The following is a 57,342-nucleotide window of genomic DNA, read 5'->3' as shown; positions in this document are numbered from 1 at the left end:
GACGAGAGTCCCACCGAGACGGGCGGGGTGGAAAATGAGTGGTATCGCTGCAGCATCCGCACCCGGGCGCTCTGTCTGCTCGAACCCTATCTGGATGAGGTGGGGGGCCAGCAGATCCTGATGACCTCGGTCACCTATCCCTTGCAGGAAGAGGGGACCTTGCTCGGTATGGTGGGAGTCGATGTCCCACTGACCAGTTTGCAACAGCTGGTGAACAGCATGGATCAGCAACTCTACAGCGGAAAAGGCAAGATCCTGCTGGTCAGCCACGAGGGGCGGGTCGCCGGGGCCAACGAGTTTGACGTGTCCATGGGGCAGACGCTGGGTCAGCAATATTCCGAGCTGGCTGCCGATTTGAAAGGGTGGCTCGATCAGGGGCAAGTGCTGAGCCGCTGGAGTGATGACGGTGCCTTGTTGCAGACCTTCGTGCCTGTCACCATGCGCGGTACCCCGCAACAGTGGGGTATCTATATCGAACTCCCCAGGGACGTGGTGCTGGCGTCGGCCAAGCGGCTGCATGGCAACCTGGCCGAGGAGGGCAGACGCAGTGTAGCCACCCAGGTGGTGATTGGCGTGCTCATCTCCCTCATCGCCCTGTGCGGTATCTGGCTGATGGCGCGCCAGATAGTGGCTCCCATCCGTGCCGTGGTGGCTCGCCTCAAGGACATTGCCAGCGGTGAGGGGGATCTGACCCAGCGCATCGAGATCCAGCGCGAGGATGAGATCGGCGAGCTGGCCAAGTGGTTCAACAGCTTCCTCAACAAATTGCAATCCACCATCAGCCAGGTCATCGCCACCGTGGAGGGGACCCGAACCAGCGCGGAGCGGGCCGCCCAGGTGGCCGAGCGTACCAGCAACGGCATGCAGGCCCAGTATCAGGAAATTGATCTGGTGGCTACGGCATTCGAAGAGCTCAGTGCAACGGCGCTGCAGGTATCCGGCAATGCCAGTGCTGCGGTGACGGCGGCCAACGAGACAGACACGGCGGCCCAGGAGGGCAAATATGTGGTGGCCGACACCCAGACCGCCATGGGGCGGTTGATGACGACCATCAATGAGGCCCAGCCGGTGGTGGAGCGGCTCTCGGCCAACAGCGAGAACATCAATGACATCCTCATCGTCATCCAGGGGATCGCGGAGCAGACCAATCTGCTGGCCCTGAACGCCGCCATCGAGGCGGCCAGGGCAGGTGAGCAGGGGCGGGGTTTTGCCGTGGTGGCCGATGAGGTCCGCAATCTGGCGGGCCGCACCCAGAACGCCATCGTCGAGATCCAGACCTTGATCAGCGAGCTGCAATCGGGCACGGGTGCCGTGGTCAATGCGATCCGCGAGGGCCATGGTCAGGCGGATCAGACGCTCGCCAAGGTCGACCTGTCGGTACGGGTGCTGGAGCAGATCATCCAGTCCGTTTCCACCATCCATCAGATGAATGAACAGATCGCCAGGGCTGCCCAGGAGCAGACCCGGGTTGCGGAGGAGATCAATCGCAATGTCAGCAATATTCGCGATGTGAGCCACACCATTCGGGGTGAGGCGGCCACTTCCGCCGAAAACGGTCGCAAGCTGTCAGCATTGGCGGACAAGCAGCAGCAACTGGTGGGGCAGTTCAAGGTATAGAAAAAAGGCGCCATCCAATAAGAGGCGCCAAACACATTCAGATGACAGACTGGGTTAAATCGCGTCGATTTAGCCCCTCTTCCCGCAGAGGAAGAAACACAACACCACAATCACAGTCGGAAGGCTCACGGAAAACACATTAAACCAATATGTCGCAGAAAATGTGAGCCATATGACAACTGATTGCAGGGCGAATTATGTTTATTCACTGGTCGACCCGCAACCGACAAATTATAATGCGCCCCATTAGAAAAACTCATCGTCGGCTGGTGTCATGTCTCGTCGTTTACCCCCGCTCAATGCCCTCAAGGCGTTTGAAGCAGCGGCCCGTCACTTAAGCTTTACCCGCGCAGCAGAAGAGTTGTTTGTGACTCAGGCTGCCATCAGTCACCAGATCAAGGCGCTGGAGGAGTATCTTGGCATCAAGCTGTTCCGTCGCAAGAATCGCTCCTTGTTGCTGACCGAGGAGGGGCAGGGCTATTTCCTCGATATCAAGGATATCTTTGCCTCCATTTCGGAAGCGACCGACAAGCTGCTGGCGCGCAGTGCCAAAGGGGCGCTCACCGTCAGCCTGCAGCCGAGCTTTGCCATCCAGTGGCTGGTGCCCAGGCTGGTCAAATTCAGCGAGCGTCATCCCGATATCGACGTGCGGATCAAGGCCGTCGACATGGACGAGGGATCGCTCACCGATGACGTGGACGTGGCCATCTACTATGGCCGTGGCAACTGGCCCGGATTGCGCTGTGACAAGCTGCACACCGAGTATCTGATCCCGGTCTGTTCACCGCTGCTGCTGACCGGTCCCAAGCCGCTGCGCACCCCGGACGATCTGACCCGCCATACCCTGCTGCACGACACCTCGCGTCGCGACTGGAAGGCCTGGTTTCGCCAGCTCGACATCGATGCCCCCAACGTAAACCAGGGGCCCATCTTCAGCCACTCTACCATGGTGATCCAGGCCGCCATTCACGGCCAGGGGGTGGCCCTTGGCCACAGTGTGCTGGCCCAGCCAGAGATAGAGGCGGGTCGCCTCATCTGCCCGTTCGAGCAGGTGCTGGTGAGCAAGAACGCCTTCTATCTGGTGTGCCAGGAGCAGCAGTCCGATCAGGGCAAGATAGTCGCCTTCCGCGACTGGATGCTGGAACTGGTGGAGCAGGAGGAGGCCCGTCGCCGGGCCCGACTAGCCGATGCATGAGGTGATCCGGGAGGGGGCTGTTGATGCCCCCGTTCGCATTCTGTTGGCCCACGGTGCCGGGGCCGGTATGGAGCACGCCTTTCTGGCCGAGCTGTCGCGGCTGCTGGCCGGGCCCGATATCGAGGTGGTGCGCTTCAACTTCCCCTACATGATCAAACGGGCCCAGGATGGCAAGCGTCGTCCGCCCGATCGCCAGCCAGCGCTGCTCGAGCACTGGCGCCAGATGGTGCGGGAGTTTGCCCATCCCGGACTGTTTCTGGCAGGCAAGTCCATGGGCGGGCGGATGGCGGCCGAGATTGCGGGCGAGATGAATGCTGCAGGATTGCTCATTCTCGGGTATCCTTTCCACCCCCCGGCCAAGCCCGAGTGCTGGCGGGGCGAGGTGCTCAAGCAGATCACCACGCCAACCCTGCTGCTGCAGGGGGAGCGTGACACTTTTGGCAGCCGTGCCGAACTGGTCGATTTCCCCTTCTCCTCCGCCGTATCGGTCCATTGGCTGACCGATGGTGATCATGGCTTCAAGCCGCGCAAGGCGAGTGGCGTGAGTGAACAGGAAAATCTGCAGCAGGCAGCGAACGAGATAAGGCGCTTTGTCACCAACCCCCCGGTACAGGGTTGAGGACGGCGAGCGGGAACACAAGGAGAGTTGGGATGCAGATCCATCGACACTGGCTGGTGCTGGCCGGCTGCTTTGGCCTGACGGCCACCATGCTGGGCGCCTATGGTGCCCACGGCCTGACGGCGACCGGCATTACGCCCGAGCGCCTGGCGGCCTTCAATACCGCCGTGCAATATCAGTTTTTTCATGCATTGGCCCTGCTGGTGCTGGGTTGGTGCGGTGTGCGCAGCAAGGTGATCACCTTTGCTGGCACCGCGTTTGTGCTGGGGATCCTGGGATTCTCCGGCAGTATTTATGCCATGGTGCTGCTTGGCAGCAAGGGGTTGGGGCTCATTACCCCGGCCGGTGGCCTCTGTTTTATGTTGGGATGGGCGGCCCTGATCTGGGTTGGCTGTCGTCTTGGAGGAAAAAATGAATAATCTGCTGCTGTATTGCCGCCCCGGTTTTGAGAAAGAGGCGGCGGCAGAGATCACCGAACGAGCCACTAACATGCAGTGTTATGGCTTTGCCCGGGTCAAGGACGACAGTGGCTACATCATCTTCGAATGCTATGGCGAGGACGAAGCGGATCTGCTGGCGCGCAAGCTGCCATTTCGCGAGCTCATCTTTATCCGCCAGATGCTAGTGGTGACCTGCGAGCTCAAAGATCTGGATCTGTCCGATCGCATCACACCCATCCTGGAGGCGACTAGCGACTACGCTATCTGCGGCGATCTGCGGGTGGAAACCGCCGATACCAACGAGGCGAAAGAGCTGTCGGCCTTCTGCCGCAAATTCACCGTGCCGCTGCGCCAGGCGTTGCGCAGCAACGAGATCCTGACCAAGAAGGAGACCCCGAACCGCCCCGTGTTCCACGCCTTCTTCCTGGCCAACGACCATGTGTTGCTGGGTTACTCCTACTCCTTCAACAACTCCGCCTTCCACATGGGGATCCCGCGCCTGCGCTTCCCGGCCGATGCGCCGAGCCGCTCCAGCCTCAAGCTGGAAGAGGCCTTCTACGTGTTCGTACCGCGGGAAGAGTGGGACGTGCGGCTGCGCTCCGGCATGAAGGCGGTGGATCTCGGTGCCTGCCCGGGCGGCTGGACCTATCAGCTGGTGCGTCGCGACATGATGGTGACCGCGGTGGACAACGGCATGATGGCGCAATCCCTGATGGATACCGGCCAGGTCAAGCACATCCGCGATGATGGCTTTGTCTGGCGTCCCAGCAAGAAGAACATCTACTGGCTGGTGTGTGACATGGTCGACAAGCCGGCACGGGTGACCCACATGATCGCCGACTGGTTCCGCGAGGGCGATTGCCAGGAAGCTATGTTCAACCTCAAGCTGCCGATGAAGAAGCGCTACGCCGAGGCGGTGCACAACATCCAGGTGTTGCGTGAACTGCTGGCGGAGATCGACGGCGGCTTCATCATTCAGGCCAAGCAGCTCTACCACGATCGCGAAGAGATCACGGTGCACGTCTACAACAAGTACTGGGTCTCCAAGCTCGAACCCAAGGCGTGATAGAGACGGAATATCAGCCGTAACATACGGAAATTATGCCAGGACCGACGGGGTTGCCCGTCGGCTTTTTTTTATCTGCAAAAATGCGACAGGTTCAGAAGCGGTAGTCGACGCGCAGGGAGGATTCGTCGTCGGTCACTTTCAGCTCGATCTGCAGCGGAATGGTCTTGTCGACCGGATTGAACTGCATCTTGACGCCATCCCCTCTTAGCTTGATGGCGGTGTGCATGCCACCGGCCTGGAATTTGACCCTGGGTTTGTAGCGCTCGAACGACAGGCTGACACTCTTTTCCGGTGTCAGGTTGAGCTGCGGGTAGGAGGTGACTCTCTGGTTGCCATAGTTGTCAGTGGCGACATCGATCCCGAATGAGAGCGGCTTGGGAGCCTTGAGCAGGTCATTGGTATCCAGGCTGGAGCGCCACACCTCGGTGGCGGCCCGCTTTTCCTGCTGCGGCAATCTGGCGGTCTGGGTCGGCAACGTCTGCTCGAAGGCAGAGACAGAGCCCCATAACAGCAGGTAACCCGGAACTAGAAAGCGCCAATACCCGTACATGAAAAACTCTCCCTGTTCTTCTTCTCTATTGAACATAGTTGCTCTCAAGAAGAGGGGAAAGTTGTCTGGAGCATAAAAAAGGGAGCCGAGGCTCCCTTTTAAAATCAATGAATTAGCTTACAGGCGATCGATAATGGCCTGGGTGAATTCACTGGTGGAGGCGCTGCCCCCAAGATCCCGGGTAACCCTGTCGCCGGATTCGATGGTGGCGCGAACCGCCTCGCGAATGCGCTCGGCTTTATCTTGCATGCCGAGGTATTCCAGCATCTGGATGGAGGCGAGGATCACCGAGGTGGGGTTGGCGATATTCTTGCCTGCGATATCCGGGGCCGAACCGTGCACCGCTTCGAAGATAGCGGCGCCATCACCGATGTTGGCACCAGGTGCCATGCCTAGGCCCCCGACCAGACCAGCGCACAGATCCGACAGGATGTCGCCGAACAGGTTGGTGGTGACCATTACATCGAAACGCTCCGGGTACATCACCAGATTCATGCAGGCGGCATCGACGATCATCTCCTCGCTCTGGATGTCCGGATAACGTGCCGCAACCTCGCGAGCCACTTCCAGGAACAACCCTGAGGTGGATTTGAGGATATTGGCCTTGTGGATGATGGTGACCTTCTTGCGCCCTTCCTGGCGGGCCAGTTCGAAGGCGAACTTGACGATGCGCTCGGCTCCGTCACGGGTCACTATGCTCATTGCCTCGGCGCTCTGGTTGTCGTCGCTGCGCTTCTGACCTGCGCCCGAGTACATCCCCTCGGTATTTTCACGGACCGTGATGATATCGATGTTGTCGTAACGGCTCTTGGTGCCCTTGAAGGAGATGACGGGGCGGACGTTGGCGTAGAGGTTGAACTTCTTGCGCAGGGAGACGTTGATGGAGGTAAAACCGCCGCCGACCGGGGTGGTGAGCGGTCCTTTCAGACTGACCTTGTTCTTCTCGATGAGATCCAGGGTTGCCTGGGGCAGCAGTTCGCCATGTTTTTCGAGGGCGGTCAGGCCCGCATCGGCGTAGTCGTATTCGAAGTCACAGCCGGCGTGGTTCAGGATCTGGATAGCCGATTCGATGATGCTGGGGCCAATGCCGTCGCCGGGGATCACGGTAATTTTTGTTTTGGACATGAGAGGGTTCCACTTCCAGGGAGTAGGGGAGGATGGGGCTGTTTTATATCATTTACTCAGCAAACCAACCAGATTCCTTTACATTTTACTCAATTTCCTCAACGAGGTGGGTGAGTCGTGTCATGGTTCGCGCCCTCGACCGGCAATTTGTGTGCACCAGTCACTCGGGTTGTGGCGGATAGCGGATATCCCGCAGGTTGAATCCCAGTGGAATATCCTGTTGCAGTCGGACCAGCCGCTGGGCCAGCAGGGCCTCCTCCTGATGCTGCTGCAGCTTGCGCAGGGCCTTGGGGGCATCTTCCTGTTGGCAAGCCGTCAGCAGGGTAGCCAGATCGCCATATTGTTGCAGCAGCTGGGTCGCTGTCTTGGGGCCTATGCCGGGGACTCCCTTGATGTTGGAGCCGCTCACCCCGGTCAGCGCCCAGAAATCCACCAGTTGGGCCGGCGCCACCCCGTAGTGCTGCTGGACGAAGGCGGCATCGAGCCAGCGCTTGTTGAAGTAGTCGCGGATCCGGATCTGCGGGCAGATGAGCTGGCAAAACCCCTTGTCGGTGGAGATGATGGTGGCCTGATGGTCGCGCCTGGCAATGCCGCAAGCCAGGGTTGCGACGAGATCGTCCGCCTCGTCGGTCTCGGACAGCAGGGCGTCCACGCCACACTCCCAGAATGCATCCTGCAGCTCTCCCAGCCCTTCACGCAGTTCGGCCGGCATGGGCGTGCGCCCCTCCTTGTAGGCCGGGTAGACCTCTTTGCGCCAGCTGTGAACCTCGCCATCGAACACGGCGATGACATGGGTGGGTTCGCTGGCGGCCAGCAGCTTGCGGCAAGTATTGACGAGGTTGGCGCGAGTGGCGACGAGGGCCTGGGCGGGAGTCAGGGCCTGCTGGGCTTGCACCGCATGCAGACGGCGGATGAGATTGAGGGCGTCGATGATGAGCAGGTGTGGCCTGAGATTTGACATGGGGCACTCTTGGCAGTCGGGGCGCCACATTGTAACAACTGACGGAAGTCATGGCAGCCCTTCCATAGTCCGCACAGCAAGCAGAGGATAAAAACGGGGGCCGATGCGCCCCCGTTTGTCATCTTGAGCTGCCTATGAGCAGGCTTGATTGGCCGTCAGCGCACTATCTCGTAACAGGGCACATACTGGCTGCCAGGCAGCTTCATCCGCTGCTGTTTGACGAAGCTCTCCAGCAGCCTGTCCATCAGGTGCATCAGCTCCTTGTCGCCATGGATCTTGAAGGGGCCCTTCTTCTCGATGGCGCGAATACCCCCTTCCTTGACGTTGCCTGCGACGATACCAGAGAAGGCGCGCCTCAGATTGGCTGCCAGCAGCTGGGGGGGCTGGTTGCGATGCAGATCCAGGCCCCCCATGCTGGCGTGATCCGGCTCGAACGGCAGCTGGAACTCGGGCTCAATCCGCAAGGACCAGTTGAAGGAGTAGGCATCCCCGACCGATTTGCGGTATTCGCGAATTTTCGGCATTGCTTCTTTCATCACTCGTGCCACCTCGGGCGCATCGCCGACGATGATCCGGTAGAGCTTGGTGGCCGGTTCTCCCAAGGTGGCCTTGATGAAGTCGTCGATGGCGCGGAAGTAGTCGGCACTCTCCTTCGGCCCGGTCAGCACGATAGGCATGGGCTGGCGCTCGTTGGCCGGGTGCATCATGATGCCGAGCAGGTAGAGCAGTTCCTCTGCGGTGCCGACGCCGCCCGGGAAGATGATGATGCCGTGACCGAGGCGCACGAAGGCCTCCAGGCGCTTCTCGATGTCCGGCAGGATCACCAGCTCGTTGACGATGGGGTTGGGCGGCTCGGCGGCGATGATAGAGGGTTCAGTCAGGCCGATATAGCGGCCGCTGCGCACCCGCTGCTTGGCGTGGCCGACGGCGGCGCCCTTCATCGGACCCTCCATGGCACCCGGGCCACAACCGGTGCAGATATTGAGTTCACGCAACCCCAGCTCGTTGCCCACGGCCCGGGTGTACTGGTACTCGATCTCGTTGATGGAGTGACCGCCCCAGCAGACGATCAGGTTGGGATCGGCGCCGGGCTGGATCACCTTGGCGTTGCGCAGGATGGCAAACACCACGTTGGAGATATGGGTGGAGTTGGTCAGGTTGACCTGGCGGTTGGACTCCAGCTGGTTGGAGACATAGAGGATGTCGCGCAGCACGGAGAAGAGGTGTTCCTGAATGCCGCGGATGATCTCGCCATCGACGAAGGCGTGCTCGGGGGCGTTGAACAGCTCCAGCTTGACCCCGCGCTCGCGCCGGATCACATGAATATCGAAGGATTTGAAACGCTCCAGTATCTCCTTGGAGCTGTCGGTATGGCTGCCCGAGTTGAGTACCGCCAGTGAGCAGTTGCGAAACAGCTGATAAATATCGCTGGAGGCGGTCTGTTTGAGGCGATCCACCTCGAGCTGTGACAGCAGGTCCATGCTGCCAACGGGATTGATGTGCGTAATCATAAATTCCCCTTTCACTCGCTTGTTATCGTTGTGTTTTCCCTGGGGAGAAAAGGGGGATGCTTGTGCATCCCCTGAGTTCGATAGTAGTGGCAAGGCAGGGGGAAGGGGAATAGGGATGAGTTGCGTTTGCCGTTTTTTTAGCCGCCTCAGGCAAGTGTCACTTGATCCCGGCCATTGTTCTTGGAGTGATAGAGCGCCTTGTCTGCCCGCTCGAACACGTCCGAGGGGTTGTCACCATCCTGGAACAGGGTGGCACCGATGGAGATGGTGATCTCCACCTTGGCATCACGAAACCGGAACGGGATGCTCTTGATGGTCTGGCGCAGGGCCTCCAGCGGCTTCTGGAACTTGTCCGGATTGATGTTGGGCAGCAGCACCACGAACTCCTCACCGCCAAAACGGGCGATGAAATCGGTATCGCGCAGGGTGCTCTGCAGGGCCTTGGCGACCACCTTCAACGCCTTGTCGCCGGCCATGTGGCCGTAGTTGTCATTGATGTGCTTGAAGTGGTCTATATCGATGATCGCCATGCATAGCGGGGTGCGGTAGCGCAGCCAGCGTTTGTACTCCTGCTCCAGCCGCTCGTCGAGGGCCGCCCGGTTGTGCACTTGGGTCAGGCTGTCGAGGAACAGCTTGTGCTTCTGGATGGTGAGCCGCTTCTTGTACTCGGCAGTCTCCTCCTTCATCAGCCGCAGCTTGGACTCCATGGTGGAGAGGCGGGTGAGCAGGTGACGCTCACGGGCAGCGGTGTTTTCCCGCTCCTGCAGCAGTAGATTGATGGCCCCCATGTGGCCGGAGATGGTCTCTTTGAGTGCCTCCAGAGTCTGGTGGCTGGCCAGGGAGTGATCGATGGCCTGCAGTTCGCTGACCAGCGCTTCCCGGGTTTCTTTGGTCTCGTTTTGCAGGGCGCGCCCTTCATCCAGCGATTCGGTAAAGCCGACATGTACCGCAGACAGGCTCTCGTTGAGGGTGCTCAAAAATGCCCGGGAGGCTTTGCGCTCCTCACGGGTGCCCTCGATGATAAGCTCGATCACCTGCATGCAGGTCTCGGCCAGCAGGTGAGGGGCTATGCCAAGCAGCAGTTGGCGGCGGATATCCCCCAGGCTTTCGCCGATGGCACCGGCAAAATCGAGTTCCGTGATGAGGCGCTGCAGCTCGTCGGCGATACGGGCATGATCCTTGAAATCGAAAGAGTCATGTGGTGCCTGATGATGCTTTTCGCTCTCTGACGCCTGGGGAGCTGGTTTGACTAGCAGTGGCTGGCTTGGCAGCAACTGGATTTTGATCGCCTGCTGATAGAATTCGAGCAGCTTGATCACCTTCTTCTGGTGGTCGGCGATGCCGTAACCGGCGGGGCTTGCCAGAAACTCCTTGAGGGATTTACGGGTCTCTTCCGGGAAGCCCTTGATGGTTTTGAGCTGCTTGGAGCCGAGTTCGATGGCCGCCTGGGTCAGGTTCATCGACTCTTCCAGGGCATTGCTGTGCTGTTGCAGCAGTTTTTCGATGGCGAGCAGGTCGGCATCCAGCGAGGTGTAGGATGGATTGCCGTCGAGTTTTTGCTTCAGGCGGGCAAACCGGTTGTCGAGTTCCCGATCGAAACCACGGCAGGAGAGCATCAGTTTGTTGATGAACTGGATGCTGCGGATGCGTTCCGCATCGGAGAAAGAGAGAAGACCGTCAAGCTCCAGCTGTTTCTGCTGGAGGGACTCCCTGAGTCTGGCCAATTGTCCTGTTACGGCAGCGATGTCGTTCATTATCAGGTCGCCCTGTTGTCATTCTTGTTTTTTATGTTGGATAGCAACCGTGGTCGAACCTCGCTTCGAGCCTCGTCTGTTATCTATGTTTTTATTGGTCAACTGGTGCTTGCGTCCTTGCAAGTCGGGGCCAATTAACCCATTGCTTTTCATGAGAAGAATTGACTTTTACCAATCCCTTGTCAATCGCCATCAAGCCGCATTGCCACACATCCCCATTAAAAAATGCCGCCTGCTGGCAATCGATGGCAGCCAGCTCCAGCCAGGCACTTTCCTGGCATTTTTCACTGAGCTGAATGGCTCCCGACAGGGCGAGATAGCAGAGATCGAACAGCCCGTTGTGATCCAGCGCGGTGGCCGCCTTTGGCAGGAAGGGGTGACTCACTATCCCGAGGCTTATCTGGCGATCCAGCGGATATTCGCAGGGGAAAGCGGCGATGGACGCCAGCAGGTCGCCAGCCAGCTGATGCAGATTGGCGACGTGACGCTGGGGCACCACATAGAGGATATGGCCCTCCCGCAGATCATAGATGCGGCCATCCTGGGGGGTCAGGGTGTCGACATAGGTGCCAAAGGCCTGCTCTATTTCGCGACTGGCCTGATAGCCGTGATGCTCCAGGGCGTTGACCAGGAAAGGGACCCGGAACAGCAGGTAGTGCAGCTTGTCGTCAAATTCGCTGGTGGGCTCTTCACTCAGGAACCAGCGTTCCGATTTCAACTGGCGTTTGGCCATCTCCCGCGGCCAGCGATTCATCAGGCGTTGCCAGTTGGCGAGGCCGGAGCGTGGCTCGATCTGCAGGGCCTCACCGGTACGCTTGACCTGCAGGCGGGCGGTACGCAGCTTGAGCCAGAGCGTGAAGAAGAGGTAGATGAAGAGCGCCAGCAGCAGACTGGTGGTGATGCTCGACCAGAGGTAACGCTCCTGCTGGTGCTGACTGTTGCTCAGGCGCTGCTCCAGCTCCTTGATTTGCTGAGCCCGTTCAACCTGAACATAGTTGTCACGAATGGCCGCTTGCTCCAGGGCCAGCTCCTGCTGGCGCACCTCTTCACCCAGGCGATGGAACTGTTTGTAGCTGTCGAGGGCCTGGCGCAGATAACCCTTTTGTTCATATGCGAGGGAGAGCAGGCGGAACACCTCGTACTGGCGGCGAGTGTCACCAATCTGGCTGGAGAGGGTTCTGGCATTTTCCAGCTGCAAGATGGCGATGGCGGCTTCCTGCTTCTTCAGATAGAGCTCCCCCAGCAACAGCAGGGTGTCGATCAGCGGCTCCTTGGCATCGTTCAGCTCATGGGACTGACGTGCCGCGTTGAGGTAGTTGCCGGCCAGCGAAAGATTGCCGCTGTACAGGTAGGTCTTGCCGATCTCGTACTTCAGCAGGGAGGCCTGTGCCCGGTTGGTGCCTTCATCCAGCAGATCTAGCGCGTTGAAGAAGTAGACCAGCGCCATGTTGAGATCATTTTGATCGCGGTTGAGACGGGCCAGCACGATGAGGGAGTCACACAGCAGCGAACGGTTGCCGATGGAGTGAAAATAGTTGGCCGCCTCATTGGCATATTGCAGCGCCTTCTGGGGCTCCTGCTCCTCCTGATAGAGCTTGACGATCTGGTTCGACAAGAGACCGAGGAAGAGGGGGGCGTTGAGGTTCTTGGCGCGCTGCTGGGCATCGATATATTCACCGAGCGCCAGCTGGGGTTGTTGCAGGGCGCGATAGAGATCACCACTGATGGCGCTGACCCAGGCGCTGGCGAGCGGATTGGTGGACTTGGCCGCCCAGGTCCTGGCCTCGGCCAGATGGGCCTTGGCCCCTTCAAATTGCCGCTGCTCGATATCGTAACTGGTGCGCAGCAGACGGCTGTATACCTGCAACTGGCTCTGTCTGAGAGGCGGGGCTGCCAACTGGTCATCCAACTGCTCCAGCAGCGTCTGCCGGTTGCTCTGCTGCTCCGGCATGCGCTCCAGGCTGCGCAGTTTGAGATAGAGCGCATGGGCTTTGAGTTCGGGTTGCTGCTCTTTTTCCGCCAGCGCGATGGCCGTGTCGAGCGCCTGCTGGGTGGCCTGATATTGACCGAGCTGCAGCAGGCACTTCCCCTTGAGCAGATTGGCGCTGATATTCTGTGTCATATTGCTGTAGCTCAGGAGCGGTTCGCGATAACCGAACTCCTGGCGATTGCTGATGATCTGCTGGGGATTGTTGGCTGCACGCGTCAGGAAGGCGGAGGTGATCTGGACGCATCTGGCCGGATCGGTCAACACCAGGGACTGAGCCTGTTGCAGGTCGACGGAGAGCTGCTCCCTGTCCAGATCCAGATTCGGAGCGGACACGGAGGTCATCATCATGGCCAGAAAAAACAGTTGATTCATTGGATTAAGGGCGGCGCAGAGGTGAGGGCATGTTATCCAAGGCCCCCCCTCTGAGTCCAGTGTTTACTGGCGGCAGTGATGCGGATCCGGGGGCCGGAGAGGGGATTTATCCTCGCCTCTACTGTCTGGAGGCGGGCAAGGGGAGGGCGGGTTACCCTCTCTCCTTGCCTCTTTGAGCCGGGGTTACTGACGGATCAGGCGCAGGTTGGCGGGGACGGCCTCGAAATCGGAGCGGAACGGATTGATATCCAGCCCGCCGCGGCGAGTATAGCGGGCATAGACGGTCAGCTGCTGCGGTTGGCAGTAGTGCTGCAGGTCGATGAAGATCCGCTCGATGCACTGCTCGTGGAACTCGTTGTGCTGGCGAAACGAGATGAGGTAGCGCAGCAGCTTCTCCCGATCGACCCTGGGCCCCTTGTAGCGGATCACCACCGAGCCCCAGTCCGGCTGGCTGGTCACCAGGCAGTTGGATTTGAGCAGGTGGCTGTGCAGCGTCTCTTCCACCACCTCTGAGCCTGCGGCCCCCTGCAGCAGGGTCGCGTCAAACTCGTAACCATCGATCTCGATATCCTGATCGTCGATGCACTCCCCGGGCAGGGTGGCAATCTGGTGCGGCGCCCGGTCGAGGGGGAACAGGGTGACCTGGACGGCTTCTCCCGCACAGGCGCTGAGATCCTTGATCAGCATGGCCTGCACCGCCTCTATGGAGTCGCAGCGGGTCTGGTTGAAGGAGTTCAGATAGAGTTTGAAAGACTTGGATTCAATCAGGTTAGCGCTGGTGGCCGGTATGGTCACCTCGCCCACCGCGACCATAGGCTTGCCCTTGGCATTGAGCCAAGAGAGCTCGTAAAGGGTCCAGACATCGCAACCGGCAAACGGCAGTTCGGCACCCAGTTGCAGGTCGTCCCGGTTCAGGCTGCGCGGAACCGGCTGCAACAGGAAGGGGGTGTACTGGCTGATGTAGTCGGACTGCTGGCCCAGGGTGAGGCCCTTGAGGGCGCTGGCCCCCGCGTATCTCTCTTGTTTGCTCACGTGTTTGCTCATGAAGTGTGGTGCTCCCAGGGAAAGGCGTGCAGACGGCCCAGCACGGGCCCGGTTCAGGCGGCCTTGTCTGTCGCCATGTTTGATGGTGCAATAGCGGACTTTGCCAGCAATTGTGGGGATTTTCGATGTCGGATCAAGTTTTGTCTGCCCTGGCGCATTTTTTGGCCCGCTGGCAACGGGATGGCGAGGCTCGTCGAGGTCTGCCCTTGTGCGACTGGGAAGCGGACTGGCGCTCCCCCTGCCAGTTGCAGGAACCGGTCGATGGTCGCATTCCCTGGCGACCTTATCAGCGCACCGAACCTGCCGATTTCAGCGCCCTCGCCGAGGCGCTGGAACTGACATTGCACCCTGATGCGCTGGCGCTGTTTGGTCACTGGTTCAGTCGCCCCATCCCCTGCCTTTTCAAGGGGCTGCGTCTTGAGCTGATCCTGCCCTGGAACGAAGCGGATCTCGATTTGCTGAAAGAGAACTTCATCGGCCATCTGCTGATGCTACGCAAGCTCAAGCGTACCCCTTCCATCTTCATCGCGACTACCCGCAACGAGATGACCCTGATTTCGCTCGATAACGAGAACGGTCAGGTGTGGCTGGAGTGGCTCGATTCCGGTCGCCGACTGGTGCTGGCGCCTTCCCTGGCCGAGTTTCTCGCGCGGCTGGAGACCCTGCCGCAATAAAGTTGTCGAAGAGTTGTGAATATAAGAGAAGGGCCTTGCCACGGAGCAAGGCCCTTCTTTTTATCTATCCTTGGCCGGTCTATCTGAGCCCGACTCTTAATCCTTGAAATCCCAGGAGAGGTTGGAGACCAGTCGGCAGTGGTCACATTTGAAGTCAAAGATCTCGTGCAGCGGCTCGGCCAGCGCCCAGTCTCCGCCACAGCCGGGGCAGGGGCGGGCTTTTTCCTCGGCGGCGTTCAGGCCGCCAACCCGGTAGAGGTAGTAGTAGGTGGGTATGCCGGTCAGGACCTCCAGCCGCTTGCCGAGATCGCTGCCCCGGCGATGGAGGCGACTGCCGACTTCGCCAATCTCGTGCAGCGCCGCATGTTCGGCGATGGAGCCGTTCATCTGCAGCTGATCGCACGCCTCCCAGTCCTCCTGCCACTTGATGATCTGCTTGTGATCCCCGTTGGCGATGGCGGGCAGGCGGTAGAGCGGGATGGGGGCAAAGTGATCACCGCAGCGCAGTGGCGAGCAGGTGTGCAAAAAGCTGGTGTAGAGCAGCATCCAGCTGGGGCGAGGGCAGGGATCCGTGCTGTCGGAGAGCAGGTCGGCCCCCTGCAGATGGAGCTTGGGCGCGAGCAGCCCCGCCTGGTGCAGCCCCTGTTCCGCCAGCTTGACCTGTTCGCTCTGGTTGTCCGGGTGCAGGCTGTCCTGCTCGGGACAGACGACCCGGCTGACGAAATAGCCCTCGTGCATGCTGGTGGGGAACTCGCGCCCGAGGATCTGGCCCTGATAGCGCAGCATGTCGAGATAGTTGACGATGGCACGCTCGGCTTCGCCCAGCGAAGTGTCGCGGTAGCATTCAAAACAAAGTTCGACGATATACATGACTCAGTTCTGCCCCTGGCGGATCAGCAATTCGGTCAGTCGATCCAGTTTTTGTTCGAGTCGGTTCAGCTGTTCGCCCAGCTGTTGCAGCGTCGGCTCGCCCACAGGTTGCGGCGTTTCTTCTGGCTGACTGGTGGCCAGTTGTGGCTCGGCAGGCTGTTGTTTCCACTGGCTCAACACTTTGAGCAACTCGGCCATGGGGACGGGCTGGCTCAGGCGAGCCTTGATCATGGCGGTGGTGGGGGTCAGGCCCCGGGCGGCCAGTTCATTGGCGATACGGATGATCTCGTGGGCGGACATTAGCGTGCTCTGGAGGGATGGGAGATTGATGGGGGATCTTAACCAAACCCCAATGGTGAGGAAAGAGGTTGCCTAGCGTGGCTGGCGCAGCATCACATCCAGCTGATCGATCGCCTCGCACCAGTCCGAGTCGTGCCACAGGGCATCACGTAGAAAGCTGGCCTGGGAGCGGTTCCAGAAACTGGCTTCCGGCAGCAGGGTTTCATTGTCGAGGTGATGCTCATGCACGAAGCGGTGCAGGCTCAGCTCGTCGTTGGCCATGCCCAACTGGGCAAACAGGGCCGGCAGGTCGTGGACAAGGGGTTCCATCTCGTCTCTCCCGTTGCTTGACCCTGAGATTATAGCCAGCCAGTTCCCCCTGTTGCAGCCATGCCCCGGTTCAAAGTGAGGGCATGCGGTGTGGCGGCAGTTCGACGCCGACCACGTGCAATCCCTGCATCTTGAGAGTGCCCTGATAATGGCTTTCGCCGTCGCTGGAGAACTCGAACTGGTAGTGGGTCAGCAGACGCAGTGGTTGGCGGGCCAGCTCGCGCTTGCCACGGGCCAATGACAGGAGCTGCAAGTCGTGGTGCTGACAGTAGCGACGCATATATTGCCAGGCCAGCTCGGCCTGTCGCCGCTGCTGCCAGAAGAGTCCGCCGATGGCCATCAGCAGCAGGATTCCGAGCATCTCTCCCATGGAGGGGCTTCCTTGTTGTCCGTGTGATGACGGGAATCCCCATGCCGGGCTTCCCGTCTCCTTTTCGTTGTCCGTGCGCGAACGCGGGGTTAGGCCGAGGCGAACAGACGGCCGATGGCCTTGCCCAGTGCCTCGCTGCGCTCTGGGTCGCGCAGCCTGGCCAGCATATCATTGCGCAGGGCCGGCAAGGTGACCAGTTCGGCAAAAACCTGATTGAAGAACTGGGTCGGTTGCAGGGCCAGCTGCTCCAGATAGTGGCTGAGCAGATCGGCATTTTTCAGATCGGGCCAGAGCCGGCCGGCGATGGCAAGCAGCAGTGCCGGACTGGGTTGGGTTTGCAGCAGGGTCAGCAGCTTGTTAGTGCGCAGAGTATTACCGTTGCAGGAGGCCAGCGCCCGGCACAGATAGGCGAGGGTCTCGGGATTGGGGGCTGCGCACTCCTGCTCCCGGCCGATGCGCTCCAGCAGGGCACCTTGCACTGCCGGTGGCAGGGGGGCGCTCTCCAGACTCTGGCAGAGGGCATAGAGGGGCTCCAGCGGCAGGGTCGGCAAAGCCTTGCACACCAGGGCCAGGTTGCGCTCATCGTGCAGCCGCTCCGCCAGATCGGCGAAGCCCTGTACCCCCAGGGTTTGCCAGCCATCGGCACCGGGCGCCGCCAGATAATGGCGCAGGGCCTCGTAATAGGCGGACGGTGCCTGCTCCAGCTGATAGGCCAGCTTGGCATGCAGACTGGCCATCTTGGCCTCGGCCGGACGGAAGGTATAGGGATTGTCGGCCAGCCGCTGGGCCTTCTCTTCATCCAGCTCGCCAGTCAGCTTGTAGCCCAGGGTTTCCACTACCTGATCCATGAAGTGTTTGGGGCCGCTCGAGATGAGCAGACCGCGCTCATCAAGGGCAAACTTGAGGAACCAGAGGTAGTGACGGGATTCGGCTGGCTGAAAGAAGTGGATGCCGAGCCAGGCATGCTGCTGCAGGGGCCAGGGGTAGGGCTCTTGCTGCTGTTCGATGCGAACGAAGAGATCGCTTGGCAGCGGGCGCACCTGGCGGCCCATGTCAAACAGCTGGAACTGGGTTCCTGCCTGGGTCAGAAATTCGGTCAGGGTATTGATGCTTGAAGCGGTGGCAGACATGGTGTAATCCGGCTTTGGGTGATGCGGGCCGATTATAAGGCCCTCGCCGAGGATCGCCAGTGGTTGCCACGGTTCGCCATGGCAGCCGTGCGGGGCGAGGTGTATAGTATCGCCCTTTTTTGACGGCGGCAGGCCCGTTCCGGCCGCCAGGCGATCGCGTCATGTTCGCCGCCCAAGGATCAACCCGTGGTGAAGAGGAAGAGAGCGAGATGAATCAATATTTGCTGGTAGCTGGCCTGTTGGGGGAACTCACCGCCGAGTTGCAACGCCTCGAACGCTGGCAAGCCGAACACCCTGGCGAGGAGGCGCTGGCGAGCACCCTGCCTTTTTGTGTCGATACCCTGAGCTTCGATCAGTGGCTGCAGTTCGTGCTGATCCCGCGCATGGAGCAGCTGGTGCTGCTGCAGGCCCCGTTGCCGAGCAACGTCTCCATCTATCCCATGGCCAGCGAAGTCTATAAAGAGGAGCTCGCCGAGGTGGCAGATCTGCTGCGCCTCATCGCCCGTTTCGATCTGCTGCTTTCCGGCAAAGTGGTGGAAAAATGAGCCTGACCCTGCTTTATCAGGATGACTGGCTGGTGGCGGTCAACAAGCCCTCCGGCCTGCTGGTGCACCGCAGCTGGCTGGACAAGGCCGAGACCCGCTTTGCCATGCAGATGACTCGGGATCTGATCGGGGGCCGCCATGTCTACCCGGTTCATCGCCTCGATCGTCCCACCTCCGGGGTGCTGCTGTTTGCGCTGGATCCAGCCGTGGCCCGCACCCTGACCGAGGCGTTTGCCAATCGCCAGGTGCAAAAGGAGTACCTGGCGCTGGTGCGCGGCTGGGCGCCCGAGCAGGGGGTGATCGACTATCCCCTCAAGGAGCAGCTGGACAAGATAGCTGACGCCATGAGTGACCCGGATCGTCCGGCCCAGGAGGCCGTCACCACCTTCCGGCGTCTGCACAGCGTCGAGCTGCCTTATGCCGTCTCCAAGAAACACCCGACCAGCCGTTACAGCCTGGTCAAACTGTTCCCGAAGACAGGTCGCAAACACCAGCTGCGCCGCCACCTGGATCATCTGTTCCACCCCATTGTCGGTGATACCACCCACGGTGATGGTCGCCATAACCGCTTCTTTCGCGAGCAGTATGGCTGTGAGCGCCTGCTGCTGGTGGCGCGCACTCTGAGCTTTGAGCATCCGGTGTTGAAGGTGCCGATGCGCATCCAGGCCCCCCTCGGTCAGGACGTGCTGCAGCTGTTTGCCGAACTGGGTTGGCCCGCCAGCGAGAGCGATTACTGAGCCTCATTCGGTGGCATCCCCGGTCTGCTTGCTGATAGAGTCGGTGATTATACCGACAACAAGTGCGTGCAGGAGGCAGGTAGTGGCGCAGATCGATATTGTGGTGGGAACCGTCTATGGTGCGGCCATGCTGGTGGCCGAGACGCTGGCGGACGAGCTTGAACGCAAGGGGCACCAGTGTGCCCTGCATGAAGAGGCTCGGCTGGAGGACATAGACCCCGGCCGTTTTTTGTTGCTGGTGAGTGCCACCACGGGGCAGGGGGATATTCCGCCCAATTTGCAACCTTTTGCCAGCGATCTGGCCGATCGGGCGCCCTGGCTCAAGGGGTTGCGCTATGCCCTGATCGCCATGGGTGACAGTAGCTACGAGCATTTCTGCGGGGCCGGCCGTCGTCTTGACGAGCAGCTGCAAGAGTTGGGGGCGAGCGCTGTGATCCCCCGCCTTGAACTGGATGCCACCTTTCATGATGAACCCGAACAGGTGGCACTTTCCTGGCTGAAGGAGTGGACGTTTCAGCCCTGAATTGCTTGTTAAATAGCGCCATAAAAATCCCCTGTCGGTTTGCCACAGGGGATTTTTATTTTCACTATCCGCCAACCCAATTGGTATCCATATTTCTCCCCTGTAAGGTATCTATTTCAAGATGCTAAAAAGTTATCCCGCTCATTTAGTGCCCAGAGGCCGCGACATAACGAGGAAATAAAAGTTCAATCATGAAAGCGATTTCAGTCATGTTTTTAAAAAAGGATGCGCAAATATTCACTTTTGCTTAGAAGCAAATTAATTGCTGGTACCGATTTCAAGTGCAATGTTATTTGCATTTTGTGTGTTTTGGTGGTGTTTTGTTGCTAGATTTCATCTGTTTTTACTTCTGTTTGGCGCTGTGAACGTTTGCCGAGCGATTTGTCGCCATTTTGTGAGTCTGCTCATATTTGTCGCGATATGCGCTCCCTATAATCGACCTCGGTTATCACCTGCAGGATTGCTTGGTGATATGAAGTTGAATATTCAGGATCACACTCCTCACAGCGGGAAATAAGGAATATGACAATGAAAATGAAGTGGCTCCCGATTGCAGCAGCTGTTACTGCCGCCCTGGCTTCCCAAGCCGCCTTTGCCGTAGATTTCCACGGTTATATGCGTTCCGGTGTTGGTACTTCCGATAATGGCAGCCTCCAGACTTACTCCAAACAGAAAGTCGGCCGTCTGGGTAACGAAGCCGAGACCTACGGCGAAGTACAGCTGGGTCAAGAGGCTTACAACAAGGATGGCAAGACCTTCTATGTAGACTCCATGTTTGCCATGGTCTCTGGTCAGCAAGGTCGTGACTGGGAAAGCACCAGCGGCAGCGATGCCGACTTCGCCCTGCGTCAGTTCAACGTGCAAGCCAAAGGTGTGCTGGGCTTTGCGCCGGAAGCCACCCTGTGGGCTGGTAAGCGTTACTACCAGCGTCACGATATTCATATCTCCGACTTCTACTACTGGGATGTATCCGGCGCGGGCGCCGGTGTAGAAAACATCCAGGCCGGTCCCGGCAAGCTCTCCTTCGCCTGGCTGCGCAACGACCCGTGGGATGACTACGATGAGTTCGTTGGTGGTGTCGGCGTAGACAAGCGCGTCGATACTGACGTGCTGGATGTGCGTTATGCCGGTATTCCGCTGTGGACCGACGCGTCCCTGGAGCTGGGTTATGACTTCGCTCGCGCTAACCTGACCGATGAGCAGAAAGCGGCACTGGGCAGCAAGGACTACGAGAAAAATGGCCACATGCTGACCGCCGAGCTGACTCAGTCCATGCTGGGTGGCTTCAACAAGACTGTGGTTCAGTACTTTGCTGACGGTTATGCATCCCAGGCCGTCGATTATGGTAGTGGTTCTGGCAACGGCCTGAGCCAGGCAGCCTCCAAAGGCGATGGCTGGCGTTTCATCAACTGGGGTGTGCTGCCTATCGGTGACAAAGTCGAATTCGGTCACCAGATTGTTTACGGCATGGCCAGTGACATTGATAACAACAGCGCTGACAAGGACACCTTCTCCGTCGTCGTTCGCCCGATGTACAAGTGGAACGACACCATGAAGACCATCGCCGAACTCGGTTATCACCACGATAGCTACGAGCCGAACAGTGGTACTGATTCCAGCACCATCGGCAAGAAGTACACCCTGGCACAGGCTTGGTCCGCTGGTTCCGGCTTCTGGGCCCGTCCGGAAATCCGTGTTTATGCCTCCTATCTGGATGCTGATGGACAGTTCCGTCCGGACTCCAACGGCGTGAAACAGGATGATTCCTGGAACTTCGGTGTTCAAGCTGAAGCCTGGTGGTAAGCTGTTTGATGTCATGAATGCAAGTGCCCCCGCATGACGGGGGCGCTTTTTTTACAACACTGTCCTTAGGGTTACGCAATGAGATATTCCGGGTTAGCCTTGACTGTATTTTGCTCAGTTGTCTTGGGGGGGTGTGCTTCGTTGGAAACAACCGTAGCCCCGACGCAAGAATTCAAATCCATTTTGGGAAATCGTGATACCGCGATGACCCAGCTGGCGTCGGTGAGCAGCTGCTGCCGTGATGTCTCCAGCCTGCCTTTTCAGGAGCTTCAGCCTGGGGCGACCAAGCTGATCCCGATTGACAGCAGCTCCCCGGCTTACAACTTCAACGAAGGAAAAAGCTATTTTGCCGCCTTCCGCCTGCCTGTGAACTCAGGCAATTTGCGCATTACGGTGGATGGCTTGATCGACAAGTCCCTGTTTAATCCCACCGTAATGATGCTTGACTCCAAATTCAATGTGACCCGCAAGCTTGGCAGTGACGTATTCAAGTACGAGCCCGCCCGCATGCTGGAAGGCGATCGCATGGAGGCCGTGTTTACGGTGGATCGTTCCTATGTGGGCAACCCCAATAACGAGAGCTACATGGTGATCTATACGGATTCCGCCACGCTTGACAAGACAACGACCATCCTGAGCCCGTCCAAATTAATGACCAAGTCGCTGGGGGTTGTTGATTACGGTGAGAAAGATCCCGTTATTCCCCACTCTCCCTGGGGCGTGGTCAGCGTGTCGATGGAAGATCTGAGCGGGGTAAAAACAGATAGCAACTATTACAAGCCTGTCTATCAGGACGTGATCGATGCCAATACACCTGTGGTCAACCCGGAACCCAACAAGCTGGTTGTTCCGCTGGCAACCGGAGTGGGGAGCAAACCCGTGGCTCCCATGTTGGCCGAGACCGAAGCCTTCTATCAATCCCAGATCGAGAAAGCGGTCAATGCCGGTGATATCGACAAGGCGATGCAGCTGGTCAGCGAAGCTGAGCGTGCCGGTTCCAGCAAGGCCAAGGCGGTGTTCGTCGATGCGGTGAAGCGTTCCCAAAAGTAGGGATTAACCCGACTTTTTGACTGAGCAATATATTTTTAAGGCCTCCCTTGTTGGAGGCCTTTTTAATCGGTAGACTGTAATAATAAAAAGGAGTTGGTTACATAGTGTTACATTGTGTTTCCTGTGGATATATTTGGAATTATTAAAATACAAAGCGAAACTGTAATTTATCTATTTGTGTAATAGACTTATCATGCGGTAATTTATCTTGCGAAAATAAGATTTTATTGCAGCCAAACAAGTTGTGATCTCCCCTCCAAATTCAATATTCCTCTCTCTTCGAAAGCAGCAATTTATTACCCGGTGGGTTATATTTTGATGGTCAAAATAATCAAACCCGATCCGACGATATTTGGATGAACTGCTGTTATTTCATTCAAACAACTCGTTCAGGGAAGACAATCCATTCAGGAGCGCACACAATGTTGAAAAATGCTTTCTCTAATCTGCAAAAGGTTGGTAAGGCGCTGATGCTGCCCGTATCAGTCTTGCCCGTTGCAGGTATTCTGCTGGGGGTGGGTGCTGCCCACTTCAGCTGGCTGCCGGAAATCGTCTCCCAATTGATGGAGCAGGCAGGTGGTTCCGTGTTTGGCCAGATGGCCCTGCTGTTTGCAGTCGGTGTGGCACTTGGCTTCACCAATAACGACGGCGTATCCGGCCTGTCCGCCATCGTTGGCTACGGCATCATGGTCGCCACCCTGAAAGTCATGGCGCCGGTCATGGGCGTTGAAAGCATCGATACCGGTGTGCTGGGTGGTATCCTGGCTGGTGGTATCGCCGCCTGGGCCTTCAACCGCTTCTACAAGATCCAGCTGCCCGAGTACCTGGGCTTCTTCGCCGGCAAGCGTGCCGTGCCCATCATCACCGGTTTCCTGTCTATCGGTCTGGGTGTGATCCTGTCCGTGATTTGGCCGCCTGTCGGTGGTGCCATCGGTGCCTTCTCCGACTGGGCTGCCAACCAGAACCCGGTACTGGCCTTCGGTATCTACGGCGTGGTTGAGCGCTCCCTGATCCCGTTCGGTCTGCACCACATCTGGAACGTACCGTTCTTCTACCAGGCTGGTACCTGCGTCAACGGCGCCGGTGAAACCGTACACGGCATCATGACCTGCTTCCTGACTGCTGATGATGCCTCCCGCGCTGCCGGTAATGGCTTTGGCCAGCTGGCCGGTGGCTACCTGTTCAAGATGTTCGGTCTGCCTGCTGCCGCGTTTGCCATCGCTCACGCTGCCAAACCGGAAAACCGTGCCAAGGTCGTTGGTATCATGGCCTCCGCTGCCCTGACCTCCTTCCTGACCGGTATCACCGAGCCGATCGAGTTCTCCTTCCTGTTCGTGGCACCGGTACTGTATGCCATCCACGCCGTCCTGGCTGGTCTGGCTTACGTGCTGACCAACATGCTGGGCGTGGTTCACGGTCACACCTTCTCCAACGGCTTCATCGACTTCGTCGTACAGTCCCCGCGTGCCAGCAACATGCTGCTGCTGGTGGGTCTGGGTCTGGTCTATGCCGCTATCTACTACGTAGTATTCAGCTTCGTGATCCGTGCCATGAACCTGAAAACTCCGGGTCGTGAAGACGAGACTGCCGAGGAGTCCGTGGGCCAAGGTAAAGACGAAATGTCCGCCGCTCTGGTTGCCGCCTTCGGTGGTAAAGAGAACATCGCCTCCCTGGATGCCTGCATCACCCGTCTGCGTGTCGGCGTGAAAGATGTGGCCAAGGTGGACCAGGCTGGTCTGAAGAAACTGGGCGCCGCCGGTGTGGTTGTGGCTGGTTCTGGCGTACAGGCCATCTTCGGTACCAAGTCCGACAACCTGAAAACCGACATGGATATCTGGATGAAGAGCAACTAATCCGGTTGTTTGAATCCTGGAGTTCCGAAAAGGGAGGCGCAAGCCTCCCTTTTTCTGTTTTGTAGCTTGCGGTAGAGGGTTGTCGTGCCAGATAGGCGGAAATGAGGTGATTCACCGTTCTTTCTGTTTGGAGGGCAGGAGTTTGCCTCGAGAGTGGAGACAGTGATGTGGATTCTGCGTGTAGGGTAATAAAAAGAGCGCCATCAGGGCGCTCTTTGGGGAGGAGGGGAATTACAGCTTTTCGAGGTCCCGCTCGATTTCGCTGATCTTGTTTTGCACCACTTTTTCCAGGTGGCGCAGGTCGCGCAGGATCTTCTGCTTGATATCCGGATCGGCCTGAACGTGCACGCCCTGAGTCAGGTTGTCCAGCTCGTCCACCACATACTTGAGATTGGCGTTGATCTCGGTGACATCCTTGTACTCATGGGTACCCGAGTCGACCAGCATGGTCTTGCGCTGGCGGGGGTATTTGAATTTCACGCTCTTGGCGAAGAACTCGCCTTTCTGCTTCTTGAAGTAGATCTTGAGGATGTCGTGGTTGGCCTCCTGGCGCAGGGTGTAGCTGTCGACGGAGGCGGGATCCTGGATCCCCAGGCTCTTCAGATTCTCGTACATCAGGCTTCCTTGGTTTGAAACGATCCTGTGTCATCTATCTTAACCGAGCGGGTGTGGCTTGCCTGTGACAGGGGCGCCAAAATCCAAATGGGGTTCAAAAGGCCCTTTCTGCCTTCTCCCAACATCATGCGAGATGCACCGACAGAGCATTCTTCGACGATAAAAAAAGAGCGCCATCAGGCGCTCTTTTTCAAAGGACTGCCAGTTACTCGTCGATGGAGCGCAGCAGGGCATTGATGCCCACCTTGGCGCGAGTCTTGGCATCGACTTTCTTGACGATCACCGCAGCGTACAGGCTGTACTTGCCGCACTTGGAGGGCAGGGAGCCGGAAACCACAACGGAACCGGCCGGTACGCGGCCGTAGTGAATTTCGCCGGTTTCGCGGTCATAGATGCGGGTGGACTGGCCGATGAAGACGCCCATTGAGATGACGGAGCCTTCTTCCACGATGACGCCCTCAACCACCTCGGAACGGGCGCCGATGAAGCAGTTGTCCTCGATGATGGTCGGGTTGGCCTGCAGCGGCTCCAGTACGCCGCCGATGCCGACGCCGCCGGAGAGGTGGACGTTCTTGCCGATCTGGGCACAGGAGCCGACGGTGGCCCAGGTGTCGACCATGGTACCTTCGTCAACGTAGGCACCGATGTTGACGTAGGAGGGCATCAGCACGGTATTGGGGGCGATGAAGGAGCCTTTGCGGGCGGTCGCCGGCGGCACCACGCGCACACCCGCTTCGCGGAACTGCTCTTCGGTGTAGTTGGAAAACTTGAGGGGAACCTTGTCGTAGTACTGGGCATCATCACCCTTGATGATGCCGTTGTCGTTGATGCGAAACGAGAGCAGCACTGCCTTCTTCAGCCACTGGTGAACAACCCACTCGCCGGCAATCTTCTCGGCAACGCGGGCCTTGCCGGAGTCCAGCAGGTCGATGGCTTGCAGGATGGCGGATCTGGTGGCGCTATCCACTGTGCCCGGGGTGATGGTGTCGCGGCGCTCGAAGGCCGATTCAATGATCTGTTGCAACTCGGTCATGACAGGTTTCCTTTAAAAAATTCTGTTTGTTGTATCACACTTTTCCGATCGTGTTTAAGAGGGGAAACCCGATTTCTTCAGTCTTGTGGCCATTTCTGTGTCACCCCTGGTGAGGCCTCTGGTTTCTCAGGGTAAAAACGCTCTGTAAACAGTCTCTTGCGAGGCTTTTTTGCTCACGCCACAGTCAGGATTGCTGCGGATTGAGCTGGTGCACCAGCCGTTCTTCCAGTTGCAGCTGTTGTTCCGCCGTCAGGGGATCTCCCGCCAGATTGGTGAGGCTGAAAAAGTCCTCTACCCGCTCCCCTATGGTGGTGATCTTGGCGGCGTGGAGCGACAGCCCGCACTGCTGGAACACGGCGCCGATGCGGGCCAGCAAGCCTGGTGTATCGAGCGCCGTCAGTTCCATCAGGGTGTGGCGGGTTTCTCCCTTGTGGGGCAGAAACACCACCCGGGTCGGCACGCTGAACTGGCGGTGACGTCGTGACAGCGGCTTGCTGCGCAGCACCAGCTTGCCGGGCTCCTGCAACGCTTTCTCCAGTGCCTTCTTGATGGGCGCGGTACGGTTCGGGCTGATGGGTTCGCCGCTCGGCTCCAGCACCACGAAGGTATCAAGCACGAAGTTGCTGCGCGAGTTCATGATCTGGGCGTCGTGGATGTTGAGGTTCTTCTGATCCAATGCCGAGGCTACGGTGGCAAATAGATTCGGCGTGTCGCGACAATAGATGAACACCTCGCTGCCACCCCGGGTCGGGTGCTTGCCAATGATCACCAGAGGAGCCGGGTTGTCGCCGTGTTCGATGATGTGGCGGCAGTGCCAGGCGATTTGTTCCGGGCTGTGGCGCAGGAAGTAGTCGGCCTTGAAGTCGGCCCACAAGCGGTTGACGGCTTCTTCCGTGACATCCCGCTGGGCCAGGATCTGCTTGGCCTGACGCTGGTTTTCGCGGATCCGCAGGCGCATGTCCGGCGGGTTTTCCAGCCCCTGGCGCAGCGCCTTCTGGGTAGCGAAGTAGAGCTCCCGCAGCAAAGTGCCCTTCCAGTCGTTCCACAGAGTGTCGTTGGTGGCACAGATGTCGGCCACCGTCAGGCAGTAAAGCAGGTCGAGATGCTGCTCGTCGCGCACCTTCTGGGCAAAGTCGGTGACGACCTCGGGGTCGTAGATGTCGCGGCGCTGGGCGGTCACCGACATCAGCAGGTGATGGCGCACCAGCCAGGCGACCAGCCGGCTCTCGTAGCGATCAAAACCGTGCAGCTGGCAAAACTCCAGCGCATCGACGGCGCCGAGCTCTGAGTGATCGCCACGCCGCCCCTTGGCGATGTCGTGGAACAGGGCGGCTACATAGAGCAGCTCCGGCTTGCGCAGCCGGGTAAACACCTCGTGGCAGAGCGGGTGAGTCTGGCGGCTGGCCGGATTGGGAAACTGATGGATGTTCTTGAGCAGCCGGTGGGTATGTTCGTCCACCGTGTAGGCATGGAACATGTCGAACTGCATCTGGCCAACGATGAGGTTCCACTGGGGCAGATAGGCCGCCAGGATCCCGTACTTGTGCATCAGACTGAGGGGTTGGCCGATGCCATTGGGATGACGCAACAGCGCCATAAACAGGCGGCGGCACTCGGGGATATCCTGCAGCCAGCAGTTGAGCTTGCGCCGCGCCTCGCGCAACTGGCGCAAGGTGGCCGAGTGAATGCCCGCTATCTCGGAATGCTGCGCCATCTGGTAGAAGAGGCGCAGGATGGCGGCGGGTTCGCGGGCAAACAGTTCGGCATCCACCGCATCGATGAGGCGGCCACGGAGCTGGAATTCATCGGAGAGGCGGCGCACGTCCATGGCGGTGTTGCCGAGGATCGCCTCGTCAAACAGCTGCAACAGCATTTCGTTGAGTTCGGAGACTCGCCGCACTGTCTGGTAAAAGCGCTTCATCATCTGCTCGACCGGGGTGTTGCCTTCCCCCTCGAACCCCAGCATCTGGGCCACGGTGCGCTGGCGATCGAACAGCAGGCGGTTGTCCCCCTTGTTGATGGCCATGTGCAGGGCGAAGCGTACCTTCCACAGGAAGTTCTGGCAGTCGAGTAGTTCGCGGTATTCGGCGCGATTGAGAAAACCGTGGCTGGTCATCTCGAACAGGGTGGTGGCGCCGAAGTGGCGGCGGGCCACCCAGGCCAGGGTCTGGATGTCGCGCAGGCCCCCCGGATTGCACTTGAGATCGGGTTCGAGCTTGTAGGCGGTACCGAGGAACTGCTGGTGGCGTTCGGCCTGCTCCTGGCGCTTGGCGCGAAAGAAGGCCTCGCTTGGCCAGAAGTGTTCTGGGCCGGTCGCCTCCCTGAGCTGCTGGAACCCCGCCTGGCGGCCGGTGATGTAGCGCGCCTCAATCAGGTTGGTGGCCACCGTGATGTCGGCCCGCCCCTGCTCGATGCACTCTGCCACGTTGCGTACCGCCTGGCCCACTTCCAGTTTCAGATCCCACAACAGGGTGATGAACTCACCGATGCGCAGCCCCAGCACCTCGTCCAGCTCGTCGCCGTCATAGAGGATCAGCAGGTCGATGTCGGAGTGGGGGTGCAACTCACCCCGGCCATACCCTCCCACCGCGATCAGGGTGAGATCCGTCTTGTCGAAGCCGAATTTTTGCCACAACCGGGTCAGCAGCTGATCCATGTACTCCGAGCGGGTGGCGACCAGCTCGATGATGTTGTCGCCGGCGTCGAAGCGGGCGTGCAGCCAGCCGAGGAAACGACTCAGGTACTCCTTGCAGTTGTCACGGGTGAGCTGATCGTCGGGTAACAGGTGGGGGGAAAGCAGGCTGGCGTCCATGGCATCTCACACGCAGGTGGCTGGGAAATGGCGAAAACGGGCAATAAAAACCCCGGCGCTTCTGAGCAGGGCCGGGGCTCAATGTTAACCGTGTTTGATGAAACGGTCGATGGTGTCGTCAGGACGCAGGGTCAGGATCTCGCAGCCATCTTCGGTCACCAGCAGGGTGTGTTCCCACTGGGCGGAGTCGCCGCCATCCTTGGTGGTCACGGTCCAGCCATCTTTCGGGTTGACCTTGCAATGATACTTCTTGCTGTTGACCATGGGCTCGATGGTGAAGCACATGCCGGCCTTGAGCTCCAGCTTGCCGCTGTTGCGGTAATGCAGGATCTGCGGCTCTTCGTGGAATTCGGCACCGATGCCGTGGCCGCAGTAGTCACGTACCACGGAGAAGCCGGCCTTCTCGACGATGGGCTGGATCACGGCGCCGATCTCGGTGATGCAGGCACCCGGGCGCACCGTCTTGATGGCGGCGTAGAGGCTCTCCTGGGCGACCTTGCACAGCTGGCGGCGCAGCGGCGTGGTCTCGCCCACGATGAACATGGCGGAGGTATCGCCGTGGTAGCCATCCTTGATGACGGTGATGTCCAGGTTGATGATGTCGCCGTCGCGCAGCTTCTTGTGATTCGGAATGCCGTGGCAGATCACATCATTCACCGAGGTGCAGATGGATTTGGGGAAGCCGTGGTAGTTGAGAGGGGCCGGGATGGCCTGCTGCACGTCAACGATGTAGTTGTGGCACAGGGTGTTCAGTTCGTCAGTGGTGACGCCAGCTTTGACATGGGGCGCAATCATGACCAGCACATCGGCGGCCAATCGGCCGGCAACGCGCATCTTTTCAATCTCTTCCGGTGTCTTGATTTTAATGGACATGGGATCTCTCTTGCGGCCTGCCGCAACAACCAGCAACGGCTGGTCGGGCAGGTAATGAAAAATAGATGCGTTTGCAATCAGGGCAAAATTTTATCCGCAACCCCTGCTCACTTCCAGTGTGATTGTCATCACAACGTCAAATCGACGTTCCAGCCTCTCCTGACGGGATCCAGATTTCACACCCGTTTGATGTGTCGCCGGTGGTGTCCTGAGCAAACTTATGGTATAAAGCGCGCCGGAATGGGGATCATGGGTCCCTGTTTCATCACCCTTACTTAAACAACACACACACATCGACACCTGTACCGGGGTGCCCCTTTGGGGTCGGTTACATGGGATGTGTGGAGGCCTAACCCCAATACAGAGGTATAAAATGGCTAAAGTTTCTATGCGCGACATGCTGCAAGCCGGCGTTCACTTCGGTCACCAGACTCGTTACTGGAACCCGAAAATGAAATCCTACATCTTCGGTGCCCGCAGCAAAGTTCACATCATCAACCTGGAAAAAACCGTTCCGATGTTTGACGATGCCATGAACTTCATCAGCTCCGTAGCTGCCAAGAAGGGCAAGGTACTGTTCGTAGGTACCAAGCGTGCCGCGTCTGAAGCCGTCAAAGAAGCCGCTGAGCGTTGCGACCAGTTCTACGTCAACCACCGCTGGCTGGGCGGCATGCTGACCAACTGGAAAACCGTTCGTCAGTCCATCAAGCGCCTGAAAGATCTGGAAACCCAGAGCCAGGACGGTACCTTCGACAAGCTGACCAAGAAAGAGGCGCTGATGCGTACTCGCGAAATGGAAAAGCTGGAGAAGAGCCTGGGTGGTATCAAGAACATGGGCGGCCTGCCTGACGTTCTGTTCGTTGTCGATGCCGACCACGAGCACATCGCTATCAAAGAAGCCAACAACCTGGGTATCCCGGTAGTTTCCATCGTTGATACCAACTCCAACCCGGACGGCGTTGATTACGTCATCCCGGGTAACGACGACGCTATCCGTGCCGTTCAGCTGTACCTGAATGCTGCTGCTGACACCGTACTGGAAGCTCGCGCTCAGGACATCGTTGTTCAAGCTGAACAAGATGGCTTCGTTGAAGCTGAGTAATTGATAAGGTCTGTAAAGCCCTTATTAACCAAGCTGATGTAATTGGTTAGCAGGGGCCCTTGTGGCCCCTGTTTCTTGTCAATTCAAGACCGAGGATACTGGACATGGCAAACATTACTGCCGCCCTGGTAAAAGAACTGCGCGAGCGCACCGCCGCTGGCATGATGGATTGCAAAAAAGCGCTGGAAGAAGCCAACGGTGATATCGAGCTGGCTATCGAGAACATGCGCAAATCCGGTCAGGCCAAAGCCGCCAAGAAAGCTGGCCGTATCGCCGCTGAAGGCGTGATCTTCGCCCGTACCGAAGGCAACGTTGCCGTCATGATCGAGCTGAACTGCGAAACTGACTTCGTTTCCAAGGATGCAGGCTTCCTGGCCATGGGTCAGAAGATCGTCGAGATCGCCGCTACCCAGAAGATCGCTGACGTTGACGCGTTGAAAGCCGCTGACTTTGGCAACGGTGAGTCCGTAGAGCTGACCATCACCAACCTGATCGCCAAGATCGGTGAGAACATGAACCTGCGTCGCGTGATGCTGGTTGAAGGTGACAACCTGGGTACCTACGTTCACGGTTCCCGTATCGGTGTTATCACCAAGCTGGTCGGCGGTACCGACGAGCTGGCCAAAGATCTGGCCATGCACGTAGCTGCCAACAGCCCGCAATTCGTCAAGCCGGAAGATGTATCTGCCGACGTCGTTGCCAAAGAGCGCGAAATCCAGATCGACATCGCCGTCAACTCTGGCAAGCCGAAAGAGATCGCCGAGAAGATGGTTGAAGGCCGCATGAAGAAGTTCACCGGTGAGGTTTCCCTGACTGGTCAGCCGTTCGTGAAAGATCCTTCCATGACCGTTGCCGAACTGCTGAAGAAAGAAGGTGCTGACGTTGTTTCCTTCACCCGTTTCGAAGTGGGCGAAGGCATCGAGAAGCAAGAGACCGATTTCGCTGCTGAAGTTGCAGCTCAAATCGCGGCCGCTCAAAAGGCCTAATCGAACCGGTTTTTCCGTTTCCCCAGACCGCGACTTATGTCGCGGTCTTTATATGACCAGGAATCAGTGACATGAGTACCAATCCCAAGCCTGCATACAGACGTGTTCTTCTGAAGTTGAGTGGTGAAGCCCTGCAAGGATCCGAGGGTTTTGGCATTGATCCGGCCGTGCTGGATCGGATGGCCCAAGAGATCAAAGAACTGGTTGAGCTGGGTGTTCAGGTCGGTCTGGTCATCGGTGGCGGCAACCTGTTCCGTGGCGCCGGTCTTGCCAAAGCTGGCATGAACCGTGTGGTGGGCGACCACATGGGTATGCTGGCGACCGTGATGAACGGTCTGGCCATGCGTGATGCCCTGCATCGTGCTTATGTGAATGCCCGTCTGATGTCTGCCATCTCCCTGCAAGGGATCTGTGACTCCTATGTCTGGGCAGAAGCCATCAGCCAGCTGCGCGCTGGCAAGGTGGTAATTTTCTCCGCCGGTACCGGCAACCCCTTCTTTACTACCGATTCTGCCGCCTGTCTGCGCGGGATCGAGATCGAAGCCGACGTGGTGCTGAAAGCCACCAAGGTCGATGGTGTCTTCAACGAGGATCCGGTTAAGAATCCGGATGCCGTGCTGTATCATGAACTGAGTTATGATGAAGTTCTTGAAAAAGAGCTCAAGGTGATGGATCTTGCTGCCTTTACTCTGGCCCGTGACCATGACCTGCCGATCCGCGTGTTCAACATGAACAAACCGGGTGCCCTGCGCCGGGTTATCATGGGTGAGCCGGAAGGCACTCTGATCCATCACGTCAGCAAATAAGATAGATACGAGCTGTAGACGGCTCGTTCGCCAAAAGGAAAACCACTGTGATCAACGAGATTAAAAACGACGCCAAGGACCGTATGGGCAAGAGCGTTGAGTCGCTCAAGACCCAGATGTCCAAGATCCGTACCGGTCGTGCTCATCCGAGCCTGCTCGACGGTATCCAGGTTGAGTACTACGGTGCTGCCACTCCGCTGAAACAGTTGGCCAACGTGGTGGCAGAAGATGCTCGTACCCTCTCCATCTCCATCTTCGATCGCTCCATGATCCAGGCCGTTGAAAAGGCGATCCTGACCTCCGATCTGGGCCTGAATCCGTCCAGCAACGGCCAGACTCTGCGTGTGCCGTTGCCGCCGCTGACCGAAGAGCGTCGTCGCGATCTGACCAAGGTGGTGCGTGCCGAAGCAGAAAACGCCCGTGTGGCCGTGCGTAACATCCGTCGCGATGCCAACGCCGACCTCAAGGCGCTGCTGAAAGAGAAAGAGATCTCCGAAGATGACGACCGTCGTGCCCAGGAAGAGATCCAGAAGCTGACCGACTCCTTCGTCAAGCTGGTCGATGAGGCCCTTGCCGCAAAGGAGAAGGAGCTAATGGAAATCTAAGGCTTCGAAAGGTATATTACGAGCGCCGTGTAGTGCCCCTGCACGGCGCTTTTGTCTTTGTGGGAGAAAAACATGTCGCTTTTGGCTGCGTTGGGTGATTGTGCCAACTCGTCTTTGCCACGTCACGTCGCCATCATCATGGATGGTAACGGTCGCTGGGCCCAGAACCGAGGCAAGATGCGGGTTTACGGGCACAAGGCAGGCGTCAAGTCGGTACGCGAGGCGGTCACCTTTGCGGCGCGGGCCAAGATGAAGGCATTGACTCTGTTTGCCTTCTCCAGCGAGAACTGGCGTCGTCCGGAAGGGGAGGTTAGTGCTCTTATGGAGCTGTTTGTCACCGTGCTGGGTCGCGAGGTGCAAAAACTGCACGATAACGGGATCCGGCTCAAGGTGATCGGCGATACCTCTCGTTTCAGTGAACGATTGCAGGCAAAAATCGCCAAGGCGGAAGCGCTGACCGCCAACAACAAGGGACTGACGCTGAATATTGCGGCCAACTACGGGGGCCAGTGGGATATCGCCCAGGCTGCCCGCAAGCTGGCCAGGGCCGTGGCTGTCGGTGAAATGGCGGCCGATGACATTGATGAAACCATGCTGAGCAGTGCCGTCTGCATGGCCGATCTGCCCCCCGTGGATCTGTTGATCCGGACCGGTGGTGATCATCGCATCAGCAACTTTGTGTTATGGCAGCTCGCCTATGCCGAGCTCTATTTTACCCCGGTATTGTGGCCCGATTTCAACGAAGCCGAGTTCAGCGAGGCGGTCGCCTCTTTCGTGGCGCGCGAGCGCCGCTTCGGCTGTACGGGTGAACAGATCCGGGAATTGATCGCCGAGCAGCAGACCGGCTAAACCCCGCTCCCAAGAGAGAGGTTTCTTTTGCTAAAACAACGAATTATTACTGCTTTGATGTTGATCCCCCTGGTCCTGGGGGCGCTCTTCTTTTTGCCATTGAAGTTTTTTGCCCTGTTGGCATCGCTGGTATTTTTGCTGGCCAGTCGTGAATGGAGCACCTTCGTGTCGGCCAAGCCGCTGCAGTGGTTGCCCATCGTATTCTGTCTGTTGCTTGGCGCCAGCCTGTTCTGCTTGCCAGTGGAACAACTCTGGGCCCCTGGCCTGCATCCTCTGGTGATGGGAGTGCTCTGGACCGCCGCCAGCTGGTGGTTGCTGGGGCTGATCCTGGTATTGCGCTACCCCCAAAGCGCCAGGTTGTGGCGTGAATCTGTCTGGCTCAAGTCCCTGTTTGGTCTGGTAACCCTGGTTCCCTTCTTCTGGTCCCTGGTGGCCATTCGCGGTTACAACTTCTACCACGACCCCATGATGGGGGCCTGGATATTGCTGTTCGTCATGGGACTGGTCTGGGCGGCAGATTCTGGCGCGTATTTTTTTGGCAAGGCGTTCGGCAAGCACAAGCTGGCGCCCGCCGTCAGCCCGGGTAAAACCATCGAAGGCATGTGTGGCGGCCTCTTTACCGCCAGTCTGCTGGCCATCGGTGTGACTTGGTGGATGGGCTTTGTGCCTGTCAAGATGGGCATAGTGCTGTTCTGCTCCCTCTTGGCGGTGCTGGCCTCCGTGCTGGGTGATCTGACCGAGAGCATGTTCAAGCGCGAGGCGGGCATCAAGGATTCCGGTACCCTGCTGCCCGGTCACGGCGGCGTGCTCGACCGGATCGACAGCCTGACCGCCGCCCTGCCGGTCTTCTTGCTCAGCTATCTGTTGCTCAGTCAGGAGTTCTGATGCGTAACCTGGTGATTCTGGGAGCCTCCGGCTCCATCGGTCAGAGTACCCTGAAGGTGCTGCGCCATAACCCGGGCCGTTGGCAAGTATTGGCGCTGACCGCCGCCCGCAGCGTGGATGCCATGCTGCGGGATTGTCTCGAATTTTCCCCGCGCTTTGCCGTCATGGTTGACGAGGAGGCTGCCCGCGAGCTGGCGAGTCGCCTCAAGACCCATGGCAGCCAGACCCGGGTGATGTCCGGCCCCGCGGCCCTGTGCGAGGTTGCGGCGCATCCCGATGCTCACAGCGTGATGGCGGCCATCGTCGGCGCGGCAGGACTGGCACCTACCATGGCGGCGGTGCGTGCCGGCAAGCGCATTCTGCTGGCCAACAAGGAAGCATTGGTGATGTCCGGCGCCTTCTTCATGGAGGCGGTGCGCGAACACGGCGCCGAGCTGTTGCCCATCGACAGCGAACACAACGCCATCTTCCAGTGCCTGCCGACCGCCATCCAGCGTCAGCCTGGCTTCTGTGATCTGGCTGCGGCGGGGATCAGCAAGATCCTGCTGACCGGTTCAGGTGGTCCGTTCCGCTATACCGAAGTGGCCGAGCTGGCCAAGGTGACCCCGGCCCAGGCCATTGCCCATCCCAACTGGTCGATGGGGGCCAAGATTTCGGTGGATTCCGCCACCATGATCAACAAGGGGCTGGAATATATCGAAGCGCGCTGGCTGTTCAACGCCGCCCCCGAGCAGATCCAGGTGGTCATTCATCCGCAGTCCGTCATTCACTCCATGGTGCAGTACAAGGATGGCTCCGTGCTGGCCCAGCTCGGCAATCCGGACATGTGTACTCCCATCGCTCATGCGCTGGCTTATCCCAATCGCATCCCTTCCGGCGTGGAACCTTTGGATTTTTTCAGTGTCGGAGAGTTCAGCTTCATTCGACCCGATTACGATCGCTACCCCTGTCTGGCACTGGCCATCAACGCCTGCCAGAAGGGACAAGCGGCCACCACGGCGCTCAATGCCGCCAACGAGGAGGCTGTCGCAGCCTTTCTGGCCGAGCGGATCGGTTTCATGGATATCGCCCGGATCAACGAGGCCGTGATGCTGGCGCTGGAGAACAGTGCCGTCAGTTCTCTCGATGATCTGTTTGCCCTGGATGGTGCGGCCCGTGCCCGTGCCCACCACCTGATTGAGGAGATTGGCTGATGGGCGGTGTATTGTGGAACATCGGCGCCTTTGTCGTTGCGCTGGGCCTGTTGGTTGCAGTGCATGAATTCGGCCACTTCTGGGTGGCCCGTCGCTGTGGTGTCAGGGTGGTGCGTTTCTCCATCGGTTTTGGCAAGGCGATCTGGCGCCGGATGGGTAAGGACGGTACCGAATATGTGCTGGCACTGATCCCGCTCGGGGGCTATGTCAAGATGCTGGATGGCCGGGTCGATGAACTCAAACCCGGTGAAGAACAGCAGGCGTTCAATCACAAGAGCGTCTGGGCACGGATGGCCATCGTCGCGGCCGGTCCCATGGCTAACTTCGTGTTTGCCCTGGTCGCCCTGTGGCTGATGTTCATGATCGGGGTGCCGAGTGTCAAACCCGTGATTGGCGAGGTGCGTCCCGCCTCCATCGTGGCTCAGGCCGGTATCGAGCCTGGTGTCGAGATCGTCGGGGTAGGGGATGAGCAGACCGGTGACTGGGAGAGCGTGACCTATGCCCTTATCAGCCATCTGGGTGACAAGTCGGTCACCCTGAAGGTGCAGGCGCCGCAGACCAGCTACGCCACCGAGAAGACCCTGTCGCTGGAAGGCTGGACCTTCGACCCTGACAAGGAGTCTCCCATCGGCAGCCTGGGCATAGTCCCCCTGGGGGGCAAGATGCTGCCTGTGGTGGCTTCGGTGGTGGCCAAGAGTGCCAGTGAAAAGGCAGGTCTGCAGGTTGGTGATCGCCTCAAACAGGTGGGCGATCAGGAGATAACCACCTGGCTCCAGTTTGTCGAACTGGTGCAGCAGGCACCCGGTGAGCCGCTACAGATAGTGGTGGAGCGCAACAACCAAGATCTCGGCTTGACCCTGACCCCGGATAGCAGGAAGGTACAGGGCAAGGTGGTCGGTTATGTCGGACTCGCTCCGCAACTGGTTCCATTACCGGATGAATATCGAATTCTGTTACAGTATGGGCCTTTGCAGGCGCTGTGGCAGGGTGCCGACAAGACCTGGAGCCTGATCACGCTCACTTTCGACATGATTGGCAAGCTGATCGGCGGCATAGTGTCGCTGGACAACCTGAGCGGGCCCATCTCCATTGCCAAGGGCGCGGGTAGCAGTGCCGATTACGGTTTGGTCTATTTCTTGAGTTTTCTGGCACTGATCAGTGTCAACCTGGGGATCATCAACCTGTTCCCCTTGCCGGTGCTGGATGGTGGTCATCTTGTCTACTTCCTGATCGAGGCTATTACCGGCAAGCCGGTATCGGAGAAAGTACAGGAAGTGGGTTTCAGGATCGGCGCCGCCATTCTGATGTTATTGATGGGTATTGCGCTGTTTAACGATTTCGCTCGCCTCTGAGGCCAGAGCATCAACAAGGACACATAAGAACAAAATGGCTGTTAAAAAAGCATTGGTGTTGAGTTGCCTGCTGGGTGCCAGTTTCCTGGCCCAGGCGGCCCCTGCCTCTTTTGTGGTGCAAGATATCCAGGTCGAGGGCCTGCAACGGGTGACCCTGGGTGCCGCACTGTTGAACCTGCCGATCCGGGTTGGCGACAACGTCGACTCCGTGACCCTGGCGAATGCCATCAAGAAACTCTATGCCTCCGGCAACTTCGAGGATGTGAAGGTCTACCGCGATGGCCAGGTACTGCAGGTGATGGTCAAGGAGCGTCCGACCATCTCCAGCATCGAGTTTTCCGGCAACAAGGACATCAAGGAAGAGCAGCTGACCCAGAGCCTGGAGTCCTCCGGTATCCGGGTCGGTGATCCCCTGGATCGCACCGTGCTCACCTCCCTCGAGAAGGGGCTGGAAGATTTCTATTACGGCGTGGGCAAATACTCCGCCAGGGTCAAGGCCATCGTCACCCCGCTGCCGCGCAACCGGGTCGACCTCAAGTTCACCTTCGTGGAAGGCCAGGCCGCCAAGATCCAGCAGATCAACATAGTCGGCAACAATGTCTTCCCGGAAGATAAGCTGATCGCCCAGCTCTCCCTGCGTGATGAGGTGCCCTGGTGGAACTTCACCGCGGATCAGCGCTACCAGAAGCAGAAGCTGGCCGGTGACATCGAGACCCTGCGCTCCTACTACATGGATCGCGGCTATATCCGTTTCGCCCAGGAGTCCACTCAGGTCTCCATGACTCCGGACAAGAAAGGCGTCTACGTCACCCTGAACATCAAGGAAGGGGATCAGTACAAGGTCTCCGGTATCCAGCTCAAGGGTAACCTCATCGATCGCGCCGGCGAGATGAAGGGGCTCATCCCCATTGAAGCTGGCAGCGTCTACTCGGCGAGCCAGGTGACCCACACCGAAGAGGTGCTCTCCAAGTTCCTCGGTCGTTACGGCTACGCCTATCCCAAGGTGGTCACCTTCCCGCAGGTCAATGACGAGACCAAGGAGGTGGAGCTCATCGTCAACGTCGAGCCGGGCCCCCGCGTCTATGTACGCAACATCAACTTCAACGGCAACGTGACCACCGAAGATCAGGTATTGCGCCGCGAGATGCGCCAGATGGAAGGCACCTGGCTCTCCTCCGACAATATCGAGCAGTCCAAGACCCGTCTCAACCGCCTCGGTTATTTCGAGAGTGTCGAAGTGGATACCAAGCGGGTGCCGGGCAATGACGATCTGGTCGATCTCGACTTCAAGGTCAAGGAGCAGCCGGCCGGTTCCATCAACGCGGGCGTCGGTTATGGTACCGAGTCTGGCCTCAGCCTGCAGGCGGGGATCTCCCAGGACAACTTCATGGGGACCGGCAAGCGGGTCTCCATCAACGCCAGCACCAACGACTACTCCAAGAACGTTGACCTGAGCTACAACGATCCCTACTTCACCGTGGATGGTGTCAGCCTGGGTGGCCGTGTCTACTACAACCAGTTCCGTGCCGATGATGCGGATATCGTGGATTACGAGAACGAGACCATAGGCTTCCGTCTCTCCAGCGGTTTCCCGGTCAACGAGCACAACCGTCTGGACTTCAGTACCGGTATCGAAAGCTCCAAGCTGAGCCGTCCTACCTTCAATGAGTCCAAGTTCAACGAGTGTATCGCCGACAACAAGCCGTCAGCAGACAACACCTACTGCTACGACCTGTGGAACGACAACCGTCAATCGGTACAGATGGACCAGTTCTGGGATCTCTATGCCAAGGGTGAGGACAGCGTCGACTTCGTCACCGTTGACCTGACTGCAGGCTGGACTCGTTCCACTCTCAACAAGGGGATGTTCCCGACCGCAGGTGATCGTCAGCGGGTCAACGCCAAGGTCACCATTCCTGGCATGGATCTGCAGTACTACAAACTCTCGGCCGAAGATGCCCACTACTTCCCGCTGGACGCGGATCACAGCTGGGTCATGATCGGCAAGGGCCGGGTCTCCTACGGTAACGGCTATGGTGACAGCACCATGCTGCCCTTCTTCGAAAACTACTATGCCGGTGGTTTCGATACGGTGCGCGGCTTCAAGAGCAATACCATAGGTCCCAAGGCGATCTACCGGCAGTACACGAACAACGGTACCGGTGCTCCGACGGCGACGGGTTATTACGAAGGTTCCGACACCTCGGTCGGTGGTAATGCCCTAGCGGTGGCCTCGTTCGAATTGGTCTTCCCGACTCCCTTCGTCTCCGAGACCTATCGTCCGCAGATCCGCAGCACCGTCTTCGTCGATGCGGGCTCCGTATGGAGTACCGATTTTGCCAACGGCGCCTACCCCTGTGCTCCTGGCGCAGACTGCAACTACCAGAGCCAGGACTACTCGGATCCGGCCAACATCCGGGTCTCCGCCGGTGTCTCCCTGCAGTGGCTCTCGCCCATGGGGCCGCTGGTGTTCGCTCTGGCCAAGCCAATCAAGAAATATGAAGGGGATCGTACCGAAGTCTTCTCCTTCAACATCGGTCGTACCTTCTAAACGACATCACGCCCCCACCCGCAAGGTGGGGGTATTCAATGATGGGATGCGCAGTTTGCGTGCCTCACCAGGTAACAAGACGGTAGTCATGCCGCTTGCATAATCGGGTAAATCAGGTAGCCCTCACCATGAGGGAACAAGGAGTAAGTGTGAATAAAGCGTTGAAAGTAGCTGGTTTGAGTTTTGCACTGATGGCTGCCGGCATGAGCTCAGCCTTCGCTGACACCAAGATCGCCGTGGTCGACATGGGCGAGGTGTTCCAGAAGCTGCCCCAGCGTGAAGCCGTGGCCAAGAAGCTCAAGGGCGAATTCGAGCCGCGCATGCGCGAGCTGCAGAAGCTGGAAGCCGACGGCCAGAAACTGGTCGAGAAGTTCCGCAAGGACGAGGCCTTCATGAGCGCCGAGCAGAAGAAGCAGAACCAGGAGAAGCTGGCCAAGCTGCAGATGGAGTTCAACAAGAAGCGTCAGGCATTTGAGCAGGACAACGGCCGCCGTCAGTCCGAAGAGCGCAACAAGATCCTGACCAAGGTGCAGGCTGCCATCGATTCCATCGCCAAGAGCAATGGTTACGATCTGGTGCTGGAGCGCAATGCCGCCCCCTATGCCGCCAGCAAGCTGGACATCTCTGCCCAGGTTATTTCTCAGGTAAGCAAGAGCAACTAATTGATGTCATTCACTCTCGCACAGCTGGCCCAGCAACTGGGGGCCCAGGTTCATGGCGACGGAACCCTGGAAATCCGCAAGGTAGCGACACTGGAAAAGGCCGGGGAGGGGGATATCACCTTCCTGTCCAACAAAAAGTACCGGCATTATCTGGAGCAGAGCAAGGCCACGGCCGTGCTCATCACAGAAGCGGATCTGCCGTTTTGTCCCACCAACGCCCTGGTGCTCAAAGACCCCTATGTGGGCTTTGCCCGGGTGGCCCAACTGCTGGATACCACCCCGCAGCCGGCGATGGATATCCATCCGAGCGCCGTTATCGCGGCGGACGTGCAACTGGGCGAGAGAGTGGCCATCGGTGCCAATGCGGTGATCGAATCCGGCGTCGTGCTGGGTGACGATGTGCGCATTGGCCCGGGCTGTTTCGTTGGCAAAAATACCCGGCTGGGCGCCCGTTCCCGCCTGTGGGCCAACGTCACCCTGTATCACAATGTCACCATGGGCACCGACTGTCTGGTTCAATCCGGTACAGTGATCGGGGCCGATGGTTTCGGCTACGCCAACGAGCGTGGCGAATGGATCAAGATTCCCCAGCTTGGCGGCGTGACCATCGGCAACCGGGTCGAGATCGGCGCCTGCACCACCATTGACCGTGGCGCGCTGGAAGATACCCGCATCGCCGACAACGTCATCATCGACAACCAGTGCCAGATTGCCCACAACGTCGAGATCGGCTACGGCACCGCCGTGGCGGGCTCCACCGTGATGGCGGGTAGTCTCAAGGTCGGCAAATACTGTATCATTGGCGGCGCCTCCGTCTTTAACGGGCATATGGAGATCTGCGATCAGGCCACCGTTACCGGTATGGCCATGGTGATGCGACCCATTACCGAGCCCGGTGTCTACTCTTCCGGCATCCCCCTGCAGACTAATAAAGAGTGGCGCAAGACCGCCGCCCGGGTGATGCGTATCGAAGAGATGCACAAGCGGTTGAGCAAGCTTGAGAAGAAGCTGGATCAAGAATAATCACGATTGGTATAGGGTACTGTTTTGACTACTGAAAAGAAGAGCCTGGATATCCAGGAAATCATGAACCTGCTGCCCCACCGTTATCCGTTCCTGATGGTGGACCGGGTGGACGACTACGAGATCAGCGATGAGCGCAAAACCCTGCGTGCCATCAAGAACATCTCGTTCAACGAGCCTATCTTCCAGGGCCACTTCCCGGCCAAGCCGGTGTTTCCCGGTGTGCTGATCCTGGAAGCCATGGCGCAGGCGACCGGTATCCTGGCGTTTACCATGGTGGGCAAGCCGTCCCCCAATGAACTCTATTATTTTGCCTCAATCGACAACGCTCGCTTCAAGCGTCCGGTCGGCCCCGGCGATCAGCTGGTGCTGGACGTGGAGTTTCTGAAAGAGCGCCGCGGTATTGCCAAGTTCACCGGTGTCGCCACCGTCGACGGTGAAGTGGTCTGTACCGCCGAGCTGATGTGCGCCAAACGCGAGGTTTAACACACGTGATCGACCAGACTGCCATCATTCACGATACTGCCATCGTCCATGAGTCTGCTGTGATCGGTAAAGGGGTTGAAATCGGCCCCTTTTCTGTCATCGGCGCCGAGGTAACGATCGGTGACGACACCTGGGTGGGTTCCCATGTGGTGATCAAGGGCCCGACCAAGATTGGTCGCGGCAACAAGATCTTCCAGCACACCTCCATCGGTGAGGATTGCCAGGACAAGAAGTACGCCGGCGAGCGCACCTTCCTCGAGATTGGCGACAACAACGTCATTCGCGAAAACTGCACCTTCCACCGTGGTACCGTGCAGGATCAGAGCCTGACCAAGGTGGGCAGCGGCAACCTGTTCATGGTCAATGTGCACGTCGCCCATGACTGCATCATCGGTGACAACTGCATCTTCGCCAACAACGCGACCCTGGCGGGCCACGTGGTGATCGGCGATTTCGTGATCTTTGGCGGTCTCTCCGCGATCCACCAGTTCGGCCGCGTCGGCTCCCACGCCTTCGTCGGTGGCTGCGCCGCCCTCAACAAGGATGTGCCGCCCTACGTGATGGCCGCCGGTAACTACGCCAAACCGTTCGGGGTCAACTCCGAAGGGCTGCGTCGCCGCGGTTACACGCCTGAGGCCATCTCCGCCGTCAAGCGCGCCTACAAAGAGATCTTCCGCTCCGGCAAGACCATCGAAGAGGTGCTGCCGGTGCTGACCGAAATGGCCGCAGCCGAACCTGCGGTACAGCTCTATGTCGACTTCCTCAAAGACAATGAGCGCGGGATCATCCGTGCCTGATCCTGTCTACAACAAGATCCGCATCGGCATCGTCGCCGGAGAAGTCTCCGGCGATATTCTGGCGGCGGGTCTGGTACGCGAGCTGCAGGCCCGCTACCCGGACGCGCAGTTCGAAGGGATCGCCGGGCCGCGCATGCAGGCCCTCGGCGTGAAGGCCCTGTTCGAGATGGAAGAGCTCTCCGTCATGGGGATCACCGAGGTGCTGGGCCGTCTGCCGCGCATCCTCAAGGTCCGCCGCGAACTGCTGCGCCACTTCATCGCCAATCCACCCGATATCTTCATCGGGGTGGATGCACCGGATTTCAATATCGGGGTGGAGCTGAAACTGCGCCGCGCCGGTATCAAGACGGTTCACTATGTCAGTCCCTCCGTCTGGGCCTGGCGCCAGAACCGTATTCACAAGATCAAGTCCGCCACCGACATGGTGCTCGCCTTCCTGCCGTTCGAGAAGGCCTTCTACGACAGATTCGAGGCTCCCTGCCGCTTCGTCGGCCACACCATGGCGGATGACATTCCGCTGGTGCCGGATCAGGCTGCGGTGCGCAGAACCCTGGGTATCGACGCCAACCGCCGCTGGCTGGCGGTACTGCCGGGTAGCCGGACCGCAGAAGTGGGCTTTATGTCCCCCCTGTTTCTCGAGGCGTGCAAACACCTGACGGTGCGTTACCCGGATCTCGGGTTCATCGTGCCCCTGGTCAACGAGAAGCGGCGCGAACAGTTCATGGCCATCAAGGCCGACGTGGCGCCGGATCTCGATATGGTGCTGCTGGAAGGGCAGGGCCGCGAGGCCATGATCGCCGCCGATGTGGTGATGCTCGCCTCCGGTACCGCGTCGCTCGAGGCCATGCTGGTGAAAAAACCCATGGTGGTGGGGTACAAGCTCAAACCCTTCAGTTACTGGCTGGCCCAGCGCCTGGTGAAGACCGAGTTCGTCTCCCTGCCCAACCTGTTGGCGGGTCGCATGCTGGTGCCCGAACTCATCCAGCACGAGTGTACCCCGGAAAACCTGGTGGTCGAGGTCAGCAAATACTTCGAGCATGACAACAGCGAGCTGGTGAACACCTTCACCGAGTTACACCAGCTCATCCGCTGCAATGCGGATCACCAGGCCGCCGAGGCGGTGGCCGAGTTGCTCGGCAGATAAGGCTGCGGCCGGCTGTGCCCATGTTATGTCAGGCCCTGCGGGGCCTGTTTTGATTCAAGGCGACAAGATGATGATCGATATTCCTGACGACAAGCTGGTTGCCGGTGTGGACGAGGTGGGGCGTGGCCCCCTGGTGGGGGACGTGGTGACCGCCGCCGTCATCCTCGACCCGGCCAATCCCATCGCCGGCCTCGCCGACTCCAAGAAGCTCTCCGAGAAGAAGCGCCTGGCCCTGTTTGACGAAATCAGGGAGAAGGCGTTGGCCTTCGCCATCGGCCGTGCCAGCCCGGCGGAAATCGACGAGCTCAATATACTGCACGCCACCATGCTGGCGATGCAGCGTGCCGTGGCGGGGCTCAAGGTCACGCCGGAACTGGTCTTTATCGACGGTAACCGCTGCCCAAGTTTGCCGATGGAAGCCCGCGCCGTGGTCAAGGGGGACAGCCTGGTGGCCGCCATCAGCGCCGCGTCGATCCTGGCCAAGGTGACCCGGGATGCGGAGATGACCGAACTGGACAGCCGCCATCCCGAGTACGGCTTTGCCCGTCACAAGGGCTACCCGACTGCGGAGCATCTCGCCATTCTGGCGGAACGCGGGCCTCTGCCCGAATATCGCAAAAGCTTCAAGCCGGTGCGCCGCGCACTGGGGATCGAATAACCCATGCCACGCTGTCTGCATGACGACATTCACGCCAGCTGGCGCCACGAGAGGGGATAACCATGGCTGACCCCCGTTTTATTCATCTGCGCGTTCACACCGATTTCTCCATGGTGGACGGTCTGCAGAAGATCAACCCCATCGTCGGGGCGGCAGCGGCCGATGGCATGCCGGCCCTGGCCCTGACCGACCAGATGAACATGTGCGGCCTGGTGCGCTTCTATGGCGCTGCCCACGGCAAGGGGATCAAGCCCATCGTCGGGGCCGACTTCTGGGTACAGAGCAATGAGCTCGGCGACGAGCAGTTCCGCCTCACCTTGCTGGCCATGGACAACGATGGCTACCAGAACATCACCCTGCTCATTTCTCGCGGCTACCAGCGCGGCCATGTGCAGGGGCGCCCGGTTATCGACAAGGAGTGGCTGGCCGAGCACGCCAAAGGGGTGATTGTCCTCTCCGGTGGCCGTGAGGGGGATGTGGGCAAGTTCCTGCTCAAGGGCAACCGCCAGATGACGGAGCAGTGTCTCGCCTTCTATCAGACCCACTTCCCCGACGCCTACTATCTCGAGCTGCTGCGTACCGGCCGCCCCGACGAGGAGGCCTACCTGCACATGGCTGTCGCCCTGGCCACCGAGTTCGAGCTGCCGGTGGTGGCGACCAACGAGGTGGTGTTCCTGAGTGCTGATGATTTCGACGCTCACGAGATCCGGGTCGCCATCCACGATGGCTATACCCTGATGGACAAGCGCCGTCCACGTCGCTACAGCCCCCAGCAGTACCTGCGCAGCCAGGAGGAGATGCTGGATCTCTTCGCCGATATCCCGGAGGCGCTCGAGAACACGGTGGAGATCGCCAAGCGCTGCAACGTGACGGTGCGCCTCGGCGAATACTTCCTGCCGAACTTCCCGACCGGTGACATGACCACCGAAGACTTCCTGGTGATGAAATCGAAAGAGGGCCTCGAGGAGCGCCTCGAGTTCCTGTTCCCGGATCCGGTGGTGCGCGCCGAGCGGCGTCCGGAGTATGACGAGCGTCTCGACGTCGAGCTGAAAGTGATCAACCAGATGGGCTTCCCGGGTTACTTCCTCATCGTGATGGAGTTTATCCAGTGGTCCAAGGACAACGGCATTCCCGTTGGCCCGGGCCGAGGTTCGGGTGCGGGTTCGCTCGTTGCCTACGCCCTCAAGATCACTGACTTGGATCCGCTGGAATTCGACCTGCTGTTCGAACGCTTCCTCAACCCCGAGCGGGTCTCCATGCCCGACTTCGACGTCGACTTCTGCATGGACAGACGTGACGAGGTGATTGAGCACGTCTCCGACATGTATGGCCGCGATGCGGTCTCCCAGATCATCACCTTCGGCAGCATGGCGGCCAAGGCGGTAGTGCGGGACGTGGGCCGTGTGCTGGGCCATGCCTATGGCTTTGTGGATCGCATCTCCAAGCTCATTCCACCGGATCCGGGTATGACCCTGGCCAAGGCGTTCGAGGCCGAACCCAAGCTGCCCGAGCTCTACGAGCAGGATGAAGAGGTCAAAGACCTCATCGACATGGCGCGCCGTCTCGAGGGTGTGGTGCGCAACGCCGGTAAACACGCCGGTGGCGTGGTGATCGCGCCCACCAAGATCACCGACTTTGCGCCGCTCTACTGCGATGACGAAGGGCATCACCCTGTCACCCAGTTCGACAAGAACGATGTGGAGTACGCAGGCTTGGTGAAGTTCGACTTCCTGGGGCTGCGAACGCTCACCATCATCGACTGGGCGCTCGGCATGATCAACCCGCGCCTTGCCAAAGAGGGCAAGCCGCCGGTCGATATCGCCGCCATCCCCATCGATGACAAGAAGTCGTTCGACCTGCTGCAGCGCTACGAGACTACGGCGGTATTCCAGCTCGAATCTCGCGGCATGAAGGACCTCATCAAGCGGCTGCGTCCCGACTGCTTCGAAGACATGATCGCGCTGGTGGCCCTGTTCCGGCCGGGCCCGCTCCAGTCCGGCATGGTGGACAACTTCATCGACCGCAAACACGGCAATGAAGCCATCTCCTATCCGGACGAGAAGTGGCAGCACGAGAGCCTCAAACCCATACTCGAGCCCACCTACGGCATCATCCTCTACCAGGAACAGGTGATGCAGATCGCCCAGACCCTGGCGGGTTATACCCTGGGTGGCGCAGATATGCTGCGCCGGGCGATGGGTAAGAAAAAACCCGAGGAGATGGCCAAGCAGCGGGCCGGCTTCGAGGAGGGCGCCATCAAGAACGGGGTCGATGGCGAGCTGGCCATGAAGATCTTCGACCTGGTAGAGAAGTTCGCGGGTTACGGCTTCAACAAGTCGCACTCCGCCGCCTATGCGCTGGTCTCCTACCAGACCCTCTGGCTCAAGACCCACTTCCCGGCCGAGTTTATGGCGGCGGTGATGACCGCCGATATGGACAACACCGACAAGATAGTGACCCTGGTGGACGAGTGCCAGCGCATGGGGCTCACCGTGATACCGCCGGACGTCAACACCGGTCGCTATCGCTTCACCGTCAACGACGATGGTCATATCGTCTATGGCATCGGTGCGGTGAAGGGGGTGGGGGAAGGGCCTATCGAAGCCATTCTCTCGGCGCGAGATCAGGACGGCCCCTTCCGCGATCTGTTTGACTTCTGCAACCGGGTCGACATCAAGAAGCTCAACAAGCGGGTGATGGAAAAACTCATCCTCTCCGGCGCCATGGATCGGCTAGGCCCTCACCGCGCCGCCCTGATGGCGACACTGGAAGAGGCGATGCGCGCCGCCGAGCAGCACGCCAAGGCGCAGGCGGTGGGCCAGGTCGACATGTTCGGCGTGCTCACCGAGGAGATAGACGACGTCAAGAAGGCGTTCGCCAACGTACCCCACTGGCCTGACAAGGTCTGGCTGGAGGGGGAGCGCGAGACCCTCGGGCTGTACCTCACCGGTCACCCCATCAACCAGTACAGCAGCGAGCTGCGTCGCTACACCTCGGGTCGCTTGTGCGATCTGCATCCCACCTCCCGGGATACGGTGACCACGGCGGCGGGTCTGGTGATCGCGGCACGCAGCATGGTGACCAAGCGTGGCAACAAGATGGGGATCTTCACCCTGGACGACCGTTCCGGTCGCCTGGATGTGACCCTGTTCAGTGAAGCGCTGGAAAAATATGAAGAGTTGATGCAAAAAGACCGCATTTTGGTGGTTTCTGGACAGGTCAGCTTTGATGACTTCTCCGGTGGCCTTAAAATGTCGGCCCGGGAATTACTGGATATCAACGATGCGAGGGAGCGTTTTGCCAGGGCAATTCGCATCTCCCTTGATGAGACGCGGATCGATGATCGCTTTTTTCCGCGTTTGTGCGAGATTTTGGAGCCCGCCCGTGCCGGAGTCTGTCCGGTTCAGGTAAACTATCGTCGCCCCGGCTCCCGGGTGCGATTGACACTTGGTACCGAGTGGCGGGTGACACCCACCGATCAACTGATAGATGACTTGCGAGTCCTGCTTGGACGAGAGCGGGTTGAATTGGTTTTTGATTAGAGGATCTATAGTCCCTATGAGTCTTTTTCTGGATTTTGAACAGCCGATCGCCGAATTGCAGGCGCAGATTGATGAACTCCGTCATGTGAGTGAAGGCAATCACGCCGTGGATCTCAAAGAAGAGATCCGTCGGCTGGAGAAGAAAAACGAAGAGCTGACCAAGAAGATCTTCGGCGATCTGGGTGCCTGGCAGGTGTCACAGATGGCGCGTCATCCCCAGCGCCCCTATACCCTCGATTACATCGAGCACATCTTCACCGACTTCGACGAGCTGGCCGGCGATCGCGCCTATGCCGATGACAAGGCTATCGTCGGCGGCATCGCCCGTCTAGACGGCGAGCCCGTGATGATCATCGGTCACCAGAAGGGTCGCGAGACCAAGGAGAAGATCAAGCGCAACTTCGGCATGCCGCGTCCGGAGGGGTACCGCAAGGCCCTGCGCCTGATGGAGATGGCCGAGCGCTTCAAGATGCCGATCATCACCTTCATCGACACCCCGGGCGCCTATCCGGGCGTGGGTGCCGAAGAGCGTGGTCAATCCGAAGCCATCGCCCGCAACCTGAAAGTCATGGCCGGTCTGACCGTGCCGGTCGTCTGCACCGTGATTGGTGAGGGTGGCTCGGGTGGCGCACTGGCCATCGGCGTGGGCGATCGCGTCAACATGCTGCAGTACTCCACCTACTCCGTCATCTCGCCGGAAGGGTGTGCCTCCATCCTGTGGAAGAGTGCCGACAAGGCCTCCGTGGCGGCCGATGCCATGGGCATCACGGCCCAGCGTCTGAAGGAGCTCAAGCTCGTCGATTCCATCGTCGAGGAGCCGCTTGGCGGCGCTCACCGCGACGTGGAGAAGATGGCCAAGCACCTGAAAGACCGGATCCTGCAGGATCTGAATGCCCTGCGTCCGCTCGATACCGAACAGCTGCTGGAGCAGCGCTATCAGCGTCTGCTGGGCTACGGCTACTGCTAAACCCGGCTCGGCACCAGCATCATGAAGCCCCCGTCCTGCACGGGGGCTTTTTTATATCTGCTTCTGGTCAGAGGTTCAGAGACTCAGAGGGGTTGGGGAGTAAAGCAGGGTTGGTTTGGGGGCGTACCGGCGGCAGTGGGCCTGTCGGGGCAGGATGACCGGGTAAAATAAAACGCCCCGCAGGAGCGGGGCGCTGGTATCTCATGTGTCGGTGTTACAATTCAATCTCGTCACACATTCCTTCGTAGGCGATATCGATGGATTGCAGCTCCTTCTGCAGGCGATGTTTGTCTTTCAACGCCTCAATCTCACGCCACTTGCGTTTTTTTCCCGTTGTCCCGCGGCTACGCGAACCGAGTTCAACCACCTCTTCATACTCGAAGTTGAACATGTCCATGGCTCCCTCCTTGGTTGTTATCGTTTTCACCATCCGTATAACATAACGACATTGAAAGTAAAACGTTTTTATTGCGACTCCATGACAGTGCTAAAAAAAGCCCATAAAAAAACCGGGAGCCCAACATGGCTCCCGGTTTTTTTCAGCAAAAAGAGTCGATTACAGGTGGCTTGCCAGCATGGTTTCCAGCTTGCCCTGGTCGATGGCAAACAGGCGGATGCCTTCGCCCAGCTTCTCGACAGCCATGGCGTCCTGGTTCAGCTCCCAGCGGAATTCGGCTTCGGTCATCGGGGTTGGCTTGGGCATACGCTCGCCGGTGTAGTCCAGCTTGCGAACCACGGCGCCTTCGGCCTTGCTCAGCTCTTCCAGCAGGGCCGGGCCAATGGTCAGGCGGTCACAGCCAGCCAGTTCCAGGATCTCGCCGGTGTTGCGGAAGCTCGCGCCCATCACCACGGTCGGGTAGTCATGCTGCTTGTAGTAGTTGTAGATGGCGGTGACGGAGACCACGCCCGGATCTTCGCTCGCGGTGTAGTCGCGGTTGTGCTTGGCCTTGTACCAGTCGAGGATGCGGCCCACGAACGGGGAGATCAGGAAGGCGCCGGCTTCGGCACAGGCACGGGCCTGGGCGAAGGAGAACAGCAGGGTCAGGTTGCACTGGATACCCTCTTTTTCCAGTACCTCGGCGGCGCGGATCCCTTCCCAGGTGGAGGCCAGCTTGATCAGGATGCGATCGTTGCTGATGCCGGCTTCGTTGTAGAGACGGATCAGTTTGCGGGCCTTGGCGATGCTGGCCTCGGTATCGAAGGAGAGACGGGCATCCACTTCGGTGGAGATGCGGCCCGGGACGATCTTCAGCACTTCCAGACCGATGTTGACCGCCAGCTTGTCGCCCGCGTCGATGATTTGCTGTGCCTTGTCCTGGCTCTGGGATTTTGCCCAGTTGATGGCGTCTTCGATCAGCGGAGCGTACTCGGGGATCTCGGAGGCCTTCAGAACCAGAGAAGGGTTGGTGGTGGCATCGATGGGCTGATAGCGTTTGATGGCTTCGATATCACCGGTATCGGCAACAACAGTGGTCAGGGCTTTCAGCTGGGTTAATTTATCGGCCATAGCGAATATCATCTCTTAATGCGGGAGTCATCCCGGGGTTGCGGGCGTGAGACGGCGATTCTGAAATAAAATTACAGGTTCCTGTTGCCTCATGCTCAGAAAAACGCGACGGGGCCAGCCCATCGTCATTGCCTGCCTAATTAATACTGATGTGGTGCATCCTGCAATAGGGAGGGTTGGCCGTTAATCATCCAGTGTTTGATGTCACCTCAAAAACCATGATAAAAGTATATGATTAGTAAGGTTTTTTACTTCCTGCAACAAGGTCGGCTCCGCTTGTCGTCGAGCCATCTTTTTTCACCAATATCCAGATTTGTGTCCTCGATCACATAAATTATTACTTCAGGCACTTGAAATTTAATTACATGGAAAACGTTTGGCGACAGTGCGCGATTTGAGCGCCGTTTCAGGCAAGCGTTTGCATTTTTTGACGAGGTTTGGCGGCGGCAGATGAAAGGTTCTCTTATGAGGCTTGTTTTCTGCTTGCTCGATTAACTTATTGGAATTGTTGAAAGTTTGCGATTTGAATGGAGCTTTTTGGGCTTTTTCCGTTCGTTTTTTGTATCTCGAGTGATCGGGATCACTATTCTGAACTCCCCCGCTATGCTAGATTCCGCCCCTTTAGCGAAACGCTAATTAAAACGACAGACAAAAAACGGCCGGCACGGATCGGCCATGGATGTGAATAACAACGAGAGAATTATGGACACTTTGATTGCGATGCTAAACGACCTGATGTGGGGAGCCGTGCTCATCTACCTGCTCATCGGGGTCGGAATTTTCTTCACCTTCAGACTCGGCTTTATCCAGGTCCGCCACTTTGGCCACATGTTTTCCGTGCTGAAGAACAGCCGTAAATCGGACAACGCAGGCATCTCCTCCTTCCAGGCTCTTTGTACCAGTCTCGCCGCACGTGTCGGCACCGGCAACCTGGCCGGTGTGGCCGTAGCCATCTATCTGGGTGGCCCGGGCGCCATCTTCTGGATGTGGCTGATCGCCTTCATCGGCATGGCGACCGCCTTCGTCGAGAGCACCCTGGCCCAGCTCTACAAGGTCAAGGATGAAGACGGCAACTATCGTGGCGGTCCCGCCTACTACATGGAAAAGGGGCTTGGCATGCGCTGGATGGGGGTGCTGTTTTCACTGTGCCTGATCCTGGCCTTTGGTCTGGTGTTCAACGCGGTGCAGGCCAACTCCATCAGCCTGGCGATGAACGTGGCTTTCGGCATCCCTGACTGGGTCAGCGGCCTGGCGCTGGTGGTCCTCTCCGGTCTCATCATCTTCGGCGGCATTCGCGGCATCGCCCGTTTCGCCGAACTGGTAGTGCCCTTTATGGCACTGGCCTACATCCTGCTGGCGCTGATCATCGTCGCCATGAATATCAGCGAACTGCCCGGTGTGTTTGCCCTGATCATCAAGTCGGCGTTTGGTATCGAACAGGCAGGGTCCGGTGCCCTGGGTTATGCCATCTCCCAGGCGATGATCAACGGCATCAAGCGCGGCCTCTTTTCCAACGAGGCGGGCATGGGTTCTGCGCCCAACGCTGCAGCGACTGCGACCCCTTATCCGCCCCATCCGGCCTCCCAAGGTTATGTGCAGATGCTGGGTGTCTTCATGGACACCATCGTCATCTGCAGCTGTACCGCGGCCATCATCCTGGTCTCCGGCCAGTTTGAACCGGGTTCCGGTGTGACCGGCGTCGAGCTGACCCAGCGTGCGCTGTCATCCCAGATAGGCAACGGTGGCAACATCTTCATCGCCGCAGCCATCTTCTTCTTCGCCTTCACCTCCATCGTGGCGAATTACTCCTACGCGGAGACCAACCTGGTGTTCCTCGAGCACAACCACAAGGGCGGCCTGATGCTGTTCCGTCTGTTCGTGCTGGGCATGGTGATGTTCGGTTCCGTGGGCGAGCTGCCGACCGTGTGGGCCATGGCGGATGTCTCCATGGGGCTGATGGCCATCGTCAACCTGGTGGCGATCCTGCTGCTCTCCGGCGTTGCCATCAAGCTGGCCAAGGATTACAACGACCAGCTCAAGCTGGGCAAGCTGCCCACCTTCGATGCCAACAAGTACCCCGAGATCCGCTCCCAGCTGGAAGCGGGGATCTGGGACAACCCGACCAAGAAATAAGAGCGGGTGAGTCAGACCGACAAGGGGAGCCAGTGGCTCCCCTTTTTTTGTTATGTCAGCCGATCCCAGCGGCGACAGACCTGGTTCAGCCGTCTCTGCAGCTGGCGCCAGCAGCGTTGGCGCTGCCGTACATTGAGGGGGGCGTAGCGCCACCTGCGATAGAGCCAGGCACTTTGCCGCAGGGGATGGGCCAGCTCGGGGCGCTGCTGAGCAAGCCGTTCGCACCACAGGGCCAGGCTTTCCCCCGGAGCGGGCGAGCAGCCTGTCTTCCGACCCCGTTTTAGCAGTGGCGACCAGATCCGTTGTTGTGGTGGCTGGCGACCAGGCCAGAGCAAGGGCAGGCTCACCAGCAGGGTAACCAGCATCAGGCTGGCGAGGATAAGCCATGGGATCTGGGCGGCGAGTGCCGGCCAGCGCTGGCTGAGCTGCTGCCAGAGCTGGCTGGCATCATGACCCAGCACCCAGCGACTCCACTGATAGTCGATGTTGCTGCCCCACCAGCGTAGCTGGTTGAGCAGGGCCCAGTTGCGATAGCGCTGCAGGGCGAGGGGATCGGCGGCGGTAAACTCCTCGTTCAGCGCTTGGGTGATGCCTCCTTCGATACGCTCTGGCGCGACCACCGCTGTGGGATCGATGCGTCGCCAGTGTCCGGCCTCATCAAGATATTCCACCCAAGCGTGGGCATCGAATTGGTGCACCGCCAGATAGTTGCCGCTGGGATTCCACTCGCCGCCGAGATAACCGGTCACCAACCGGGCTGGCACCCCGGCTGAGCGCAGCACGAAGGCAGTGGCCATGGCGTAGTGGCCGCAAAAGCCGCGCCGGGTATCGAACAGAAACTCATCTACTCCGTCGTCGCCAAGGGGTGGCGGCGTCAGGGTGTAGGCGTAGGGCTCACGGCGAAAGGTCGCCAGCAAGGCGGCCACCATGGCATCCCGCTCGGGGTATTGCTCGCGCAAGTCAAGGGCGAAGGCGCGCGCCCTAGGGTTGCCCGCCACCGGCAGTTGCAGATTGCGCTGGCGTGATTGCGGGGTGACATCTTGTTCTGCCTGAAGGCCGCTTACCCGATAGCGAATGGCCACCTCGCCGCGTCCCTGGCGATAGAGGGTGGCAAGAGGAGTCAGCAGTACGGGTCCATCCAGCACCAAGGGGCTGGCCAGGGCAAAGGCCCAGCGATGGCGCTGGGGCTGGGCGAGCACCTCGTAACTGCCGGTTGGCAGAGGCACATCGGATAGCACACCGGGTACGTCCTCTCTGGTTGGCACGGCGCGCTGCCAGGTCTTGACTTCGGTGCTCAGCTGCCAGCTCCGGCCATCGAAATACTCCTGACGCATCACCGGAAAGTAACGCTCGCTGGCGGGGGGCGGGCCACCTGCGAAAGTGATGCGAAAGGCTAGCTCGGACGAGTTGGCCAGCTCGCCGATGTCCCCGGGCGATACCGTCTCGGAGAGCCCCGACAGGGCGCGGCTGGTGGTGGGCATCTGCCACAGGGGTGGCAACCTTGGCAGCAGCATAAACAGGGTAAGTAGCAATGGAAGGGCCAGCAGCAGTGCCAGGCCCGCCTTGCGCCAAGGCTGCCGCAAGGCGGGATCCACCGCCGTCACCAGCGCTGTGATTGCCAGCCAGAGGGCCAGCGCCATCATCATGGCCCAGCCGATGCTCTGACGATGTACCAGCGCCAGCGCGATGAGGAAGAAGGCGAGCAGCAGCACTTGCTCTATGTCCCGCTCTCGGCGCACCTCGATCATCTTGAGGCTATAGCCGAGCCAGAGCAGGTTGATGAGGGCTGGCAGGGTGCCCAGCGCCCGCCATTGCCATACCAGCAGCAAGATGCCGATGCCGGCCAGCAGCGCCAGTAGCCGGACAGGGGGCGGATGCCAGCCCCGCCACAGCATCATGGCGCGCACGCCCAGGGTCGCGGCGCCCACGGCCAGCACCCAGAGTTGCAGCTGGGGCCAGAGCGCCGCCGCCAGCAGCAGCTGTTGCAGGGCGATGAGCGGCAGCAGGCGACGGTTATCGAGCAGCATCCATTCCCCTCTCTGCTGTTGTATCCCCCTTGTCGCCCACGCGCGCCAGTGTCAGCCGGCAACGATGCAAAAAGGCGGGCCCGCTCTCGGGGCCGAGGGTCTGGCCCGCTAGGGTCAGGGTGAAGGGGACGCCCCGCTTGGCGAAATCGCTGCACCACCAGGCCAGCACTGACAGCCGCGCTTCGAGATCCTGGCCACTGACCCGGGCAAGGGAGAGGTGGGTGTCATCTTGCAGGTGCTCTTCGAACTGCTTGACCAGGAGGCCGCGTCCCTGGGCGAGCTGCTTCCAGGCGATCCGGCTCGGCGGCTCCCCCGGGCGATGCTCCCGCAGGGTATCAAAGTCCCCGAGAGTGGCGGGAACGACTTGTCCCTGTCCCGCTTGTTCCGTTTGCGAGGCGCCCGTGAGCAAACTCCCATATAGGGGCGCGGGGGCGAGCCAGGCCTCCAGCTGCAGATCCAGCAGTGACCAGCAGCGAAACAGCCCCAGGGGGTAGCGGCTCTCCACCCTTATCCGGTTCAACGCCACCCGGCCGCGCCGGCCGCCCTTGATTGGCAGGATCAGACTGGCAGGAGCAGAGTCGGCTTGCGCCAGCCAAAGGGAGCCTTCGCACAGGGTCAGCTGCAGTGCCCGCGCAGGGCGAATGGCTCTCACTGTCACCCGGATGGGCAGGGGTTGGCCCGCTTCACCCAGCACCATGGAGCCCCCAAGCAGGCACAACCCCAGCAGGTTGCGATGGGTGAGCCACATGGCGGCCATAAACAGGCTGGCGAGGCAGTAGGCAATCAGTAGCACCAGATTGTTCTGGTAGTTGGTGCCGAGCAGATAGATGGCGATCATTACCAGCAGGTAGCCAAGCCCGAGGCGGGTCGGCAGGATAAACAGGCTGCGCGGCCCCAGGGTGACCTGGCGAGCGGGGGGAATGCGGCGGGCCAGCCAGCGCTGCTGCCATGCATCTCTTAGGTGTCGCCAGCCCATCAGGGATTGTCCGGATCCACCCTGGCCAGCAGGCGCTGGCTCAGGGGGCAGGCCTCGCCGCGTTGCACGCCAAAGCTCCCCCTGAGCCTGTGTTCGGCCACATAGGGGAAAACGGCCTGCACATCCTCTGCCGTCACGAAACGGCGCCCCGCGACCAGGGCCCAGGCGCGGCTGACCGCCAGTAAGGTGCGAGCGGCTCGGGGAGAGAGGGGCTGGGGCAGATCCTCATCGAACCGGCTCTGGTGGACCAGCGCCAGCAGGTAGTCGAGGGTGGCATCGGAGAGATGAATGCCATCCGCCTGCGCTTGCAGGGCGGCCAGGGCGGCTGCATCCAGCTGGCGGGTCAGGGTGACGGGCTGGTTGGCACCGCGCAGTAGCTGTCGCTCGGCCTCCCGCGGGGGAAATCCCAGTGACAGGCGCACGGCGAAGCGGTCGAGCTGGGACTCCGGCAGGGGATAGGTGCCTGCCTGATCCGCCGGATTCTGGGTGGCGATGACGAAGAAGGGGGAGGGGAGCGGATAGCTCTGCCCCTCCATGCTCACCCTGTGCTCAGCCATGGCCTCCAGCAGGGCGCTCTGCACCTTGGGGCTGGCGCGGTTGATCTCGTCGGCTAGCAACACCTGGGTGAAGACGGGGCCGGGGTGAAAGCGAAACTGCTGCTGGGCCTTATCGAAGATCTGCAGCCCCAGCAGATCGGCAGGCAGCAGATCGGCGGTGAACTGCACTCGCCGGCAATCGAGCCCCAGCACCTGGGCCAGCGCATGGGCCAGGGTGGTTTTGCCCATGCCGGGCAGATCCTCGATCAGCAGATGGCCGCGAGCCAACAGAGTGACCAGGGCTATCTTGAGTTGCTGCGGCTTGCCGAGGATCACCTGCTCCAGGGCCGTCAACAGTTGCGCAATCTGTTCCTGTGTCCTCATTCGAACCTCCATTGTGCTCTCTCCCATTTATACCCCAGTCAGAAGAGATTGGTCTAAGCTGGCCGTCGTTTATTTCTTGGTGACTTCACAGAGACTTCACACAGGTTCACCCTGGGCTCATGCAGCATGGTTATAGTGGCATCTCTGATTCCACCATGAGATTGACACCATGAAACAACGAACCGCGCTATCACTGCTGGCATTGGGGCCCCTGTTGCTCGTCCCCCGCGTTTATGCCGCGGCAGATGAGCCCATGGCGAGCATAGTGGAAAAGGCTGTCCAGCCGCTGCTGGAGGAGTACCGGATCCCGGGCATGGCGGTCGCCGTGCTGAAGGAGGGCAAGCCTCACTACTTCAATTATGGCGTCGCCAATCGGGAGAGCGGCCGGCGCATCAGCGAGCGGACCCTGTTCGAGATTGGTTCGGTC

Annotated in this window: 52 protein-coding genes (2 of these 52 running past the window's edge); 31 read left to right on the top strand and 21 right to left on the bottom strand. The window is 59.3% G+C overall.

Features of this window, described 5'->3' with window-relative positions:
• From ACB034_RS05230 to rlmM, 5 genes are all read left to right on the top strand, one after another.
• On the top strand, positions 1-1,617 hold the 3' portion of the coding sequence (locus ACB034_RS05230; RefSeq protein WP_371172265.1) for a methyl-accepting chemotaxis protein. 525 nt of this gene lie to the left of the window's left edge; 1,617 of the gene's 2,142 nt are visible here — the last part of the coding sequence; its start codon lies beyond the left edge, outside the window; its stop codon occupies positions 1,615-1,617.
• Positions 1,618-1,891: 274 nt separating this feature from the next.
• The gene (locus ACB034_RS05225) at positions 1,892-2,812 is read left to right on the top strand and encodes a transcriptional regulator GcvA (RefSeq protein WP_042027993.1); all 921 of its coding nucleotides are present in this window, start codon (positions 1,892-1,894) and stop codon (positions 2,810-2,812) included.
• A complete protein-coding gene (locus tag ACB034_RS05220; protein WP_338611053.1) occupies positions 2,805-3,431 on the top strand; it encodes an alpha/beta fold hydrolase in 627 nt (208 codons plus the stop codon). The genes ACB034_RS05225 and ACB034_RS05220 overlap by 8 nt, the downstream gene beginning before the upstream one ends.
• Positions 3,432-3,463: 32 nt before the next feature.
• The gene (locus ACB034_RS05215; protein WP_223378776.1) at positions 3,464-3,850 is read left to right on the top strand and encodes a DUF423 domain-containing protein; all 387 of its coding nucleotides are present in this window, start codon (positions 3,464-3,466) and stop codon (positions 3,848-3,850) included.
• Complete coding sequence (gene rlmM, locus ACB034_RS05210; protein WP_371172264.1) at positions 3,843-4,937, top strand: 23S rRNA (cytidine(2498)-2'-O)-methyltransferase RlmM; 1,095 nt, start codon at positions 3,843-3,845, stop codon at positions 4,935-4,937. The genes ACB034_RS05215 and rlmM overlap by 8 nt, the downstream gene beginning before the upstream one ends.
• A gap of 94 nt (positions 4,938-5,031) precedes the next feature.
• Here rlmM and ACB034_RS05205 read toward each other — a convergent pair whose 3' ends face one another.
• The 7 genes from ACB034_RS05205 to queF form a co-directional block, all read right to left on the bottom strand.
• Positions 5,032-5,490 (bottom strand): hypothetical protein, encoded by a 459-nt coding sequence (locus ACB034_RS05205; RefSeq protein WP_338611051.1) that lies wholly within the window; start codon positions 5,488-5,490, stop codon positions 5,032-5,034.
• 117 nt (positions 5,491-5,607) lie between these two features.
• On the bottom strand, positions 5,608-6,615 hold the full coding sequence (locus ACB034_RS05200) for an isocitrate dehydrogenase (RefSeq protein WP_042073186.1): 1,008 nt from the start codon (positions 6,613-6,615) through the stop codon (positions 5,608-5,610).
• Between the two features lie 160 nt (positions 6,616-6,775).
• Positions 6,776-7,576, bottom strand: a complete 801-nt coding sequence (xni, locus tag ACB034_RS05195; protein WP_371172263.1) for a flap endonuclease Xni — start codon at positions 7,574-7,576, stop codon at positions 6,776-6,778.
• 155 nt (positions 7,577-7,731) lie between these two features.
• The gene (gene ppnN / locus ACB034_RS05190; RefSeq protein WP_042027984.1) at positions 7,732-9,087 is read right to left on the bottom strand and encodes a nucleotide 5'-monophosphate nucleosidase PpnN; all 1,356 of its coding nucleotides are present in this window, start codon (positions 9,085-9,087) and stop codon (positions 7,732-7,734) included.
• Between the two features lie 146 nt (positions 9,088-9,233).
• The gene (locus tag ACB034_RS05185; protein ID WP_026457205.1) at positions 9,234-10,841 is read right to left on the bottom strand and encodes a diguanylate cyclase; all 1,608 of its coding nucleotides are present in this window, start codon (positions 10,839-10,841) and stop codon (positions 9,234-9,236) included.
• A gap of 91 nt (positions 10,842-10,932) precedes the next feature.
• Positions 10,933-13,203, bottom strand: coding sequence for a hypothetical protein (locus ACB034_RS05180; RefSeq protein WP_371172262.1), 2,271 nt, complete (start codon positions 13,201-13,203; stop codon positions 10,933-10,935).
• Between the two features lie 183 nt (positions 13,204-13,386).
• The gene (gene queF, locus ACB034_RS05175; protein WP_371172261.1) at positions 13,387-14,247 is read right to left on the bottom strand and encodes an NADPH-dependent 7-cyano-7-deazaguanine reductase QueF; all 861 of its coding nucleotides are present in this window, start codon (positions 14,245-14,247) and stop codon (positions 13,387-13,389) included.
• Between the two features lie 125 nt (positions 14,248-14,372).
• Between queF and syd the strand changes: the two genes are divergently transcribed.
• Positions 14,373-14,921, top strand: coding sequence for a SecY-interacting protein (gene syd / locus ACB034_RS05170; protein WP_371172260.1), 549 nt, complete (start codon positions 14,373-14,375; stop codon positions 14,919-14,921).
• A 96-nt stretch (positions 14,922-15,017) separates the two neighbouring features.
• Here the strand turns inward: syd and ACB034_RS05165 are convergent, their stop codons facing one another.
• The 5 genes from ACB034_RS05165 to ACB034_RS05145 form a co-directional block, all read right to left on the bottom strand.
• On the bottom strand, positions 15,018-15,791 hold the full coding sequence (locus ACB034_RS05165; protein WP_201980279.1) for a Zn-ribbon-containing protein: 774 nt from the start codon (positions 15,789-15,791) through the stop codon (positions 15,018-15,020).
• Positions 15,792-15,794: 3 nt separating this feature from the next.
• Positions 15,795-16,091, bottom strand: coding sequence for a hypothetical protein (locus ACB034_RS05160; protein ID WP_042073175.1), 297 nt, complete (start codon positions 16,089-16,091; stop codon positions 15,795-15,797).
• Positions 16,092-16,163: 72 nt separating this feature from the next.
• Positions 16,164-16,400 carry a DUF2789 domain-containing protein gene (locus ACB034_RS05155; protein WP_026458264.1) on the bottom strand — a complete coding sequence of 79 codons (237 nt, stop codon included), beginning with the start codon at positions 16,398-16,400 and terminating at the stop codon, positions 16,164-16,166.
• Between the two features lie 70 nt (positions 16,401-16,470).
• Positions 16,471-16,770 (bottom strand): DUF3301 domain-containing protein, encoded by a 300-nt coding sequence (locus tag ACB034_RS05150; protein WP_026458265.1) that lies wholly within the window; start codon positions 16,768-16,770, stop codon positions 16,471-16,473.
• A gap of 89 nt (positions 16,771-16,859) precedes the next feature.
• Positions 16,860-17,900, bottom strand: coding sequence for a DUF3549 family protein (locus ACB034_RS05145; RefSeq protein ID WP_371172259.1), 1,041 nt, complete (start codon positions 17,898-17,900; stop codon positions 16,860-16,862).
• Positions 17,901-18,109: 209 nt separating this feature from the next.
• Here ACB034_RS05145 and ACB034_RS05140 point away from each other — a divergent pair, with 209 nt between their 5' ends.
• From ACB034_RS05140 to ptsG, 6 genes are all read left to right on the top strand, one after another.
• Positions 18,110-18,445, top strand: a complete 336-nt coding sequence (locus ACB034_RS05140) for a YqcC family protein (protein ID WP_026457550.1) — start codon at positions 18,110-18,112, stop codon at positions 18,443-18,445.
• Positions 18,442-19,182, top strand: a complete 741-nt coding sequence (gene truC / locus ACB034_RS05135; RefSeq protein ID WP_042027971.1) for a tRNA pseudouridine(65) synthase TruC — start codon at positions 18,442-18,444, stop codon at positions 19,180-19,182. Before ACB034_RS05140 ends, truC begins: the two co-directional genes overlap by 4 nt.
• An 82-nt stretch (positions 19,183-19,264) precedes the next feature.
• Positions 19,265-19,705, top strand: a complete 441-nt coding sequence (locus tag ACB034_RS05130) for a flavodoxin (protein ID WP_042073171.1) — start codon at positions 19,265-19,267, stop codon at positions 19,703-19,705.
• A gap of 528 nt (positions 19,706-20,233) precedes the next feature.
• Positions 20,234-21,508, top strand: coding sequence for a maltoporin (locus ACB034_RS05125; RefSeq protein WP_042073170.1), 1,275 nt, complete (start codon positions 20,234-20,236; stop codon positions 21,506-21,508).
• Between the two features lie 204 nt (positions 21,509-21,712).
• Positions 21,713-22,558: a MalM family protein gene (locus ACB034_RS05120; protein WP_371172258.1), complete on the top strand. Its 846-nt coding sequence runs from the start codon at positions 21,713-21,715 to the stop codon at positions 22,556-22,558.
• Positions 22,559-22,980: 422 nt separating this feature from the next.
• A complete protein-coding gene (gene ptsG, locus ACB034_RS05115; RefSeq protein ID WP_042027964.1) occupies positions 22,981-24,411 on the top strand; it encodes a PTS glucose transporter subunit IIBC in 1,431 nt (476 codons plus the stop codon).
• Positions 24,412-24,642: 231 nt separating this feature from the next.
• Here the strand turns inward: ptsG and ACB034_RS05110 are convergent, their stop codons facing one another.
• The 4 genes from ACB034_RS05110 to map form a co-directional block, all read right to left on the bottom strand.
• On the bottom strand, positions 24,643-25,026 hold the full coding sequence (locus ACB034_RS05110) for a DUF3461 family protein (RefSeq protein WP_005303475.1): 384 nt from the start codon (positions 25,024-25,026) through the stop codon (positions 24,643-24,645).
• A gap of 205 nt (positions 25,027-25,231) precedes the next feature.
• On the bottom strand, positions 25,232-26,059 hold the full coding sequence (dapD, locus tag ACB034_RS05105; protein ID WP_026458010.1) for a 2,3,4,5-tetrahydropyridine-2,6-dicarboxylate N-succinyltransferase: 828 nt from the start codon (positions 26,057-26,059) through the stop codon (positions 25,232-25,234).
• Between the two features lie 184 nt (positions 26,060-26,243).
• Positions 26,244-28,871, bottom strand: a complete 2,628-nt coding sequence (gene glnD, locus ACB034_RS05100; protein ID WP_042073169.1) for a bifunctional uridylyltransferase/uridylyl-removing protein GlnD — start codon at positions 28,869-28,871, stop codon at positions 26,244-26,246.
• Between the two features lie 84 nt (positions 28,872-28,955).
• On the bottom strand, positions 28,956-29,744 hold the full coding sequence (gene map, locus ACB034_RS05095; protein WP_216993911.1) for a type I methionyl aminopeptidase: 789 nt from the start codon (positions 29,742-29,744) through the stop codon (positions 28,956-28,958).
• A 373-nt stretch (positions 29,745-30,117) separates the two neighbouring features.
• Here map and rpsB point away from each other — a divergent pair, with 373 nt between their 5' ends.
• The 17 genes from rpsB (at position 30,118) to accA (ending at position 49,352) form a co-directional block, all read left to right on the top strand.
• Entirely contained in the window at positions 30,118-30,846 is a 729-nt protein-coding gene (gene rpsB / locus ACB034_RS05090) for a 30S ribosomal protein S2 (protein ID WP_005303470.1), read from the top strand.
• A 104-nt stretch (positions 30,847-30,950) separates the two neighbouring features.
• Positions 30,951-31,832, top strand: coding sequence for a translation elongation factor Ts (gene tsf, locus ACB034_RS05085; protein ID WP_026457973.1), 882 nt, complete (start codon positions 30,951-30,953; stop codon positions 31,830-31,832).
• Positions 31,833-31,903: 71 nt separating this feature from the next.
• The gene (pyrH, locus tag ACB034_RS05080) at positions 31,904-32,638 is read left to right on the top strand and encodes a UMP kinase (protein WP_026457972.1); all 735 of its coding nucleotides are present in this window, start codon (positions 31,904-31,906) and stop codon (positions 32,636-32,638) included.
• 47 nt (positions 32,639-32,685) lie between these two features.
• A complete protein-coding gene (gene frr, locus ACB034_RS05075; protein WP_042027958.1) occupies positions 32,686-33,243 on the top strand; it encodes a ribosome recycling factor in 558 nt (185 codons plus the stop codon).
• Positions 33,244-33,315: 72 nt separating this feature from the next.
• A complete protein-coding gene (gene uppS / locus ACB034_RS05070; RefSeq protein WP_371172257.1) occupies positions 33,316-34,092 on the top strand; it encodes a polyprenyl diphosphate synthase in 777 nt (258 codons plus the stop codon).
• 27 nt (positions 34,093-34,119) lie between these two features.
• Positions 34,120-34,977 carry a phosphatidate cytidylyltransferase gene (locus ACB034_RS05065; protein WP_371172256.1) on the top strand — a complete coding sequence of 286 codons (858 nt, stop codon included), beginning with the start codon at positions 34,120-34,122 and terminating at the stop codon, positions 34,975-34,977.
• The gene (gene ispC, locus ACB034_RS05060; protein ID WP_223378730.1) at positions 34,977-36,170 is read left to right on the top strand and encodes a 1-deoxy-D-xylulose-5-phosphate reductoisomerase; all 1,194 of its coding nucleotides are present in this window, start codon (positions 34,977-34,979) and stop codon (positions 36,168-36,170) included. Before ACB034_RS05065 ends, ispC begins: the two co-directional genes overlap by 1 nt.
• Positions 36,170-37,522 (top strand): sigma E protease regulator RseP, encoded by a 1,353-nt coding sequence (gene rseP / locus ACB034_RS05055; protein ID WP_371172255.1) that lies wholly within the window; start codon positions 36,170-36,172, stop codon positions 37,520-37,522. The genes ispC and rseP overlap by 1 nt, the downstream gene beginning before the upstream one ends.
• 34 nt (positions 37,523-37,556) lie before the next feature.
• A complete protein-coding gene (gene bamA, locus ACB034_RS05050; protein WP_124240448.1) occupies positions 37,557-40,073 on the top strand; it encodes an outer membrane protein assembly factor BamA in 2,517 nt (838 codons plus the stop codon).
• Between the two features lie 149 nt (positions 40,074-40,222).
• Positions 40,223-40,735, top strand: coding sequence for an OmpH family outer membrane protein (locus ACB034_RS05045; protein WP_026456029.1), 513 nt, complete (start codon positions 40,223-40,225; stop codon positions 40,733-40,735).
• Positions 40,736-40,738: 3 nt separating this feature from the next.
• The gene (gene lpxD, locus ACB034_RS05040) at positions 40,739-41,758 is read left to right on the top strand and encodes a UDP-3-O-(3-hydroxymyristoyl)glucosamine N-acyltransferase (RefSeq protein WP_042027945.1); all 1,020 of its coding nucleotides are present in this window, start codon (positions 40,739-40,741) and stop codon (positions 41,756-41,758) included.
• A gap of 24 nt (positions 41,759-41,782) precedes the next feature.
• Positions 41,783-42,244 (top strand): 3-hydroxyacyl-ACP dehydratase FabZ, encoded by a 462-nt coding sequence (gene fabZ, locus ACB034_RS05035; protein WP_026456027.1) that lies wholly within the window; start codon positions 41,783-41,785, stop codon positions 42,242-42,244.
• A 5-nt stretch (positions 42,245-42,249) separates the two neighbouring features.
• Positions 42,250-43,041 carry an acyl-ACP--UDP-N-acetylglucosamine O-acyltransferase gene (gene lpxA / locus ACB034_RS05030; RefSeq protein ID WP_026456026.1) on the top strand — a complete coding sequence of 264 codons (792 nt, stop codon included), beginning with the start codon at positions 42,250-42,252 and terminating at the stop codon, positions 43,039-43,041.
• Positions 43,034-44,185, top strand: coding sequence for a lipid-A-disaccharide synthase (lpxB, locus tag ACB034_RS05025; RefSeq protein WP_371172254.1), 1,152 nt, complete (start codon positions 43,034-43,036; stop codon positions 44,183-44,185). The genes lpxA and lpxB overlap by 8 nt, the downstream gene beginning before the upstream one ends.
• Positions 44,186-44,252: 67 nt before the next feature.
• Positions 44,253-44,843 (top strand): ribonuclease HII, encoded by a 591-nt coding sequence (gene rnhB / locus ACB034_RS05020; RefSeq protein WP_371172253.1) that lies wholly within the window; start codon positions 44,253-44,255, stop codon positions 44,841-44,843.
• A 62-nt stretch (positions 44,844-44,905) separates the two neighbouring features.
• Positions 44,906-48,385 (top strand): DNA polymerase III subunit alpha, encoded by a 3,480-nt coding sequence (dnaE, locus tag ACB034_RS05015; protein ID WP_371172252.1) that lies wholly within the window; start codon positions 44,906-44,908, stop codon positions 48,383-48,385.
• 16 nt (positions 48,386-48,401) lie between these two features.
• A complete protein-coding gene (gene accA / locus ACB034_RS05010) occupies positions 48,402-49,352 on the top strand; it encodes an acetyl-CoA carboxylase carboxyl transferase subunit alpha (RefSeq protein WP_026456022.1) in 951 nt (316 codons plus the stop codon).
• Positions 49,353-49,566: 214 nt separating this feature from the next.
• On the opposite strand, the gene ACB034_RS05005 is transcribed toward accA, so the two are convergent.
• Positions 49,567-49,749 (bottom strand): DUF3545 family protein, encoded by a 183-nt coding sequence (locus ACB034_RS05005; RefSeq protein ID WP_026456021.1) that lies wholly within the window; start codon positions 49,747-49,749, stop codon positions 49,567-49,569.
• A 159-nt stretch (positions 49,750-49,908) separates the two neighbouring features.
• Positions 49,909-50,859, bottom strand: a complete 951-nt coding sequence (gene tal / locus ACB034_RS05000; protein WP_216993919.1) for a transaldolase — start codon at positions 50,857-50,859, stop codon at positions 49,909-49,911.
• 702 nt (positions 50,860-51,561) lie between these two features.
• Here tal and ACB034_RS04995 point away from each other — a divergent pair.
• Positions 51,562-52,992, top strand: a complete 1,431-nt coding sequence (locus ACB034_RS04995) for a sodium:alanine symporter family protein (RefSeq protein ID WP_042027935.1) — start codon at positions 51,562-51,564, stop codon at positions 52,990-52,992.
• Positions 52,993-53,042: 50 nt separating this feature from the next.
• Here ACB034_RS04995 and ACB034_RS04990 read toward each other — a convergent pair whose 3' ends face one another.
• Genes ACB034_RS04990 through ACB034_RS04980 form a run of 3 tightly spaced genes read right to left on the bottom strand, consistent with a single transcriptional unit; the run spans position 53,043 to position 56,915 of the window.
• A complete protein-coding gene (locus ACB034_RS04990; RefSeq protein ID WP_371172251.1) occupies positions 53,043-55,019 on the bottom strand; it encodes a transglutaminaseTgpA domain-containing protein in 1,977 nt (658 codons plus the stop codon).
• On the bottom strand, positions 55,006-55,995 hold the full coding sequence (locus tag ACB034_RS04985) for a DUF58 domain-containing protein (protein ID WP_371172250.1): 990 nt from the start codon (positions 55,993-55,995) through the stop codon (positions 55,006-55,008). Before ACB034_RS04985 ends, ACB034_RS04990 begins: the two co-directional genes overlap by 14 nt.
• Positions 55,995-56,915 (bottom strand): AAA family ATPase, encoded by a 921-nt coding sequence (locus ACB034_RS04980; protein WP_371172249.1) that lies wholly within the window; start codon positions 56,913-56,915, stop codon positions 55,995-55,997. The genes ACB034_RS04985 and ACB034_RS04980 overlap by 1 nt, the downstream gene beginning before the upstream one ends.
• Before the next feature lie 169 nt (positions 56,916-57,084).
• Here ACB034_RS04980 and ampC point away from each other — a divergent pair, with 169 nt between their 5' ends.
• A protein-coding gene (gene ampC / locus ACB034_RS04975; protein ID WP_371172248.1) for an FOX/MOX family class C beta-lactamase crosses the window boundary here: on the top strand, positions 57,085-57,342 show its 5' portion. The gene runs 891 nt beyond the window's last position; 258 of the gene's 1,149 nt are visible here — the first part of the coding sequence; it begins with the start codon at positions 57,085-57,087; its stop codon lies beyond the right edge, outside the window.

The sequence above is a fragment of the Aeromonas sp. S18(2024) genome, from assembly GCF_041402525.1.
Classification (GTDB): domain Bacteria; phylum Pseudomonadota; class Gammaproteobacteria; order Enterobacterales; family Aeromonadaceae; genus Aeromonas; species Aeromonas enteropelogenes.
This window is presented reverse-complemented; position numbering and strand designations above follow the sequence as displayed.

What these genes read in the sequence shown, in the direction of transcription:
- ACB034_RS05225 (WP_042027993.1), top strand. Translation starts at nt 1,892, where the DNA reads ATGTCTCGTCGTTTACCCCCGCTCAATGCCCTCAAGGCGTTTGAAGCA.
- ACB034_RS05220 (WP_338611053.1), top strand. Translation starts at nt 2,805, where the DNA reads ATGCATGAGGTGATCCGGGAGGGGGCTGTTGATGCCCCCGTTCGCATT.
- ACB034_RS05215 (WP_223378776.1), top strand. Translation starts at nt 3,464, where the DNA reads ATGCAGATCCATCGACACTGGCTGGTGCTGGCCGGCTGCTTTGGCCTG.
- rlmM (WP_371172264.1), top strand. Translation starts at nt 3,843, where the DNA reads ATGAATAATCTGCTGCTGTATTGCCGCCCCGGTTTTGAGAAAGAGGCG.
- ACB034_RS05205 (WP_338611051.1), bottom strand. Translation starts at nt 5,490, where the DNA reads ATGTACGGGTATTGGCGCTTTCTAGTTCCGGGTTACCTGCTGTTATGG.
- ACB034_RS05200 (WP_042073186.1), bottom strand. Translation starts at nt 6,615, where the DNA reads ATGTCCAAAACAAAAATTACCGTGATCCCCGGCGACGGCATTGGCCCC.
- xni (WP_371172263.1), bottom strand. Translation starts at nt 7,576, where the DNA reads ATGTCAAATCTCAGGCCACACCTGCTCATCATCGACGCCCTCAATCTC.
- ppnN (WP_042027984.1), bottom strand. Translation starts at nt 9,087, where the DNA reads ATGATTACGCACATCAATCCCGTTGGCAGCATGGACCTGCTGTCACAG.
- ACB034_RS05185 (WP_026457205.1), bottom strand. Translation starts at nt 10,841, where the DNA reads ATGAACGACATCGCTGCCGTAACAGGACAATTGGCCAGACTCAGGGAG.
- ACB034_RS05180 (WP_371172262.1), bottom strand. Translation starts at nt 13,203, where the DNA reads ATGAATCAACTGTTTTTTCTGGCCATGATGATGACCTCCGTGTCCGCT.
- queF (WP_371172261.1), bottom strand. Translation starts at nt 14,247, where the DNA reads ATGAGCAAACACGTGAGCAAACAAGAGAGATACGCGGGGGCCAGCGCC.
- syd (WP_371172260.1), top strand. Translation starts at nt 14,373, where the DNA reads ATGTCGGATCAAGTTTTGTCTGCCCTGGCGCATTTTTTGGCCCGCTGG.
- ACB034_RS05165 (WP_201980279.1), bottom strand. Translation starts at nt 15,791, where the DNA reads ATGTATATCGTCGAACTTTGTTTTGAATGCTACCGCGACACTTCGCTG.
- ACB034_RS05160 (WP_042073175.1), bottom strand. Translation starts at nt 16,091, where the DNA reads ATGTCCGCCCACGAGATCATCCGTATCGCCAATGAACTGGCCGCCCGG.
- ACB034_RS05155 (WP_026458264.1), bottom strand. Translation starts at nt 16,400, where the DNA reads ATGGAACCCCTTGTCCACGACCTGCCGGCCCTGTTTGCCCAGTTGGGC.
- ACB034_RS05150 (WP_026458265.1), bottom strand. Translation starts at nt 16,770, where the DNA reads ATGGGAGAGATGCTCGGAATCCTGCTGCTGATGGCCATCGGCGGACTC.
- ACB034_RS05145 (WP_371172259.1), bottom strand. Translation starts at nt 17,900, where the DNA reads ATGTCTGCCACCGCTTCAAGCATCAATACCCTGACCGAATTTCTGACC.
- ACB034_RS05140 (WP_026457550.1), top strand. Translation starts at nt 18,110, where the DNA reads ATGAATCAATATTTGCTGGTAGCTGGCCTGTTGGGGGAACTCACCGCC.
- truC (WP_042027971.1), top strand. Translation starts at nt 18,442, where the DNA reads ATGAGCCTGACCCTGCTTTATCAGGATGACTGGCTGGTGGCGGTCAAC.
- ACB034_RS05125 (WP_042073170.1), top strand. Translation starts at nt 20,234, where the DNA reads ATGAAAATGAAGTGGCTCCCGATTGCAGCAGCTGTTACTGCCGCCCTG.
- ACB034_RS05120 (WP_371172258.1), top strand. Translation starts at nt 21,713, where the DNA reads ATGACCCAGCTGGCGTCGGTGAGCAGCTGCTGCCGTGATGTCTCCAGC.
- ptsG (WP_042027964.1), top strand. Translation starts at nt 22,981, where the DNA reads ATGTTGAAAAATGCTTTCTCTAATCTGCAAAAGGTTGGTAAGGCGCTG.
- ACB034_RS05110 (WP_005303475.1), bottom strand. Translation starts at nt 25,026, where the DNA reads ATGTACGAGAATCTGAAGAGCCTGGGGATCCAGGATCCCGCCTCCGTC.
- dapD (WP_026458010.1), bottom strand. Translation starts at nt 26,059, where the DNA reads ATGACCGAGTTGCAACAGATCATTGAATCGGCCTTCGAGCGCCGCGAC.
- glnD (WP_042073169.1), bottom strand. Translation starts at nt 28,871, where the DNA reads ATGGACGCCAGCCTGCTTTCCCCCCACCTGTTACCCGACGATCAGCTC.
- map (WP_216993911.1), bottom strand. Translation starts at nt 29,744, where the DNA reads ATGTCCATTAAAATCAAGACACCGGAAGAGATTGAAAAGATGCGCGTT.
- rpsB (WP_005303470.1), top strand. Translation starts at nt 30,118, where the DNA reads ATGGCTAAAGTTTCTATGCGCGACATGCTGCAAGCCGGCGTTCACTTC.
- tsf (WP_026457973.1), top strand. Translation starts at nt 30,951, where the DNA reads ATGGCAAACATTACTGCCGCCCTGGTAAAAGAACTGCGCGAGCGCACC.
- pyrH (WP_026457972.1), top strand. Translation starts at nt 31,904, where the DNA reads ATGAGTACCAATCCCAAGCCTGCATACAGACGTGTTCTTCTGAAGTTG.
- uppS (WP_371172257.1), top strand. Translation starts at nt 33,316, where the DNA reads ATGTCGCTTTTGGCTGCGTTGGGTGATTGTGCCAACTCGTCTTTGCCA.
- ispC (WP_223378730.1), top strand. Translation starts at nt 34,977, where the DNA reads ATGCGTAACCTGGTGATTCTGGGAGCCTCCGGCTCCATCGGTCAGAGT.
- rseP (WP_371172255.1), top strand. Translation starts at nt 36,170, where the DNA reads ATGGGCGGTGTATTGTGGAACATCGGCGCCTTTGTCGTTGCGCTGGGC.
- bamA (WP_124240448.1), top strand. Translation starts at nt 37,557, where the DNA reads ATGGCTGTTAAAAAAGCATTGGTGTTGAGTTGCCTGCTGGGTGCCAGT.
- lpxD (WP_042027945.1), top strand. Translation starts at nt 40,739, where the DNA reads ATGTCATTCACTCTCGCACAGCTGGCCCAGCAACTGGGGGCCCAGGTT.
- rnhB (WP_371172253.1), top strand. Translation starts at nt 44,253, where the DNA reads ATGATGATCGATATTCCTGACGACAAGCTGGTTGCCGGTGTGGACGAG.
- dnaE (WP_371172252.1), top strand. Translation starts at nt 44,906, where the DNA reads ATGGCTGACCCCCGTTTTATTCATCTGCGCGTTCACACCGATTTCTCC.
- accA (WP_026456022.1), top strand. Translation starts at nt 48,402, where the DNA reads ATGAGTCTTTTTCTGGATTTTGAACAGCCGATCGCCGAATTGCAGGCG.
- ACB034_RS05005 (WP_026456021.1), bottom strand. Translation starts at nt 49,749, where the DNA reads ATGGACATGTTCAACTTCGAGTATGAAGAGGTGGTTGAACTCGGTTCG.
- tal (WP_216993919.1), bottom strand. Translation starts at nt 50,859, where the DNA reads ATGGCCGATAAATTAACCCAGCTGAAAGCCCTGACCACTGTTGTTGCC.
- ACB034_RS04995 (WP_042027935.1), top strand. Translation starts at nt 51,562, where the DNA reads ATGGACACTTTGATTGCGATGCTAAACGACCTGATGTGGGGAGCCGTG.
- ACB034_RS04990 (WP_371172251.1), bottom strand. Translation starts at nt 55,019, where the DNA reads ATGCTGCTCGATAACCGTCGCCTGCTGCCGCTCATCGCCCTGCAACAG.
- ACB034_RS04985 (WP_371172250.1), bottom strand. Translation starts at nt 55,995, where the DNA reads ATGGGCTGGCGACACCTAAGAGATGCATGGCAGCAGCGCTGGCTGGCC.
- ACB034_RS04980 (WP_371172249.1), bottom strand. Translation starts at nt 56,915, where the DNA reads ATGAGGACACAGGAACAGATTGCGCAACTGTTGACGGCCCTGGAGCAG.